Origin of the sequence: Oligoflexus sp. (genome assembly GCF_035638955.1) — a bacterium.
Taxonomy (GTDB): Bacteria; Bdellovibrionota_B; Oligoflexia; order Oligoflexales; family Oligoflexaceae; genus Oligoflexus.
In genome coordinates this window covers 1-57,671 of sequence record NZ_DASQYZ010000060.1, presented here as the reverse complement: position 1 = coordinate 57,671, position 57,671 = coordinate 1, and the positions used below count along the sequence as shown (strand labels likewise).

General features: G+C 52.6%; 43 protein-coding genes and 1 pseudogene (1 of these 44 running past the window's edge). 15 read left to right on the top strand and 29 right to left on the bottom strand.

Features of this window, described 5'->3' with window-relative positions; all coding sequences use genetic code 11:
• The 5 genes from VE954_RS06250 to VE954_RS06230 form a co-directional block, all read right to left on the bottom strand.
• On the bottom strand, positions 1 to 610 hold the 5' portion of the coding sequence (locus VE954_RS06250; RefSeq protein ID WP_324950767.1) for a hypothetical protein. 8 nt of this gene lie to the left of the window's left edge; only the first 610 of its 618 coding nucleotides appear in the window; it begins with the start codon at positions 608 to 610; its stop codon lies beyond the left edge, outside the window.
• Between the two features lie 150 nt (positions 611 to 760).
• Complete coding sequence (locus tag VE954_RS06245) at positions 761 to 1,678, bottom strand: DUF4360 domain-containing protein (protein WP_324950765.1); 918 nt, start codon at positions 1,676 to 1,678, stop codon at positions 761 to 763.
• A 160-nt stretch (positions 1,679 to 1,838) separates the two neighbouring features.
• Positions 1,839 to 3,440 (bottom strand): hypothetical protein, encoded by a 1,602-nt coding sequence (locus VE954_RS06240; protein WP_324950763.1) that lies wholly within the window; start codon positions 3,438 to 3,440, stop codon positions 1,839 to 1,841.
• Positions 3,424 to 4,557 (bottom strand): DUF1501 domain-containing protein, encoded by a 1,134-nt coding sequence (locus VE954_RS06235; protein ID WP_324950761.1) that lies wholly within the window; start codon positions 4,555 to 4,557, stop codon positions 3,424 to 3,426. The genes VE954_RS06240 and VE954_RS06235 overlap by 17 nt, the downstream gene beginning before the upstream one ends.
• A gap of 181 nt (positions 4,558 to 4,738) precedes the next feature.
• Positions 4,739 to 5,245 carry a hypothetical protein gene (locus tag VE954_RS06230; RefSeq protein ID WP_324950759.1) on the bottom strand — a complete coding sequence of 169 codons (507 nt, stop codon included), beginning with the start codon at positions 5,243 to 5,245 and terminating at the stop codon, positions 4,739 to 4,741.
• 299 nt (positions 5,246 to 5,544) lie between these two features.
• Here VE954_RS06230 and VE954_RS06225 point away from each other — a divergent pair, with 299 nt between their 5' ends.
• Together VE954_RS06225 and VE954_RS06220 are read left to right on the top strand one after the other, a co-directional pair.
• The gene (locus tag VE954_RS06225; protein ID WP_324950757.1) at positions 5,545 to 6,684 is read left to right on the top strand and encodes an FIST N-terminal domain-containing protein; all 1,140 of its coding nucleotides are present in this window, start codon (positions 5,545 to 5,547) and stop codon (positions 6,682 to 6,684) included.
• Entirely contained in the window at positions 6,681 to 8,315 is a 1,635-nt protein-coding gene (locus tag VE954_RS06220; protein WP_324950755.1) for an ATP-binding protein, read from the top strand. Before VE954_RS06225 ends, VE954_RS06220 begins: the two co-directional genes overlap by 4 nt.
• 41 nt (positions 8,316 to 8,356) lie before the next feature.
• On the opposite strand, the gene VE954_RS06215 is transcribed toward VE954_RS06220, so the two are convergent.
• From VE954_RS06215 to VE954_RS06185, 6 genes and pseudogenes are all read right to left on the bottom strand, one after another.
• Positions 8,357 to 9,025, bottom strand: coding sequence for a hypothetical protein (locus VE954_RS06215; protein WP_324950753.1), 669 nt, complete (start codon positions 9,023 to 9,025; stop codon positions 8,357 to 8,359).
• Between the two features lie 22 nt (positions 9,026 to 9,047).
• Positions 9,048 to 9,785: a hypothetical protein gene (locus VE954_RS06210; protein WP_324950751.1), complete on the bottom strand. Its 738-nt coding sequence runs from the start codon at positions 9,783 to 9,785 to the stop codon at positions 9,048 to 9,050.
• 103 nt (positions 9,786 to 9,888) lie between these two features.
• Complete coding sequence (locus VE954_RS06205; protein WP_324950748.1) at positions 9,889 to 10,671, bottom strand: hypothetical protein; 783 nt, start codon at positions 10,669 to 10,671, stop codon at positions 9,889 to 9,891.
• Positions 10,672 to 10,780: 109 nt separating this feature from the next.
• Positions 10,781 to 12,285, bottom strand: a pseudogene (locus VE954_RS43725) (HAD-IC family P-type ATPase).
• A 231-nt stretch (positions 12,286 to 12,516) separates the two neighbouring features.
• Positions 12,517 to 13,242, bottom strand: a complete 726-nt coding sequence (locus VE954_RS06190) for a PepSY domain-containing protein (protein WP_324950742.1) — start codon at positions 13,240 to 13,242, stop codon at positions 12,517 to 12,519.
• Between the two features lie 147 nt (positions 13,243 to 13,389).
• The gene (locus VE954_RS06185) at positions 13,390 to 13,620 is read right to left on the bottom strand and encodes a hypothetical protein (RefSeq protein ID WP_324950740.1); all 231 of its coding nucleotides are present in this window, start codon (positions 13,618 to 13,620) and stop codon (positions 13,390 to 13,392) included.
• 221 nt (positions 13,621 to 13,841) lie between these two features.
• On the opposite strand from VE954_RS06185, the gene VE954_RS06180 reads away from it, so the two are divergent.
• The 6 genes from VE954_RS06180 (at position 13,842) to VE954_RS06155 (ending at position 22,968) form a co-directional block, all read left to right on the top strand.
• On the top strand, positions 13,842 to 16,970 hold the full coding sequence (locus tag VE954_RS06180) for an efflux RND transporter permease subunit (RefSeq protein ID WP_324950737.1): 3,129 nt from the start codon (positions 13,842 to 13,844) through the stop codon (positions 16,968 to 16,970).
• Positions 16,967 to 17,422, top strand: a complete 456-nt coding sequence (locus VE954_RS06175) for a hypothetical protein (RefSeq protein WP_324950735.1) — start codon at positions 16,967 to 16,969, stop codon at positions 17,420 to 17,422. The genes VE954_RS06180 and VE954_RS06175 overlap by 4 nt, the downstream gene beginning before the upstream one ends.
• A 22-nt stretch (positions 17,423 to 17,444) precedes the next feature.
• Positions 17,445 to 18,692 (top strand): TolC family protein, encoded by a 1,248-nt coding sequence (locus tag VE954_RS06170; RefSeq protein WP_324950733.1) that lies wholly within the window; start codon positions 17,445 to 17,447, stop codon positions 18,690 to 18,692.
• Between the two features lie 165 nt (positions 18,693 to 18,857).
• Positions 18,858 to 20,288: a glycoside hydrolase family 6 protein gene (locus VE954_RS06165; protein ID WP_324950815.1), complete on the top strand. Its 1,431-nt coding sequence runs from the start codon at positions 18,858 to 18,860 to the stop codon at positions 20,286 to 20,288.
• Between the two features lie 355 nt (positions 20,289 to 20,643).
• Positions 20,644 to 21,552, top strand: a complete 909-nt coding sequence (locus tag VE954_RS06160) for a fibrinogen-like YCDxxxxGGGW domain-containing protein (protein ID WP_324950731.1) — start codon at positions 20,644 to 20,646, stop codon at positions 21,550 to 21,552.
• 678 nt (positions 21,553 to 22,230) lie between these two features.
• Positions 22,231 to 22,968, top strand: coding sequence for an energy transducer TonB (locus tag VE954_RS06155; RefSeq protein ID WP_324950729.1), 738 nt, complete (start codon positions 22,231 to 22,233; stop codon positions 22,966 to 22,968).
• A gap of 14 nt (positions 22,969 to 22,982) precedes the next feature.
• On the opposite strand, the gene VE954_RS06150 is transcribed toward VE954_RS06155, so the two are convergent.
• On the bottom strand, positions 22,983 to 24,566 hold the full coding sequence (locus VE954_RS06150; protein WP_324950726.1) for a bifunctional GNAT family N-acetyltransferase/carbon-nitrogen hydrolase family protein: 1,584 nt from the start codon (positions 24,564 to 24,566) through the stop codon (positions 22,983 to 22,985).
• A 159-nt stretch (positions 24,567 to 24,725) separates the two neighbouring features.
• Between VE954_RS06150 and VE954_RS06145 the strand changes: the two genes are divergently transcribed.
• On the top strand, positions 24,726 to 25,613 hold the full coding sequence (locus tag VE954_RS06145; protein ID WP_324950724.1) for an ion transporter: 888 nt from the start codon (positions 24,726 to 24,728) through the stop codon (positions 25,611 to 25,613).
• On the opposite strand, the gene VE954_RS06140 is transcribed toward VE954_RS06145, so the two are convergent.
• The 9 genes from VE954_RS06140 to VE954_RS06100 form a co-directional block, all read right to left on the bottom strand.
• A complete protein-coding gene (locus VE954_RS06140; RefSeq protein WP_324950722.1) occupies positions 25,610 to 26,884 on the bottom strand; it encodes a lysine N(6)-hydroxylase/L-ornithine N(5)-oxygenase family protein in 1,275 nt (424 codons plus the stop codon). The two genes, VE954_RS06145 and VE954_RS06140, sit on opposite strands and share 4 nt — an antisense overlap.
• Positions 26,865 to 28,658 (bottom strand): IucA/IucC family protein, encoded by a 1,794-nt coding sequence (locus VE954_RS06135; RefSeq protein WP_324950721.1) that lies wholly within the window; start codon positions 28,656 to 28,658, stop codon positions 26,865 to 26,867. Before VE954_RS06135 ends, VE954_RS06140 begins: the two co-directional genes overlap by 20 nt.
• Entirely contained in the window at positions 28,658 to 29,665 is a 1,008-nt protein-coding gene (locus VE954_RS06130; RefSeq protein ID WP_324950720.1) for a GNAT family N-acetyltransferase, read from the bottom strand. The genes VE954_RS06135 and VE954_RS06130 overlap by 1 nt, the downstream gene beginning before the upstream one ends.
• A gap of 12 nt (positions 29,666 to 29,677) precedes the next feature.
• Positions 29,678 to 31,450 carry an IucA/IucC family protein gene (locus VE954_RS06125; protein ID WP_324950719.1) on the bottom strand — a complete coding sequence of 591 codons (1,773 nt, stop codon included), beginning with the start codon at positions 31,448 to 31,450 and terminating at the stop codon, positions 29,678 to 29,680.
• Entirely contained in the window at positions 31,447 to 32,646 is a 1,200-nt protein-coding gene (locus VE954_RS06120; RefSeq protein WP_324950718.1) for an MFS transporter, read from the bottom strand. The genes VE954_RS06125 and VE954_RS06120 overlap by 4 nt, the downstream gene beginning before the upstream one ends.
• A 14-nt stretch (positions 32,647 to 32,660) precedes the next feature.
• Entirely contained in the window at positions 32,661 to 33,971 is a 1,311-nt protein-coding gene (locus tag VE954_RS06115) for a PepSY-associated TM helix domain-containing protein (protein WP_324950717.1), read from the bottom strand.
• A 95-nt stretch (positions 33,972 to 34,066) separates the two neighbouring features.
• Positions 34,067 to 34,579, bottom strand: coding sequence for a hypothetical protein (locus tag VE954_RS06110; RefSeq protein WP_324950715.1), 513 nt, complete (start codon positions 34,577 to 34,579; stop codon positions 34,067 to 34,069).
• 85 nt (positions 34,580 to 34,664) lie between these two features.
• Positions 34,665 to 36,815, bottom strand: coding sequence for a TonB-dependent receptor (locus VE954_RS06105; protein WP_324950714.1), 2,151 nt, complete (start codon positions 36,813 to 36,815; stop codon positions 34,665 to 34,667).
• A gap of 95 nt (positions 36,816 to 36,910) precedes the next feature.
• A complete protein-coding gene (locus VE954_RS06100; protein ID WP_324950713.1) occupies positions 36,911 to 37,462 on the bottom strand; it encodes an HmuY family protein in 552 nt (183 codons plus the stop codon).
• Positions 37,463 to 37,719: 257 nt separating this feature from the next.
• Here VE954_RS06100 and VE954_RS06095 point away from each other — a divergent pair, with 257 nt between their 5' ends.
• Both VE954_RS06095 and VE954_RS06090 read left to right on the top strand, forming a co-directional pair.
• Entirely contained in the window at positions 37,720 to 38,274 is a 555-nt protein-coding gene (locus VE954_RS06095) for a hypothetical protein (protein ID WP_324950712.1), read from the top strand.
• Between the two features lie 504 nt (positions 38,275 to 38,778).
• Positions 38,779 to 40,473 carry a hypothetical protein gene (locus VE954_RS06090; RefSeq protein WP_324950711.1) on the top strand — a complete coding sequence of 565 codons (1,695 nt, stop codon included), beginning with the start codon at positions 38,779 to 38,781 and terminating at the stop codon, positions 40,471 to 40,473.
• A 55-nt stretch (positions 40,474 to 40,528) separates the two neighbouring features.
• On the opposite strand, the gene VE954_RS06085 is transcribed toward VE954_RS06090, so the two are convergent.
• The 3 genes from VE954_RS06085 to VE954_RS06075 all read right to left on the bottom strand — a co-directional run bounded on the left by VE954_RS06085 (position 40,529) and on the right by VE954_RS06075 (position 45,601).
• The gene (locus VE954_RS06085; protein WP_324950709.1) at positions 40,529 to 41,014 is read right to left on the bottom strand and encodes a hypothetical protein; all 486 of its coding nucleotides are present in this window, start codon (positions 41,012 to 41,014) and stop codon (positions 40,529 to 40,531) included.
• A 178-nt stretch (positions 41,015 to 41,192) separates the two neighbouring features.
• Positions 41,193 to 41,972: a hypothetical protein gene (locus VE954_RS06080; protein WP_324950708.1), complete on the bottom strand. Its 780-nt coding sequence runs from the start codon at positions 41,970 to 41,972 to the stop codon at positions 41,193 to 41,195.
• A 257-nt stretch (positions 41,973 to 42,229) separates the two neighbouring features.
• Positions 42,230 to 45,601 (bottom strand): hypothetical protein, encoded by a 3,372-nt coding sequence (locus VE954_RS06075; protein WP_324950707.1) that lies wholly within the window; start codon positions 45,599 to 45,601, stop codon positions 42,230 to 42,232.
• A 303-nt stretch (positions 45,602 to 45,904) separates the two neighbouring features.
• On the opposite strand from VE954_RS06075, the gene VE954_RS06070 reads away from it, so the two are divergent.
• Positions 45,905 to 47,059 (top strand): aldose epimerase family protein, encoded by a 1,155-nt coding sequence (locus tag VE954_RS06070; protein WP_324950705.1) that lies wholly within the window; start codon positions 45,905 to 45,907, stop codon positions 47,057 to 47,059.
• A gap of 32 nt (positions 47,060 to 47,091) precedes the next feature.
• Here the strand turns inward: VE954_RS06070 and VE954_RS06065 are convergent, their stop codons facing one another.
• A complete protein-coding gene (locus VE954_RS06065; protein WP_324950703.1) occupies positions 47,092 to 48,879 on the bottom strand; it encodes a glycoside hydrolase family 2 protein in 1,788 nt (595 codons plus the stop codon).
• A 285-nt stretch (positions 48,880 to 49,164) separates the two neighbouring features.
• On the opposite strand from VE954_RS06065, the gene VE954_RS06060 reads away from it, so the two are divergent.
• Both VE954_RS06060 and VE954_RS06055 read left to right on the top strand, forming a co-directional pair.
• Positions 49,165 to 49,893: an outer membrane protein gene (locus VE954_RS06060; protein WP_414698974.1), complete on the top strand. Its 729-nt coding sequence runs from the start codon at positions 49,165 to 49,167 to the stop codon at positions 49,891 to 49,893.
• A gap of 178 nt (positions 49,894 to 50,071) precedes the next feature.
• A complete protein-coding gene (locus tag VE954_RS06055) occupies positions 50,072 to 50,872 on the top strand; it encodes a hypothetical protein (RefSeq protein ID WP_324950699.1) in 801 nt (266 codons plus the stop codon).
• 68 nt (positions 50,873 to 50,940) lie between these two features.
• Here the strand turns inward: VE954_RS06055 and VE954_RS06050 are convergent, their stop codons facing one another.
• The 4 genes from VE954_RS06050 to VE954_RS06035 form a co-directional block, all read right to left on the bottom strand.
• Positions 50,941 to 52,740: a hypothetical protein gene (locus tag VE954_RS06050; RefSeq protein WP_324950697.1), complete on the bottom strand. Its 1,800-nt coding sequence runs from the start codon at positions 52,738 to 52,740 to the stop codon at positions 50,941 to 50,943.
• Between the two features lie 26 nt (positions 52,741 to 52,766).
• The gene (locus VE954_RS06045) at positions 52,767 to 53,951 is read right to left on the bottom strand and encodes a hypothetical protein (protein ID WP_324950695.1); all 1,185 of its coding nucleotides are present in this window, start codon (positions 53,949 to 53,951) and stop codon (positions 52,767 to 52,769) included.
• Positions 53,952 to 54,244: 293 nt separating this feature from the next.
• Positions 54,245 to 56,473 (bottom strand): hypothetical protein, encoded by a 2,229-nt coding sequence (locus tag VE954_RS06040; RefSeq protein ID WP_324950693.1) that lies wholly within the window; start codon positions 56,471 to 56,473, stop codon positions 54,245 to 54,247.
• 254 nt (positions 56,474 to 56,727) lie between these two features.
• Positions 56,728 to 56,892, bottom strand: a complete 165-nt coding sequence (locus VE954_RS06035; RefSeq protein ID WP_324950691.1) for a hypothetical protein — start codon at positions 56,890 to 56,892, stop codon at positions 56,728 to 56,730.
• A 168-nt stretch (positions 56,893 to 57,060) separates the two neighbouring features.
• On the opposite strand from VE954_RS06035, the gene VE954_RS06030 reads away from it, so the two are divergent.
• The gene (locus VE954_RS06030) at positions 57,061 to 57,585 is read left to right on the top strand and encodes a hypothetical protein (protein ID WP_324950689.1); all 525 of its coding nucleotides are present in this window, start codon (positions 57,061 to 57,063) and stop codon (positions 57,583 to 57,585) included.
• Positions 57,586 to 57,671 lie beyond the last annotated feature (86 nt).

Sequence of the window (57,671 nt, the reverse complement as noted above, 5' to 3'; positions counted from 1 at the left end):
AGGGTTTTACTTTCACCTTGCAGATGGTGTAACCCTGAGTGCTCGAAACGCCTTGGTCCAAATCGATTTGGGTCAGGCCTTGGTCGCCCGACGGCTGCGTGGCGGTTGCATAGACGCTGGTCTCCAGGGGAATGCCCGATGCACCGCAGGAGCCGTAGTTCTGCAGCTGGTAACCAAAGATCGAACCGACGAAGTTACTGATATCACCCGCAGCAGGACTGCCGTTGCCACGCGAGAAGAAAGCGGTTTGACGAACCGAAGGAGCGTTGGCGACGCGGTGTGAAACCGTCAGACGCGCGACACCGTTTTCTGAGAGGTTGTAAACGCCATCGACGGCAAAATCAAAAACATCGATTTGAAAGTTGGGCGCCACTGAGATTTTAAAATCCAGGGTGCAACGGCGCTTTTGATATTTGGACTCGCCATCGGCGATGGCATTCATGGATCCATCAAAGAAGGCTTTGATGTAATACTCGCCGTTCTCCTCGACCACGCGAATCTCGGATTCTTTCGCACAATCTTCGTTCACAACGGGTTCGGTGATCGTGAAGGGAGTTGCATAAGCTGAAGCACTCAGAACCAGGAACAAAGGAGCCAGAAACTTGTTCATACGGAAGTATCCTCACTGAGGGTGTTGCACTTGTGCTGATAATTTCAGCGTCTACTTAACAGAACGGCGAACTGAATTTTTGTTGCAGCTGTCCGAAAATATTTTTCAGATATTTAAGGCACTTGGGTGAAAGAATGTAGCCACCCTCGGCTATTGGTAGCGTCCGTTCCAGGCTCCGCCTTGGTTTGGGTTTTTGGCATCACGCCATGTGCCCTGGAACTCGCCGGTTGAGTCATTGATCAAAGAGAAAGTAAAGGTTCCACCGCTGTTGCCAGCCGACCATTTACCCTGAACGCTGCGGCCTCGATTGGAATACCGGACTTCGGTAAACTGGCCATTTAAACCAGAGGCCACGAACGTCCCTTGCGATCCCGAGAAGTGAACAGTTGCAGGTATGGATTGACCGCTATAAGCCACATAGGTGGTTTTGAAATCACGGTCTTCGAAAGGAATGGAGCAGGAGAAAAGTTCCCATTTCCACGACAGATCATGATTCTGACGCGAGGCATCGATGTCCATTTGGGAAAACGAGCTGCTGTTCTGTTGGATGCTCAGGTCGATATTGGTATGCAGATTGACTAGCGTGTCTTCGGTTGAGCAGCCTAAGACCAATTCCTCGTCCAGTTTTGCGATGCAATTGATGTCACCCTGCCCTGTGAACGGCGTTTGGTTAGCTGCTTCAGCGCTCCAGCCATTGGGTTGAACTTCATAGCTCACACGAATAAATCCCTGGCTCTGGCCCTGGGGTTGAAGATTATAGGAACCTTCCGCAGCCGCTGACACCGGACGGAAACGGTAGCCGGCTGGAATTTTTACCTGCGCATCCAGCACACAATTCTTATTCACAGTCCCGGCATAGGTGGTCGAAAGGAAGAAATCATTGAAGAAGACTCGCAGTGATTCACCCTTGGTATTGGTCTTCGGGTTGAGCGCGGACGTTTCCACCACATCAAAGCTTGGACTCGTGCCGCAACCGCCATTGGACGAGAACGCATTCACCTGAACCTCTGCAGCCTGAGCCGCGCCCGTCACGAATATCAAAAGCCCCAAAGTCTGGTTCCACTTCATCGCGTCTTCTTCTCCCAAATGATTACTTACTCTCATTCGTTGTCTTATCGTCAGCGGGGGCTTGTATAATCCCTATGCACTGACGTCAAGCGTTAGAATGAATGTAGGAGAAGGAATCAGAAGACAGCGACAAAATACCGTTTTCGATAGGCTAAAAGATCTACATCATTTTCCGCAATAAGGTCTGACGATCCTCCAGGCTCAACGTTCGACCCTGGGGCGGCATTTGTCCGGTGCCGGTTCTTTGCAAACGGTCTTTAATTTTTTCCCGATCGTTGATCCACAAATTTGAGACCTCGGCGTAAGCGGGCTGTCGCGTCCCCACGCTGTGACAGCTGCTGCCACTGCAGCTGCGTTGCGCAATGGGTTGCATCACAGCCCATGCTTCGGCATCAAGGTCCGGCGATGGTGGCTCGAAACCCTGCGCAAGAGCCGTTTTAAGTTCCGTCGATAGAATCAGTGTCTGAATCAATGTTCGCGGTCCGCTTACGGCCCACTGACGAACTTTGCTTTGAATTGGTTCCGGAGTCTGGCTCCAACTCTGACCGGAAAAGTCCTCCCAGGCTCGACGCGCCATGCAATCATCAAAGCCCGGCCCCCGCTCCACAAAACTCTGCATGAGAAACTCAGGCCCTTGACCACGCTGTCCGAACGCATGGGCCTCGGCCGAAATTTTTGGCTGATACAGACCGCGATCGTTCCAGGGCATGACCGCACCACCCAGGTTATCCAAGGCGTAGTGACAACTGGAGCAATCCGCTTTCGCACCGTGGGCCAGGTCAGTGGGTTTCAGACTAGGATTGACAAACGTCGTGATGCCATCGGTATTGAGTGTGGGGTTCATGTCCTGACAGAGAAAGGAGTGAGTAAGGCCGGCGATACGCGAGCGAAAGTTATTGAATTGCACGAGAAACCCTGGGGCGGTTGCAATACCAGAACGTTCAGCTCCCGCGGGAAAAGGCAGATTCACCAGCTCGTCCATCGGGATATCGCGCAAGGTTTCCAAAGTATCACCGCTGGTGCTTGGCGCATTGAAAATCGACTGGGTCTGAACATAAAGCCAGTAGAGACGTCTCGTCCCATAAAATTGGGGAGCGGCCAAAAGATCGACCCAGCTGCCGTTCTTTTCATACACCTGCCAGGCTCGCTGAGAAAACTCCTTCTGAACTTCCTGCTGCAGACGATTGGCTTCTTCCGCTGCGATGCAGCTGATCAGACCGGGGCCGCAGCCACACCTGGGGTTCAGGAATCCCTTAGGACCGGGTTTGGTGCATACGATCGGTTTATTGCCCGTGGGAATCACGCCATCAGTCGCCACAAGATTGCGACAGACAGAAACACGCTCACCCTCAGGAAGCCACCACGCTTCGACACTGACGGCCTCGGCTTGAGCGCAGTTGCCTTTTTTCGGTGAAAAATAAACACCATCAGAATTTTTGGCAAGGCGTGCGTTGGGATTCAGGACATTCAGCTGATCACGAAATCCCATCATGTCATCAAAATAACGTTCCATACGAACGCGATGGTCATCGCTGGCCAACCAATCGGTGACGAGATCCGGTAGCTCAGATGGATCCTCACGCAGTTCTTTTATTTCATGGCGATCGGGCCCGTGATCACGAATCAGAAAAGAATAGCCTCGAGCCTCTCGCCATGTCTGTACGTCAGACAATCCGTTTGGGGCATTCAACACGCGTGGGTCGGCCTGCAGGCAGCTCGAAGCCAGGAGCATGGCGCAACCGAATTTAAATAAAGAGTCCATGGAGAGCCTCCTTGCCAAGAGTGGATTGAGCATCGCCAAGGCCCATGCGGAGCAGCAAAGCACCGGCGACCCCTTCATGCGTTAACGAGTTGAGATCCGTGCGCGTCACAGGACGGCTATTCTCCCAGCCCATGGCCTCGGCACGTCCATTGGTTTGCCCCACGATCGTGTTATCGCGGACACCTTTACCCATCATGATGGCCGAAGCTGACTTCCAATGATCGGTCCCCTCCGCAGCATTAAACCTGGGAGTCCGCACAAATTCTGAGCCAATCATGATCGTGGTGGTATCCGCCAGACTCAGGTCCGGACGCGAGGGATCAGGCGTTTGCCGAAGATCCTGCACCAGGGCCTGGAGGGCCGTTGCAAATGAAAGCTGCAAAGGTTTTTGCACATTGAGCTGCTGATTATGGGAATCAAAGCCTTTGAGCAGCACTGTGACATATGGCGAAAGACCGGTTCGCAGCAGCTGGTATGCTCCAAGAACAAGCGCTGAATTATCACGCGGCTGCTTCACGCCATAAGTCTGCTCGCGCCCAGGGTCGGACGCCAGCTTCTGATCCAGACGTTTGTCATAGATGGAGTCCAATGAGGTCTGTAAATGGATCCACGAATCCCACAAAGGGTGGCGAGTCGCAGCAGCCTGTTCGCGTTCCAGCTTGTTAAAGTCCTTAAGCATCCCCCGCAGGACATCCGTTTGGGCTGACGACCACCCGGCTTCCAGGCCTGGTTCTGTGACCATGCCCCTCATGCCTTCCACGTCGTTGGAACCCAGCGGTGGCGTGAGAGTCACGGTATCGCCCAGCGGAATCCGTCCACCCAGCACAAGATGGGCCGGAAATGTTGCTGTGCTGGCTCCCATCAAAGCAGCCAGGGCCGGATACTCGCGACTGCGGCTTAGGCTCATGCGAGCAGACATTGCATACTGCTCGGCCAACGGATGGGCCGTGACATCCACATAAATTCCATTGATAAAAGCCGTCGGCAGGGCTGCGAAAGCAGCAAGGGCCGGTAGCAGACCTGACCCCACATGAAGTTTATCCTTCCCAGGAACAGTGCGAATCTCTTCCCGTGAATAAATAGGCTCATAGGCTCCTGAATTTTTTTTATCCCCCACAGAGCGGAATCCCATCCACCTCGCAGGAGAATGTGCAGGAAGCGGTGTGGATCGCGGCTCTGAGCCATAGCTCGTTCTTCAAATTCCGCATGGGTTAAGAGCCTAAGGCCACCCAACTGACTGAGCAAGAGAGTGCTGAGCGCATGACGAACAAAATTTCGGCGCGATGCCTGATAATTTTTCATAGATTCCAAAACTCCAAAGAAGCCAGAAGAGTGTAAACAACAGCTGTCCATGCCTGCTGCGGGCTGGCCTTTTGCAGGAGCAGATGCCGAAACTTCTGGTCAAAGAATGAAATTTCCTGGTTGGTAGGCGGACGGCTTTGAATGGTGGTGAAAAAATCCATGAGCCTTGCCGCCCATTGCTCCGCATTGTTTTCCGGTGTCACGCGAGCCGGCTGGCTCTCGACAAAAATTCGGGCCAGACGCGGCCTCTGCTCCTGTTCGATGATACGAACCGCCGCTTCCCATGCGATCGCCTGAACATCCAAAAGGTTTTGGACCTTGATTTGGCGATCGCGATCATAAACCGTATCGTGGTCCATACCACCCAACGGCAGAAGATAACGCTGCAAAACAGGCGTTCGACCCTTGAATGGTTTTGAAAGATCCACTCCAAACTGCGATTGGATATGTTTGACAAATTGTTCCGGCGCCAGAAGACGCGAGAACGTCGCCCCTGTGGTCATGATGTTGCCTCCAGTGATTGCCGGATTCATAGACGGGCGGAGCCACGGAATGGTTCAGAAAATTTTTAAACCATTCTTTTGGCACAGTTCAGATTCTTACCACCCGGCATGAAGGACTGCGATTTTGTGCAAGGAGGCTGGCTTCCAGGCGAACATGGCCGTTGCGACAAGCGACGATTTCCAGGTCAATGTCGTTATTTAGCTCATTCGGGGGGGGGAGACTTCAACTTTTGGATTCCGCGGGACGAAGCAAATCTCATGTCGACATCATGGGCCTTTTATGTCCAGGGAGTTCGCTAATGCAAGTCTTCAATGGTGTATCGCTTTTACCAGATGGTGCGGCTGCGGTCGCTGAAGTCGTCCGCCAATGGCCTAAAACTCAACCCAGCTTTATCCTTGTCTTTCATTCCACTCAGCAGAATTCCGAAGCCGTCGCCCAGGCGATTGCCAAACATTTTCCAGGTGTGCCCTCGGCTGGATGTACGACCTCGGGCGAGCACATGAATGGAGCCCATTTCAATGGCAGCCTCGTGATGTCAGGCATCTGGTCGCCTGAAATCCGTTGGCAGGCCACTGTCCTGGAACAGCTGTCGACACTGGATGAAACCCGAGCCCGCGGTACAGTGGATCAACTGCTCCAGCGTTTTGCCCTGGACCGCGATCATATCAATCCTGATAAACAGTTTTGCCTGACCTTCATTGATGGCCTATCGATGAAAGAGGAATTGGTATCGGCGCTGGTGGCGGATGCCTTGGAAGGCATTCCACTCATTGGCGGATCAGCAGGTGATGACCTCAAGTTCAAGGAAACCAGGATCATCGTCAATGGTAAGAGCTATCCACAGGCCGCGGCCCTGATCATGGCCGACAGCCAGGACGGTTTCCGGATCATCAAGCACCAGCATTTCGTAAAGACACCCAAACAACTCGTCGTTACCAAAGTCGACACCCTGCAACGCCGCGTCTATGAGCTGGACGGCATGCCGGCGTTGGAAGCTTATGCCGCGGCTTTGGGTTTGCCGATGACCCAGGTTACCGCCGACGTCGCTTTCGTGAATCCCCTGCTGTTTCGGGTCAACAATGAGCTTTATGTCCGGTCGGTGCAGAAAATCGAGAGTGATGGTTCCATCATATTTTTCTGTGGTGTCGAAGAAGGGATGGTCCTGGAAATCGGTGACCACCTGGATATGAACCAGGCTTTGACGCAGGACATCCGGTCCTTTCAAAAGGCTCAGGAACAATCGGAGCTGTTCCTCGCCTGCAACTGCATCCTGCGCGCCTTGGAAGCTGCCAAAGATCATAATTTCAGTAAACTCGGACAACGCATGCAGGATATCAGCAAAAACGTCATTGGCTTTGACACCTATGGCGAGCAGTTGAATGGCTTGCACATCAACCAGACACTGGTCGGAATCGCCTTGGGGAGGAAAGCCGCATGAGCCAGCCTAAAGATTTGGCAGCCTTGCAGAAAAAAGCTGAAGCTGCTGAGAAAACGGTATCAATTCTCAAGCATAAGGTCATCGAGCTCTACAATGCTGGAGCCCAATCCGTCATTCACAGACAGATGGAAAAGGCCCGTCAGCGCGAAGATGAAAACCGCCGTAAGCGCGAGATCATGGAAATCCGCAACCAGGAGCTGAAGAAGTATTCCGAGAACCTGGAGCAACAGGTTGAAGCCCGGACGGAGACGATCAAAACCATCCTGAATCATGTGACTTTTGGCTTTCTCGTGATCGATCGCAATCTGATGATCAATGATGAGTATACCAAATCCTGCCAGACTCTTTTTGGTCAGGACAAGCTTGGCGGCCTGACTATCATTCAGGCGCTGAACATGAATAAGCGCATGGCCGAGCATTTTGCCCTGTGCATGGACCAGGTCTTCGAAGATATCATGCCCAGCTCCGTAACCCTGAGCCAGCTCCCTGGCCGTTTTGAAATCAACGGTCGCATTCTCCGCTGTGAAGCCAGCATCATTCGAAAAAATGGGCAGGTGGATCGTCTCCTTTATACAGTCAGCGACATCAGTGAGCTTGAGGCTGCCCAGAGGGAAGCGCAAACGAACCATATTCTTGTTGGCATTTTGCGCCGTAAGGAAGGCTTCCAGGAATACATGACCGAGGTGAAAGAACAGCTGCACCAGGCCAGTGCCATGGCTCAGCAGAAAAATCAGGAATCCGTGCGCCGCGTTCTGCACACCCTGAAGGGTAATGCGGCTTCCTGGGGTCTGCTCGACATCGCCGCCAAAATTCATGGCATCGAAGACGAGGCGGCCATCAGTCGCAAGCATATCACCGAGGTGGAAGACGCCTTCCGGACTTTCATTGACGCCCATGCTCAGGTCATTGGTTTTGAATACGCAGGTCTGCATGAAGTGAACTTTGAAGTGAGTTCGACCCAACTGAATCGGCTCAAAAACATTATTTCAGATCTTCCCGGCAGCCAGGCTCCGCTCGTTCAAAATTGGACGGCGGTTGTCCTGCAGAAGCCCGCTTCTCTTCTGCTCGGACCCATCGATGAATTCGTGGCAAAGCTCGCCGAGCGCCTCGGCAAAGAGGTGCGCTTTGCGGCCAAGGGACTCGATACCCTGGTCGACGTCGACACCATGCGCGGTGTATTGCAGAGTGTTATGCACCTCATCCGGAATTCCGTTGACCACGGCATTGAAGAGCACAATCTACGTGGCTCCAAAAGCTCGAAAGGCTTGATCGAATTTTCCATCGATTGCAAGGATAACTATTATTTTGTGACTGTGAAGGATGATGGCCGCGGCATCGACATCGATAAGCTGAAGAAAAAAGCTGTGGCCATGGGTCTGAAGACAAAGCAGGAGATTGAAAACCTAAGTCGGCAGGAACAACTGAATCTGGTGTTTCTGGACGGGGTGTCGAGTGCCGATACCACGACCGAGATTTCGGGTCGAGGTGTAGGCATGTCTTCGATCCTGGCTGCTGTCCGCCGCGTCAATGGACGCTTTCACGTTGAATCACGCTTTGGGGAAGGCAGTCTGATGCGTTTGGAAATTCCGGTCCCGGAATCTTTGCGCATACTCATTAAAGATGTGGCCTGAAGACGAAAAAAAGGGGGCCTGAGCCCCCTTTGTGTTTAAACTTATCTATCGCCGCCTTGAGTTTGTGTTCCATCCAGGCCAGGTCTGACCTGCGATGTCACTTCCTTTTCAGCTGCCGCTTTCGTCAGATAAACTATTTGAAAGTAACCCATCCCTGCCATGGCCTGCTTCACATAAGCACCCGAGAGATCCGCGCTGGTGAGTGGAATCATTCCAGACTTCCACCCGCCATCGTAAATAACATAGGTCAGAACCAGTTTACTCAGCTCGCCGTCAGCCACCAGAGACGTTCCCGATTCTTCCAAAGGCAATGGCAGCTGAATGGTCAATGGCTGGCCCACGACTGGCGGTGTGCCGGAGGCAGGACCTACGTAAACGGGGGCGGTCGCATGAACGGCATTCGTGATCCCGAGTTCAGTCATGACCACCGTGTTGCGATCCGTCGCTTGACCCAAAGCAATTGCCGTGGAAATCGACAAGGCGCCAGGAGGGAACGTGACCGCCGAGTCAGCAATCTCTGAACTGGTGCTGGCCACCATGATTTGATCGGTTGTGGCCGTGGAAGAAACAGTGCCTGTGACCACACCATCGACTTCGGTCACGGGAATGTTACTGCTCGGTCTTGTGGACTCCAGATCTTCAATCTTACTGTCGCAGCCCATCATCAGAGTCGAAGTCACGGCCAGAGATATAAAAAATTGCATTTTCATTGTTTTGATTTCCTTGGTTTAATCAGAAAAGCCAGCCGATGCGGAAGAATGTCACATAGGGAATCGCCTCTTTGCCGAAGGCTTCGGCGGCTTTTTCCACATCTTCCTTGTTCTTCTTGTAGTCTTCAGAATTCAGGACAGCCTGCTGGCTTGCCGCTGATACGTTGTCGAACGAGGTCTGAAGGTCGGTGGAAACTCCCGACGGCATCTGATAACCAATGTCAAAGCCCAGAGTCAGTCCGGAGTCCCATCGAGCGAACCAGCCGAGCTGAGGGGTCAGGTATTTCGATTCCACTTCCAAACGGAGCGTGGTGGGAACCTTGAGGGTCACACCACCTGTCGTGACATCCACATCGGTTTTAAGCTTGCCGACGATACCCTGGCTGCCATAAGCAGCGCCCATGAAGAAACTGCCGAAGAATGGATACCAACGAACTGTGGCGTCCCAGTTGCGAATCTCCAGCTCGGTTTCTTCCACGGCCACACCGAAGCGGCCACCGGTGACCGACAGAGAGACGATGTCGCCATAGACGAAATCAACGCCGCCTGTAAGCGGATGCGGCAGACCCAAAGCAACGCTTGGACCGATACGCAGGTCCCCGAGGAGTCCCTTGCCTTTTGCAGCCGGTGCCGCCGCCGTTTCCGCTGAAGTTTTTTCCGGTTCCTGGGCCGGCTCGGTTGCCGTGTCCTGGGCAAGGATCATTTGCGGGAACAGGCTGACACTTAGAACGGCGGAAAGCGCTGAAACCTTCCAGCTCATGGGGTCTCCTTACAATGGATAGTGATTTTTAATAGTATAACGGAGAAGAAAAAAAAGAGGAACGGAAGGCAAAAAGTTGGCCCTTAGGCCAGCTCAGGCGCGATCAGTTATTGCCGCGTCCCCAGCCTCGATTGACGTTGACATCGAAGTTTCTATGGCAGCTGGCACAGTTGCCAAAATCCAAAAGAACCGCCCGGTTATCCCCCGCATGTTCGTCACGACCCTCATTGAAGTGGCAGGGCAAACAAAAATCAGCGCGCGGTGTGCTATGGGTAAAATTAAAGGCCGTTGCCCCTTCATCCGGAGTTCGATGACAGGATATGCAATCCTTGCCTACATAGTGCCGACTACCCATCGCTTTGGGATCGTTCGCCAGGAATCCAACAGGCGGGCCTTGATTGGGATACGCCCGGAGCCCTGCCGTTGCCGGTCGCGCATGGCATTCTTCACAGACAGCTGGTTTCGGCAGGTGACTGAAGGCTACGCGCTTGAATGTTGGGAAGGCATGGCAACCGACACAATCCTTATTGGCAATATGCGGGGCCGCTGGACGATTTTTTTCATGACAGCTGTTGCACGATGCCGGCGTGGGTTCATGCAAAGCGGCATTGAGGGTGCTTTTAAAGGCTGGGAAGCTGTGGCATCCCACACAGTCGGCCTGCTGGTCATGCGGCGCTGCAGGACGGTCTTTGGTATGGCAGGAGTTACAGGATTTAAGCCCGCTATGCATGGCGGCCAGCTGGTCTGTGGTCTTGTCACTCTCGGGCTCAATGTTGCTGCTGGCCAGCGATTCACTTTTACGATCATTCTGATTCTGCTTGTTACAGCCGGTATGGATTAGGACCAGGATCAGAAGCCAATAACCCGGCCGTGGCATGAATCGCATTCAAAACTCCCAACTCGATGTATGTCTTTGTCGGACGTTGGGAAGAGTTGGTTGAGTCAGCGCGTTAAGTTGTCAAAAAATTAAGACTTATTGCCAACTTGGGAACCCATCAGGCGATTTTTTCCATTTTCAAACGGAGTGCGTTGACAATGACCGAAACCGAGCTCAAGCTCATGGCCGCCGCAGCGATCATGGGATTGAGCAGTACATGGAAAAAAGGATAGAGGACGCCTGCCGCGATCGGCACACCCGCAGCGTTGTATGCGAACGCGAAAAACAGGTTCTGTTGAATGTTTTTGATTGTGGACTGACTGAGCTTCCTGGCCTTGACGATACCCAGCAGATCACCCTTGACCAAAGTTACGGCGGCACTTTCCATCGCCACATCGGTGCCTGTCCCCATCGCAATTCCAATGTAGGCTTTGGCCAAAGCAGGAGCATCGTTGAAGCCATCACCAGCCATAGCCACAATATGGCCTTTACTTTGAAGCTGCGCCACGTATTGTACTTTTTGTTCCGGCAAAACTTCAGCCACGACATCGTCAACGGCCAGTTTACGGCCCACAGCTTGAGCGGTGGTGCGACTGTCACCACTCAGCATGATCACGCGCACGCCTTGTTTCTGGATGTTCTGGATGGCCTGGAGGGCGGTATCTTTGATGGGATCGGCAACACTGATGAGGCCCGAGACCTGACGATCCATGGCGACAAACATCACTGTTTGTCCTTCTGACCGAAGCCGCTCGGCTTGAGGCCAGAGCGCATCCAAGGATAATCCAAGCGTATCCATGAGGCTCCGACTGCCCAAGGCCACCTTATGACCATCGACAGTACCCTGGACACCTTTGCCGCAGTGATCATTGATTCATCAACGGAACTTTTGCCTTCCAGCACGACACCATCGACTGGGATTTTTTCACCGGGTCGCACCCGCAAGCGATCGCCCACCTGGACCTGCTCCAAGGGAACATCTTTTTCCACGCCCTCAGCATCCAAGACGTGGGCAAGTTTGGGGGCCAGTCCCAGCAGTTTTTGAATGGCAGAGCTGGTCTGGCTTCTGGCTTTCAGTTCGAGCACCTGGCCCAGGAGAATTAACGTAACAATGACCGCGGCCGCTTCAAAATAAACAGCAACCTGTCCGCCATGGCTTCGAAAGGAAGCCGGAAATAGATCAGGAGCAAGCGCGGCGACAAGGCTATAGATGTAAGCCACGCTCACACCCAAGGCAATCAGCGTAAACATGTTAAGTCGCTTTTTAACCAGCGAGTCCCATCCGCGTTGATAAAAAGGCCAGGCCGCCCAAAGACAAACGGGAGTGGCTAAAGCCAACTCTAGAAAAACCCGCCCTTGGGCACTCCATAAGGCCGAGATGGGAGCGCCGGGAAGCATATCGCCCATGGCAATGAAGAGCAGGGGTATGGTTAACACCGCGGCCACCCCAAAACGCCTCGACATGCCCTTGAGCTCAGCATTATCCTGAACATCGGGCAGAAACGCTTCCAGGGACATACCACAGATAGGGCAATGGCCGGGCGCGTTGCGGCGAATTTCCGGATGCATCGGGCACACCCAAATGGTCTGACCCGGTGTTGACGCGGCAGCAACGGGGACCATCACCTGAGGCGTGAAGGTCTGATGCTGATGCCTCTCGTCGTGGAAATTATGATCATGCACTTTATGCTTCATAAAAACTCCAGGAACTGAAACTCCGGCTTTGGTGGGTTGACTATAGGAATTTGCCCCCTTCATTTGAACTCGTTTTTTCCAAACTCTTTGAAAAAAGGGGATGGATTTACGGTGAGTGGGACATAGGTAAAAATCTCAGGGCTGGACCTTTGAAATTCTTCAGTTGGAAGATGGGGACCCATCATATTTCTTGCGAGGGGTACGCCCGAAGAAGAAAAGGAAATAGCCGCTCGCGAGCAATACCAAGGCCAGGACACTGAGAACTTTCAACAAGGGATTGTTAAAATCTTCACGCTCCGAAAAATCCATAATGTGCAGCATCCAGAGGAAATCATAGACTCGCCAAAATACGTTGCGGCGCACCATGACCTTGCCGGACCAGGGATCCGTGTAGAGGCGGGTCCGCCGGAAATCATCGAACGTAACCTGATAAACAGGAACGGGCCCTTTATAATCGGCCGGTGCTCTTTGGAGAAGTTCAACCCGGTTCGGTTGATCCTGAGTTTGTATTTGCATCCTGGCCAGCTCGGCGACGCGGTCCGCATGGAGCTGCGGGCTCGTGTGACCGGTGAGCGCATCGAACACAGCGACTTCGCCCGCCCTTGATTCCAGCCGATACATAAGGCCGGCAGGCAGCTGTTCCAGCCTAAGGCTTTTGGTGGCAAACGAAGCAGGAAGAGGGAGCGATTGGGGCGATACGACACGATCCAAAGGCAAAGGATCATAGGTGAGGTCGGCTTTGCGGTCTTCATCCTTCACGACCTTGATCGGCACCCAGGCAAAGTAAACTCCGCTCCCCACCCACAACAAGAGTTGAATGCCGATCAGGATACCCGCCCATCGATGAAAGCCTCGAACCTTGACTCTGGCAGCCTTGGAAAACATGATCCCGCCTTATTTTCATGGATCGTTCACAAAGCTCCTTCATAACAAACTTGCCTGACCAAATGAAGTCCAAGACGGGGGCGGCACTCCCACCAAATTGGCACATAGAAAATTCACGAGATTTCCGCTATCTTCTTCATGCTAACGTCATCCTTTGGTTGAAACATGCGCTTCTCTGTATTTTTCTACATACTCATGCTGCTCCTGAATCTTCCGTTTCAGACCACGAGCTTTTTTAAAACATGGAGCCATGTTCAAAGCTTTCATCAAACGGATCACGTGCACCATGATCACGAGCATGCAGAGGCCCACGCGACCGCTGATGCTGAACATCCCCACGATCATGATGACCCGCAGCATCCGCCATCGCATAGTCATGACCGGGACCTTTGGGGCCTTTTTTCCGATTTAGGAATCGATCCAAAACCCTTGCTATCGGCACCTTTCACCTTTGAAAGTCAGCCTCGTCCGGAATTCAATGTGCATGAGCTCGTTTGCACAGTCCTATGCCAGGGCTTATTGCGACCTCCCATTACCTGAAAATCTGTCATCCTACACAACATGGAAATTCTGTTGCTTTCCGACTTCCGGAGAAGTTGATGCTGAATGCTATTATTCGATATTCCCTGAATCATCGCCTGACTATCCTGGGAATGCTCCTGGCTATTTGCGTCTATGGAGTGATGGTCGCCCGGCGCCTGCCCGTGGACGTCCTGCCCAATCTCAATCGACCCACTGTTTCGGTTCTGGCAGAAGCTCATGGGCTGGCCCCGGAAGAGGTGGAATCGCTTGTCACGGTGCCGATTGAAGCCGTGCTTAACGGGTCACCTGGCGTCTTGCGGGTTCGGTCTTCGAGCGGCATTGGGATTGCGATTGCCTACGTGGAATTTGATTGGGGGACTGATATTTTTCAGAACCGTCAGTTGATTGCGGAACGCCTGCAACTTCTGCAGGGACGGCTGCCTCCTGGGATAGTCCCGGTGATGGGACCTATGACCTCTATCATGGGAGAAATCCAGTTCGTAGGCTTGACCGCGGCCGATGCGTCCACGTCGCCCATGGATCTGCGTTCCTACGCTGACTGGACTTTGCGACCACAGCTTATGACAGTGCCTGGGATCAGCCAGGTCATCGTCATGGGTGGACAGGTGAAGCAGTATCAAATTCTGGTTTCAGGCCCTGCTCTGCAGAAGCGTGGCATTTCTCTCGAGGAATTCAAAAACGCCATGCGGGAAATCAGCGAGAATACGACGGGAGGATTTCTCGATATTGGCGACAAGGAGTATTTAATCCGGCCCTTGGGCCGCGTCGGCTCCTTGGATGATATTAAAAAATCCGTGATCGGCATGCACCTCGGTCAGCCCGTCTTCATTCGGGATGTGGCTGAAGTCAGGATCGGGCCCAAACCGAAGCGCGGGGAAGGCAGCATCAACGGCAAGCATTCCGTAATCCTGACCATTCAAAAGCAGCCGAATGCCAGTACTGTGGATCTCACCCAGGCTATCGATCAAAAGCTGAATGAAATGGCCTCCACCATCCCTCAAGGGATGAAATTGGAGCGCAATCTGTTTCGCCAGGCTCATTTTATCCAGACCGCGATCGATAATGTGAAAGAAGCCCTCCGTGATGGCATCATCATGGTGGCGATTATTCTCTTCCTGTTCCTCTTGAATGTGCGAACCACGGCCATCACCCTGGTCGCCATCCCCGTGTCATTGATCATGTCAGCCATCGTTTTTCACCTGATGGGAATGAGCGTAAATACGATGACGCTCGGCGGTCTGGCCGTCGCCATCGGGGAACTAGTCGACGATGCCATTGTCGATGTTGAAAACGTGTTTCGACGCTTACGGGAGAATCGCCTGTCCACCGTTCCCCAGAATCCCTTGCGCGTGATCTATACGGCTTCATCTGAAGTCCGCAACTCCATCGTGATCTCAACCGTCATTGTATGTCTTGTGTTTCTTCCCCTCTTTGCGTTGGGTGGCATCGAAGGCCGTCTATTTGTCCCCTTGGGAGCGGCCTATATTATTTCCATTCTGGCTTCCCTGCTTATTTCACTGACGATTACGCCTGTGCTCTGCTCGTACTTCCTGCCCCATTCCAAGGCTGTGGCCCATGCAGGAGACGGTTTCTTTGTCCGCGGACTCAAACGGGGCGCGACGTTCATCGTGAACTTTGCCATGCCCAAACCCTGGGCGGTGCTCGTGCTCGTGTCAGGTCTTCTGGTCTTTGCCATCAGTCTTCTGCCCAAAATGGGACGAAATTTTCTGCCTGATTTCAATGAAGGGACGGCTACGATCGGTGTAGCCGCAGCTCCTGGCATTTCGTTGACCGCTTCGGACCAGCTTGGCATTAAAATTGAGGAAGCGATCCTTTCTGTTCCTGAGGTCCGCTCCACGGTCCGACGGACAGGACGCGCGGAAATGGACGAGCATGCGGAAGGCGTCCATTGGAGCGAAATCGATGTGGATTTCAAGGAGGAAGGCCGACCACGCCCTGCAGTTCTGAAAGATATTCGGGATAAGATTGAAGCCGTGGGCGACGTTTACGTCAACATTGGACAACCGATCAGTCATCGACTGGACCATCTCCTGTCGGGAGTCCGTGCGCAAATTGCCATCAAAATCTTTGGGCCGGAGCTGAGTGAACTCAGGCGTCTGGGTGGTGAGATCTATGACCTTCTGGAAAAAACACCAAGCGTGGTTGACCTTCAGGTGGAGCCGCTGGTCCTCATACCTCAACTGAAAATAGCCATCGATCGCGAAGAAGCAGGCCGTTTCGGAATCAAATCAGGAGCGCTCGCCGAAAATCTGGAAATCGCTTTGAACGGGGAAACCACGGGTCAGTTTTTGGAAGGTCAACGCATCCACGATATCTTTATACGATTGGATGATGCCTCACGCTCAACCCCTGAGACCATCGGTTCGACCTTGATCAAGGTTCTGCCCAGTGGACAAGGCGTAAGGTTGAAGGACGTGGCCGAGGTTTATCAGGGGAGCGGACCTAATATGATCAACCGCGAGAACATGCAGAGACGTCTGGTGGTTTCTGCAGGCACGCAAGGGCGCGATCTGGGTTCCACGGTTGATGACATACAGACTCGACTGGCCGAAGGTTTGAAATTACCGGCTGGATATTTCATTCAACTCGGCGGACAATTCGAGAGCCAGCAGCAGGCGTCGAAGCGGATTGCTATTCTGGGAATGCTCTCTGTTCTTGGGATTTTCCTGGTCCTTTATCTGCATTTCCGTTCCTGGGTGCTCAGCCTTCAGGTCATGCTCAATATTCCGCTGGCTTTGATTGGCAGCATCCTGGCCATCGCCATGACGGAACGCAATCTTTCGGTCGCCACGCTTATTGCTTTTATAACCCTGTGCGGCATTGCCTCACGCAATGGAATTCTCATGATCAGTCACTATCTTCATCTGATGCATGAGGAAGGTGAAACCTTTGGCAAGGCCATGATACTGCGTGGCACTCTGGAGCGCCTCGTTCCCGTTTTAATGACCGCTTCAACAGCTGCCCTGGCTCTGATCCCCTTGCTTATGGCCGCAGGAGAGCCGGGCAAGGAAATCCTGCATCCCGTCGCTGTGGTGATCGTCGGTGGCCTGGTGTCATCGACCTTATTGGATCTGATCGTAACTCCGACAGCCTTTTACCTCTTCGGCAAAAAGGCTTCCGAGCAATATCTTCGCTCTCGGGCGAATCAAGGAGAACTCGTATGAAGATGAATGCTTTTCTGGTAGCTGCCTCCCTTCTCATGACCAGCTTTCCTGCATCAGCCCATGATGAAGGCCACGGTCCTAAACTTTCGGATACGGGCAAATTCGGTGGGCTGGTGTCCGCCGTGGTCGAGAAAAAAGAAGCGAAGCTCGGCCCTAAAGCCAAACTTGCTTACAAAGCTGAGTTGGTCCGATCCCCTGAAGGCAAAGTTCAGCTCTATCTCTACGACAGCGAATTCAAACCCGTCGATGCGAGCACCTGGGATCAAAAAGGCAAAGTAAGCATGGCAGCGAAGAAAAAAGGCAAGTGGCAGACCAAGGAATTTGACGTCACTTATGATGGCAAGGCCTTCACGGGTCAGATGCCTGAGGCTATCGGCAAGCCTTTCAATCTGGACTTTGTGCTCAAGGATAAGGACAAGGAACTGTTGTCCGCATTCGATAATCTGGACTAATCCGCACGCAAGGAATTTCACCATGAAGGCATGGGCATCGATCATCATTCTCGTTTGGGGACCCATGGGTTCGGCCGGGGCCGCAACCCGGAATCTGGCTTACGAGGATTTGCCAAATCTTATTCGCCAATACAATCAGGGAGTCCACGCCGCCGACAGCAGCACGGAAGCCGCCCGCTTGCGGCTTCATTCCTGGGATCGCTCCCTCCTTCCTCGCTTTGCGTTTGAATCCGGTCTGCGTGGGCAGAAAGAGGCTGACGGCACAGGTGAGACAGCCCCTTTTTGGAAAGTGGATGCCGTTTCCAATGTCTACCGGAGCGGTCGTGATGTCTGGCGAAACAAGGCCATCGACACGCAGGTCGCACTTCGCAAGCTCGATGCCCACGCCTTCTTCCGCCAGGAACTCATGAAAGCGCGAGCTGATTACATCCGGCTCGCGGCTATTCGTCAGATGATGCAATTGAGCGAGACAACCCGTGCCGAGAATCGCCAAAAAAAGCGTGCTCTCACTCAAAAGATTCAAGCAGGGCTTTTGGCGGAAAGCCTGGTTACGGATTGGATTCTCTTTGATCAGGAGTTGGAACGGGACCTTTTGTTTTTCGAAAAAGAGATGCATGAAACGGAGGATCGACTCGCACTGGCTCTAGGTTTACCTCCAGAAACGGCCGTTTCTGTAAAAAGTCTCGCCACCATTGATACGGGGAAAACCACCGATTCCGCCCACGTGAAAGACGTTCCAGAACTGAAAAAATTGGAAGTCCAGGCTATCGCGACTCGTGAAGAGTCGTCGCTGAAAAACGAATGGTGGCGTCCCGAGGTCGATGTTTTTGCCAGCTACTCGGGTTTTCAAGTCAAGGAACGGCCCAACCCGGGTCCGTTGCCGGAACGAGAAACAGCCCTTGGATTACGCGTTACCCTTGATCTCCAGGAAAGCTCGGAAAGGCGCAAGGAATCCGCCGCACGACTGCAGGAAGCGGCCGCCTTGGACTTACAGAGGGCTTATCAAATCCGGGAAGCAGAATCCCGGGTCCATGAATATTTTCACGACATTCGCGCCCTGACGCCTATCCTGGAGACCCTGACGAGGCATGGGGAATCAGCTTCGGCCCTGCAAAATAAAATCGATGCGGACTTCAATCGCGGTGTTCGTGAAAGCTCGGATGTGCTCGAATCGATCCGTCGGGTTCATGATATCAAGCGACGGCGCATCGAAGCCTTGCTCGAGTATCAGCTCGCCAAAGCGGGCCTGCAGACCTTCCTCGATCATTAGGAACACCGATCGCACCCTCCCCCACCGACAATCCTGGTTTATGCCCACGGCCAAAACATTGCTAAAACGGACTATCAAAGCTTTCCTTCAGGAAAGTTTTGAACCCGTTCCTTCTCCTGCTGCTCTTTTTCTGTGGCACACACTGTGGAGTTCCCCGTGAAATCAATGATTTTATTGCCTCCCCTCCTTCTGTCCTCGGCATTTCTAATTAACTGTGGTGCGCGCGATCGTGTCAACGATCGAGCCGAAGCGTCCAATCTTTCGACAGTGCGAGTGGGTGAGTTAGCCAACCTGCCCAATGGTGAAAAACCGGTTTATGCGAAATTGGAGCTTAAAATCTCCGGGGTGGAATCCACCAGCTTTGATAAAACCCTCAGTTTCAGCAAAGGCAGTGGAGCCGCGTCAGGATTCGAAGACACCGCCACCAAACTGAGTTATGGCACCTATCGCTTTCTCCTGAGCTATCAGGACGCCGCAGGAAAAGTTGTTTATGAATCCTGTTCAGGTGGTAAAGACCCAGCAGGTCGTGACATTACCGATGAAAAATCCCGTACCCATGTGATTAACACCGCGAGCTATGAACCCATCATTCAGATTTGTTCCACAACCACCCCAGCCATCACACCTACAGAACCTCCTAAAAAGCCAGACGCCGACGTGGTGATCAAACCTACGATGCCGACTGGCGGTTCATCCGTTTTCGATAAAAACAGTCGTTTCTATGTGGACCCCTCTTCCCAGGCGGCGAGTGACGCCAACTCCTTGAGAAACGCTAATGATCCCAATGCTCCTTTGATTGACTATATTGCGAAGCAGGGTGCTGCCGTCTGGCTCGGTGCCTGGTCGGGGAACGTGGCCGACGCTGTTCGGAACGTCGTCGACATATCTCAACAGCAGGACGCCTGGCCCGTCCTGGTCGCCTATATGATTCCTTATCGGGACTGCGGTTTGCATTCCGCAGGTGGTCTTGATGCCGCCAAATATCTGCCTTGGATCACCGAGGTGGCCAACGCGGTCGGCAACCGCAAAGCGATCGTGATTCTCGAACCCGACGCCGTTCCTGGGCTGGTTCAAAAGAAAGATAATGGTCAACTCTGTTTGACCCCCGAGCTCCGCAGTGAACGAGTCAGTCTGATCAAATCCGCCATAGGCATCCTAAAGAGCAAGCCCAATCTTAAAGTTTTCATCGACGCAGGGCATTCCGCCTGGTTGAGTTCGGATGAAGCGGCCGGCCTTCTGAAACAGGTGGGTATCGCTGAAGCGGATGGTTTCGCCCTCAATACTTCAAACTATCAGTCCACGCCTGCAAACGTCGCTTATGGACAGAAAGTAAGAAGTCAGGTGGGAAACAAGGGCTTTATTGTGGATACAAGCCGCAATGGGATTGATCCCGCCGGCAACACTGAATGGTGTAATCCTCGTAATCGCGCGCTTGGGGCCCGCCCTACGTTTGATACGGGCATCGAGGGCGTGGTGGCGTTTATCTGGGGGAAACGGCCTGGTGAGTCGGATGGCGCCTGCAACGGCGGTCCGGCTGCCGGGAACTGGTGGCGCGACATCGCGATTGAATTGGCCCGCAACGCCAACGTAAGATAATAGCCCTTTTTCTTCCGAGTTGGCCCAGCTCCTATAAGGACTGGGCTTTTCCCTGCCCGCTGCCCGAACTCCGAAAAATTTTGTGTACGAAATGATTGCAATTCACGCCGATAACTCGCGGTCACTGCTGACCAATTTAAAAAGATCTCAGGATAATAACAAAACATCCGATCAGTATTTTGTGTATAACATGTGAGAAGAACCCTACATCCCAAAGTCAAGGCTGGTCAGGTCCCGCAAGGGGTCTGACCATCTCTTTTTAAGTAATTAAAATCACTCAATTATTTCCAAAAAACAAGTCAAGTTTTGCCACACCCCAGCCGATAAAATAAAAAACCAATCCGAGGTTCAAACGGTGAAAAAGCATCAAGTGGCATTGGCGTTGAACGCTATTCTAGCCTTAACATTCAGCGCCTGTCGTAATGGAAACAGCGTGCCTGAGTTGCAAGGGCGTGAAGCGGTTGCCGTCGCTCCCGAGAATGCTGAAGGTGAAAATCTTCCACCAGTCGAAGTCTATGACAGCGTCCTGGTTCCCAATGCGGAGCCGGAAGTTGTGGCGACGCCAACACCAACGCCAACGCCGATTCCGCCGGCAGCTTTTTTTCCGGATAGTTGTGCGGCCATAAAAAAGGCCAAGCCCGATGCCTTAAGTGGCCCTTATAAAATCTTTTTGGATGCTGCACTCGAAACCCGTAAGGCTATCGATGTATCCTGCGATATGCAAACGGATGGCGGCGGATGGACTTTGATGCTGAGCTACAATCATCGCGCCGGCACCACGCCTCCTGTTACTGTTCTCACACAGTCTTTGCCTTTATTAGGCAGTGACATTCTAGGCGACGACGAGTCCGCCAAGCCTCTTTTCTGGGGCCATGCTGGGAATGCTTTATTCGCTAAATTTGCCGGCGCCAGGGAACTTCGCTTTTTCTGTCGCTCGTCGCAAAACACGCGCGTCGTTCATTTTAAAACCGCTGAAGCTGCCTGCGTAGGCGCTGCAAAAACAGGTCAAGGGAATTGCCTGGGCATTCGATCCAGCTTTACGGCCCTGACGGGACATACCGGAACTATCCCAGGCGCGATCGATCGCGCGGACACCAACCAGCTGAATTCAGTTCTGACATTCAATACGTTCGGCCGCATTGTGGATGCTGTCCCGGATGTCATGTGGAGCATAGCGGCCGATGCCGGACTGAATGTTTGGGAATGCGACTACGGTAGCGACAACGCCGCCTTTAGCACCATACATCGGGTATGGTTTCGGTGATGCCATGCATCCCTTGGCGAGGCTGATGCCGCCAGGGGATGATGAGAAAGCTAGGTAAGTTTCTGAAGCAAAAAAACCGCTGTTGCTACGGCCAAACACTCCGATTCTTTCGTTTTGACGCGATGTTGGAAGAGGACTGCTTTTTGCAGAAGCCTGGATCGCCCAGTTGCGCTGGAGGAGGCACGCGGACGTGAACAATTGCTGTAAAGAATGGGCCGCCAGGGTAATCCCACGACAGGCATGTCCTTCGAATCGCAACGGTTTCGAGGAAACCCATACCTGTCCAACATGTCATGAGAGTTATGAAGTCTGGTTCACCAGTATAGGCCGACCGCATACTCAACACGCCCAAACAGTACCACTTACAATTAAACCGTCTCAAGATATCGTGGATCCAGCAGCCTACATGCAGCACGACGAAAACACTTCAAATCCGCCCAGACGGCCCTTCAGTTCCAACCTTGACACAGGTTCTTCTGTGCCAATGTAATCCTTGAAAATCCCACACTATGTCTGAATAGCGCAAATGCGGTCGTACCAAGGCTCGAGCTTTGGAGAACGAAATTCCCTGGACCACCACCATAATCACTCGTAAGCCAGACCTGATTTCCCTAAGGTAAGCCGACCTGAGCGTGAATGACGCGAAGGACCGCAACTTGAGTTCAAGGGAGTTTTGGAATGCGATGGTTTCACCTGATGACAGTCTTATGCGTCTTTGCCATGTCGACAGCCTGTGCGACACCACCTCGCAATCTGTTTAGGTTAGGCGAGACAGACCTTTCCATCAAAACTTCCGCGTACCCGGAATTCACCGCCGACGACTGGTCATCCATCACTGCCACCAGTTGCATCACCCATCTCTATCGATGCAACTTTGATGAAAGTGGTCAGGTTACGCAGTTTGAGCCTATGGATCTTTCGGCGCCAAACTTCAAAGCGCTTTCCGACGAAGCCATACGCAGCTGGAAATTCATGAGTGGAAAAAGCGGCCAGTGCTTTGTTGATTTTATCTATTCAGCAGATGGAGGCACGCGGATCGTCATCGTTCCCGAGTCAATGGCCAAAGAAATTGCTGCCAGACGTGCTCGTCTCCGAACGGTGGACGATCCTGCAAAACCCAAGGTCAAATCCATTGCAACCGTTCTACCGCGTTATCCTTTTGAGGCACTTAAGAAAGGGCAATCCGGTGTGGTGACTGTACGCTTCGATGTCAGCCCGGAAGGTCGTCCTGAGAATACTCGCATTGAACGCTCGGAACCTGAGAATGTTTTCGACAGAGCGACGCTGCAAGCTCACAAGCGATGGCGTTATCCGACCCTCGAACAGGAACCCAATAAGGTGAGAAAAGGCCTCACGGCCTCAGTCTATTTCAAACCGACCGGCACATTCGGTTATGAATGCGAACTGGGCTACTGACCCGAGCTGAACAATCAATCGCAACGGATGACCTCAATCGGAACCTTGGATTGGGTCTCGAACAGATCCACCCGCAGGTCAAACAGCGGCCTGACGGTTCCAATATCCCGCTGCAGCAGAAGATTCGAAATATCCAGTTCAGCAATAGCCACCGTTTCAGTATTGGCGTCCGCTTCCGCCTCGACCGAGTTGGTCGGAAACGCAAAATCGCTCGGCGTTATGATGGCTGACTGGGCGTAGTTAATCATCAAACTATCGGCCTGCGCGAGATTGCCGACGTTGCCGGCGATGACCACATAGACACAATTTTCAACGGCGCGCGCGTGAGCACAGAATCGTATGCGGCTGTAGGCTTTGCGTTCGTCCGTGGCAAAGGGAACAAAGAGAACTTCCGCACCGTATTTAACCAACAGGCGGCTGACTTCAGGAAACTCAATATCATACGACACCAGGATCGCAATACGAGCCATGGGCGTATCAAACACTCGAATGGCTTCGCCAGGATTGAAGGCATAGGTGCTGCGTTCGGAACGGGAAATATGCAGTTTATCCTGTTCATACGCTCGTCCCGTTGGGGTGAAGAGGAAAGCGGTGTTAAAAACTTTGCCGTTGCGGAGTACCGGATGCGTACCCGCAATGATATAGAGGCCCCGACTCTGCGCGAGTTCTTGAAACAGATCCTTATAACGCTGAATCAGCGTGGCCAGTTCTTTGAGATTGTTTTGGATCGACGCCTGGCTGTCAAGCAAGCCCAGAAGTTGCAAGGTGAAGAGCTCGGGAAACAGCAGGAAGTGGCAGTGGTACGAGGCCGCTGTGTTAACGAAATAAACGACGTTGCGTTTGAATTCGTCCCAGCTGGAAATGTTCTTGAGTTCACATTGCGCGGTGCAAACGCGGATACGCCTGACAGGACGTTTGATAGGGGTGGATGCAATCCGACGCTTGGTATCTGAAAACTCCGGATTGATTTTTTCCAGCCAGGTTGTGTAGTTCATGCTGGAACGATCGACCAGTTGATCGAACAGAATCGCTTTCACCACGTATCCTGCTTTATAATGGGCGATCAGCGCCGGATCCAGAATACGTCGCTCTTTGACCTCGGCGACATACTGCTCAGGAGTGAACTGGCCCACATACTTGTGATAGTTCGGCAACCGACCATGGGCGACCATCCGCCGCAGGTTATAGCGCTTCATGATACGCATGCGCTGGCTGTAAAGCATGCCGGCAATGCCCGATCCGCGATAGTCGGGATGCACCGCTATGTCAGCGCCATAGAGCGTATCCCCGCTGGGGTCGTGCGTACTGAAGGTGCTGTCACCCGTAATTTCCGAATAGGTATAGTAAGGCTGGCTGTCATCCAACTGCACAATGATGGCGCAAGCGTACCCGACCACCATGCCGTTGCTTTCGGCCAACACCTGGCCCTCGGGAAATTTTTTAAACTCCAGCTCAAAAAGTCGGCGGTCATGGGCCGAATCCGTTGGGAAGTCGCTCTGATAAACCGACTTTTGACACTGGACGAGGCCGGCGATGTCATCTTCCCGCCAGCGTCGAATGATGATTTTACTTTTTTTGATCGAAGGTTTGATCGTCACACGAATTCTCTTGAAAAAAAGGAACGGGTCCAACCATAGCCCTGTCGCATGTTTGCACAGGCCAATCAAATCCGCCAGAAACTTTTCATGACAGGATGCGTGTTGGACAAAAATCTGGTAAGAGTTTAAGAGGGATACTCTACAAGTCCAGGGATTCGTATGAAATCAGACGAACCGCCAGCTTTGCCAGACACGTCTGACGTTCCCGCCTCACGTGCGTCATGGCGCAAGCAGATCTATATCGTCATTTTTGGCTCTGATACGCCTGCTGGAAAATTATTTGACATTGTCCTGCTTTGGTTAATTATCCTGAGCATCCTCTGTGTGAGCCTGGAGAGCGTCTCGGGGTTTCAACAGCAGTACGGACAGTGGTTGCGGCTGGCCGAATGGATTTTCACGATCCTTTTTACCACCGAATATATTTTGCGGCTGATTTCCACGCCCAAGCCTGGCCGCTATGCAAAAAGTTTTCTCGGCCTCATTGACCTTTGTTCCATCATCCCCACCTATCTCAGCTTTTATTTCGCCGGATCCCAGGCTCTTCTTGTGATTCGTGCCATACGGCTCTTGCGGGTCTTTCGGATCCTGAAGCTCGTCCAATATACGGGCGAGGCTTCCGTTCTCCTTGCAGCTCTGAAGGCCAGTCGTCACAAGATTCTGGTATTTCTAGGAGGCGTGCTCTCGCTCATTCTGATCGTTGGCGCCCTCATGTATCTCGTCGAGGGTCCGGAGAACGGCTTTACCAATATTCCCGTGAGCGTCTATTGGGCCGTGGTGACCCTGACGACCGTCGGTTACGGGGATATTACGCCGTTGACGCCTCTGGGCAAGTTCATGGCCGCATGTGTCATGCTCATGGGGTATGGAATCCTTGCTGTGCCCACTGGGATTATGTCGGTTGAAATCGGCCGTGCGAGTCGCCAGCCACAGTCTCCCAGGGCCTGCCCACGCTGCGCGGAACGCCATCATATGCATAACAGTCAATACTGCTTTCGCTGCGGGGAACGGCTCACCATCGATCCACCTCATGAGGCTCATCATGTTTAAGAAAAAAACTGGAGAAATCCCTGAGCTTCATTGTTCAGTGGAAACCTATCACAACCCAGGACATCGTTCAGAATGCAGGCCGAACGCCAGGCCATCAAACTGGTCTGCGGCTCGGCAATGCCATGCCCGTGTCGACTGAAGTTAACGGCGTAAAGGCGATTTGAGGCCGGGCCGTCCCAGTCCATTTGAAAGTTTTCTCCAACCAAAGGCCGCCCCAGATGATCCATACCCAGGGAAGGAAGCAGAGGTTCCATAAAGCCAGGCAAGCGGCTCTGAAAGCCAGTGCAGAGGATGACAATGTCGCAGGCCAGGGGAGACGTCTCACCCCGCACAGTATGGCAAAGACGGGCCTGAAAAATATCGCCGTGCTGCTGCAAGTCATGCAGTTCACGGTTGGTTTGAATGATGACCTCAGGGCCTCGACGCTCGACATGCCCATGCCGATAGAGTTCACGGTGCAGCTCCAAGAGGTAAGCCGGCGTGATACCGTCGCTGCTCAGCTTCTGCGAACGAACGATGTGATCCTTCTCTTCGATCGGGAGCTTATGAAAGTTCTTCACATAGTGCGGCATGAAATATTCATTGGTGAACGCCGACTCATCCAAGGGTTCCAGGTTGGGTCGACGTGAAATCCAGTGAATGCGGTCAGGCTGCTTCCAGCGTCCCCGCAGCATGTTCAGAAAGATCTCAGCCCCGGTTTGCCCGCCCCCAACGATAAGCACGCGCTTGCCGGTCACATCGAGTTCAGCAAGATGAGCAGACTTGGGATGAAAACAGCGCGGGCCTAAATATTTTTCTGCCACTTTGGGAATATGGACCTGCAATCCTGTTCCCAGGCAAACATGCTTCGCCTGGACCGTCCTGTCATCCAGCCGAATCTGAAAGCTCTGGTCCTTGAAATCAATTTCACGGATGGGGCTTTGAAAATTCAGCGAAGACAGCCCACGGCTCACCCAGCGGCAATAGTCTTCAAACTCCTGCCGGAGAATGACCGAACGTCCTGTATTCAGAAAGGCATAAAATCTCCGGTTCTCGACCAGGTAATTGAGAAAGCTATAGGGACTCGTGGGAGCCACGGCGCTGACCAGATCCTTGACCCAGGTCGTCTGCATGGTCGCGTCGGGCAGCATGAGTTCGGGATGCCACTGGAATTCAGGTTTAGCGTCAAAAAAGGCCTTTTTTAATCCACCCAGACTTTCCGCAAGGGAGGCCAGACTTAAATTAAAGGGGCCGATTCCCAGACCCACCAAATCATAAGGTTGGGCTGACATGATTTCCTCCCAGTTTTCGTCGTGACAAGGGATTGATAAGTTCGGTACCCAGGGCAGGCACGGGACGTTCGGCGTGATCCGCATAACCGATTTTAAAACGAACCTTATTGATCAGAACACGGATCATGGTGGGTTCCAGCAAGGACCGCTGCCGTATACGCTCGGCCAGTTCCGGCTGACTTTTTCCATAAGCCTCCAAAGCTTCGGTGAGGATCTGGTAAAAAGATTCTTCCGAGTAGCGCATCGTTTCGTATAACGTGGCTGACAGAAAACGCAGCACGGTAATGAAATGCCCCGTTTGCAGATCGTGGATCAAATAGTGCGCTGGAAGTCGCGTGAGTTTGGCCCTTATGGTCGGGGCCAAAGTCTCAAGTTCAGGCCAATCTTCATCAATGATCCGCAGATCACCCTGCAGATCTTTTAAATACATGCCCACAGGTCGGCCTTGATCCAGACGCAGGACGGTATTCTGCCCATGCGCGACCATGCCAATTCCATACTTGCACTGCAAATGATAAAGAGGGATCACCACCACCTGAAAATATGCTCTCAGCCAGGCTTCCAGGTTTAACCCACTGCGTTCCAACCAGTGCACCAGGAGGGCCTCGCCCTGCGCATCCTTTTGAAAGAGCGCTGCTGTGATCACAGCCTGCTCGCCCCTCTGCAGGCGGGCCTGCGAACTCTCCCGCCAGACAACGCCGAGATACTCATGATAGCGATAAGGGGCTTCCTTCACCTGGATATAATGTTCGTGTTGCCGATGCATGCTGGCCACGTCCTGGAGGACGCGGGCGCCTGATCTTTGCAGCAGCGGATCACGTTCACAAATCTGCGCCAGCCAAAGCGAAAGCTGAGGTGCAACGGCAACATAACGCGCTGGCAGTCCGCGCACACACGATGTGTTGAGAATGGAGATTGACAATTTGATCTGGAGACATTCGGGACGGTCCACGTTGCTCATCGTTCGGAGCGAAGTTTGTGGCCGATAGCGGTCTCCGAAGAGGCCAAGAGGCACGATGCTCCTGAACGCTATGGCTCCTGCAAACTGCTGCTCGATCACCTGCTCCCATTGCCAGGGATGAACCGGCATATACTCATAACGCTCGGGACTGACATCCAAAGCGAGAATCGTCTGCTGGAAACGGACGCGTTCATCCGCCTGCATGCTGTCATCGAGCAACTGCTCCGAGGTCCATGCGGGATGCTTCGATTGTTCGACCGTCTCACGGCTGACGGCAATCCAAAACAGCTGAAAGGAAGGCATGGATTCCGGAGCAAAGCGATCCAGATCAGGACTCCCCCACCCCATGCGGCCTTTGTTCAACAGAGCTTTGGGATGTCCATCCAGCAGGCCCTGCAGGGTATCACCGTCCATTTCGATCATCGACGCTGAACTGTGGTTCCGCTGCAGGGACAGAAGTTTCATATCGGCAAACAGGGTCCGATGCATTTCCTCCATGAAATTTCCAAGAATGATATCATCCATGGCCGTTTCCGCTTGAGCATCCAGAAAAAATTGGCCTGCGGACGTGACCTCGTCCCATGCCATGGAGCCCAACGGCTGTCGTCGCAAAGACACGGCTTCGATGCGCAGAAAGTCCCAAATCGTAACCCAAGCTGTAAAGCGGTACCGCACACCCGAACTTAAGGCTAGAGAATAGCCGTCCTCTTCAAGGGCAGGTTTCAGGAGTTGTTCAAATGACATTTCCGCGATCGCTTTGGCCACGAGACGCTGATTGACCAGGATCCAGTCATGAGCTTGCCGAGCGTTCATCAAAGACTCCCCCCTCGAAAAAAATCTTCACGGCGATTTTGCAGGAGAGCAGCCCGTTTATGCGGGAAATCGAATTCCCGAAGATTGACCCAGCCGGGCAGGCTTTCCACATAACGCAGGAGCTTTGCGTTATCCGATCGGGGTTCCCCCATGACGCGACGAGTGCGTGCATCATCCAGAAAAATAAAGTGCACCATCGATTGAATCAATTCCGGAGTGGCTCGTCCGCCTAACACCGAAACATCACCGATGAGGAAATGAAAGCCACGGTCGAAGGGGTCATGGTCATAGTAAGGTCCGAGCCGATCTTCTGGAGTCCAGTAGACTTCGAAATAGCCCACAGGATGACCATCCAGCAAAGCCATGATCGGGCGCTGATGGGGATCCTGTTCCATTTTGCTCAAATAATCATCCAGCTGCTCCTTCGGGTGAGCCATTTCCCAAAACATGGCGACCCGGGGTTGATGATGCCATTCGTGGAAGATATCCAGATGCTGCTGGCGATCCAGCAGTTCAAAGCTGAGCGTTTGGCCCATGGTGGGGACATACCGGCGATAAAGGACACCGTGTTCAACAAAATCCCGCTGCGGATGAGCGCGTTCGTGGGTCATGATCCAGCGTTCCGGTGCAAAGGTTTCCTGCTGCCTGCGATGCCAAAGAACAGGAAGCTGAAAAAAAACCTCGCGGTCCAGCATCAACCGCCCTTCGCGATTCTGAAAGAAGCGATGGCTGAAGGCGTCATGGAAAGGCGCTTGCAGGTCGGTGCAGTCGAGGGACTGAAGACACGGTTCATGCCCAAAAACAAACTCCATGACATGCAAATGAATACGCTCCCTTTCCGGGCCCTGATGATCGCGGACCAATCGTAAACGCCCATTTTCAACGGCAAATTCCATAGTGAAGCGTGGTCCGGGTCCCGCAAAAATCTGCGAACCCTCAGACCTCACGGAAACAGCCAAAGGGGACTCCGGTGCCTGGTAAGTGATAGGAGCACGAACCTCATTCATATTGCGATCCTTTCAGGCCTGCATCTCATGCAGGGGGTTGCGTATAGGGGTATAGATGGACATTGGGTTGTGACTGGTATTCTCATTGATACTCTGCACCGAACAGCGGAAATTTCCTTTGTGCATCAGAGTCCTTTCCTGCAAAAGGTCCTGCAGGAGTTCATTGTCAAAAGGCTGGCGGTCTATAAGCTCCTGGACCAGAACGCGAAGCTCGCGTAGGAGCTCCGTTTCCTCAATGACTTCGGAATCAGCAATCGCTGCGATCACATTGAAGGTCGAATTGATCACCAGATAGTAGGTGAAAAGATAGACGGCCATATCATGGGACACGATATTGCCGTTTTCCAGATCCAGGGACTGAACCTGATCACGGAGCCGCTCAAAGGCCCACTCGGCGTAACCCGTACCCTGGCAATCGCGGAAGAAGAGCTGATCGGGAAGGTGATTCTTGAGTGTCAGGAGCAAATTCTGCTGATGAGCTCCCAGCAGGATACCAAAGTTCGACTGAGCCACCATAAGCGGCTCCAAGGCGACTCTGCAGAAGGTCTTAAACCATAAGCGGGAGGCGGTAGCCATCGTCAAACCGCGATCCACAGCCAGGCCTTCAATATTCCGAACAATGAGATTGCCTCGACCCAGGGGATCCTCCTGGGTGAGGGTCGCCAACACCAAAGGCTGAGGGTCATCATCCCGGTGAACGGGATTCTCTCGACACACAACGATCGACTCATGCAGCAATTCGCTGCTTTCGCCCACCAGCATGGCGTAAGCCGGCTCACAGATCACATGCAGGGACCGCTGTTCCTGAAGAAGACGCTGGCCGTGCTGACTCTGAAGCACATCATAAACCTGGACCCCGCGCTCCACTTCATGGACCAGCAGGTGGCGAATGGAGTTGGTCAGCTTCAATGTCAGGGAAAACTTGAGCATATAAGGTGCGTGCTGCCGATAAAGCGAGCGCACGGACGAAGTCGGATACCAATCGTCACCGGGGGACGTTAGAAACTGCACCTGGCCTGCAGCGATCGCTTTCTGCAAGGCGGGATGCTGTTTAAGTTTCTCCGCTTGCCAAGGGTGCATCGGCAGAATGCGGAATCCCGCTGGCACATGGAGGCGCAGCGAAGGGTCGCTCGCTACCAATTCCTGGATCCAATCCCTGGAGAAATGTTCGGAGCGTCGCTCATGAAAGTATCGAGGATCCGCGACAACCCAACTGAGGGGGAAGTGCCCCGCCATTTCTGGTGAATAAACGGACTTGTCGTCCGCCGTGAATTCATCGCGACTTTTCGGGGTGGGATGCAGGGAATGACCTACGATCAACAGCTGCTCAGCCTCACGGAAGGTCAGGTCAGCATCAAAAGAATCCACGATATCCTGATGCCGTAGCCGCAGGGACTCCTCAATCATATCGCGGCTGTCCTGCAGTCGTTGCAAGAAAATCTGCCGTTGCTCCGCTTCGTTGATACCTACGATGCCTTCTTCGCCCAGAATAATCGTCGCCATGTGCATAAGATCGAGACTCGCTCTTTGCTGCCTGGAATCTTCTCCATAGCCGGGTAAGCTGTACCGATGTCGGCCCACAACAGAATAGCGCTGCAGAGGGATCCAGATTTTACTGAACTCCGGATGCTTCGATAGAGTAAGACAAATACCCTGCCGGCAACCTGACTGAACCTGGAGCCGTTCCGGTAAATCCATGGCTTGCCAGTCCTGGAACTCACGCAGAAGTGAATTCAAAAAACAGCTTGTGGACAACCATTCCGAAGCGGAAATCTTGGTATTCATCGATGTTCTCTTTCGCAAATTTGAAGATTGGATTCCGAATGGGCTTTTAAGGGCACAATCATCAGACACAGGAGGACGGCTACGAGCAACGCAGACCACAAAGGCGAAATCTGGACAGCCAGAAGGCCAGCTGTCAGAAGACCGCCAACGGTATAACCCAACGTATGAGCTACAGCCAACAGCCCAGCTGCTGCACCCTGGGACATGGCTTCATTGAGACTCAGAGCGGTCGTATAACTCGGCGTGAGCAAAGCCAGGCCGGCAGCCACCAGGGGCAAGGCCCACCAAAGATCTCTGGCGTTGGAAAAGGTGGCCAACACGAGAGTACTGATAACCAGACAGATCGCTCCCATAGGGAACGTTCCCTGCCATGGACTCTTGATTTTGGCCTGGACCAGGACTTGAATGGCAATCGTCAACACACTGGATGCCAACAGGAAGCGTAAGGTCAGCTGGGCAGCTGCATGAGAGTTCAGACTCAAAATTTTTTGCAGATGCAAGGTCAAACTCGACTGCAAGATTCCTACAAGGCATGTCACCCCGAAGGCGATGCCGATCAATAGGCGGCTGTGGGCCGACGAAGGCCAAGACCGGGCTCGCCGTTCCGATGCTGTCTGCGGGCTTCTCGTGCCTGCTGGCGCACGTGTCAGAGCCAGCGCCACGCCCAGTAAAAGTCCCGCGCAAAGCCAGAGAGGAGTGACCGCGGAAAAGAGCAGTCCAAACCAAACCAAAAATGGGCCCAGGAGCCGCCCCACATGCAGTGACATGCTGTGCCGGGTGATCGCTTTCATACGCGTGCCTGTGGTACTGCCTTCGGCCATGATCATCTGGGTAACTGGGACAATCGCAGACGCTGTGAGACCATAAAGAATCCGGCTGCTCCACAGGAGCAACGTCGTCATCCAGGCTTGCATTTCCAACTGGACCAACAGGAGCAACGCAAACTGGGAGGCGATAAGACCGCCGAGCCCCATAGCCAATACTGATTTCGTGCCCCAGGTTAAACTGCGACTGGCCCAGTAAGGACTGCCCCAGAGAAACAGGAGGGACCCCACCGAAAAACTACTGATAAGGGTCGTTAACGGCAGGCGCATGGATTCTGCAAAATAGGGATAGAGAACAAAAGCCATCATCTGGCAGGCGCTAAAAGCAGCGGTGGTGACCAAGGCTATGGGTCGCAAGACTGATGTTTTCACAGATGCCCCCTCTCTTATGAGTCCGACGCGACCGTACGTTTGTGTTTTCGAAACAGCCACACAGGAATGATCAGCGCCGCTCCAAGACAGAGGTTGGCCCAGGCATCCCGTGGTCCTTCCACCAGGAGGGCATAAACAAGGCCCATCCAGCTGAGCCCCATCACAACCAGGGGCCAGGCATAAGGATGCTGGCTGGGTGAGCCTTTGGATGGATGGAAAGCCAATGAACGCTTCTGTTCCTGCTGTTTCCAAAATTTTTGCAGGAAGATGCGCAGCCCTGAGACAGGCAGAACCATCGAGGCCAGACCAAAGATCACCCAGAGTATCTTCATGGGCAGGCCACCGTAATCTCCAAAATGCAGCGGCTCGGCCAGCAAAAGAAGCTGCAGATACCAGGGTTGGATCAGAACACGTTCGAGCTGACCGTCGTAAGCGTTGACAACCACCAGATCGCTCAGTTTTTCGGTGAGAGGAGTCGTCCCATCCATCACAAAGATATAGTGATGGGCTGTGGAAAATTCACTGGTAGGAAAAGCGACAAAGGAAAATTGCCCATTCGGTTTGGCTTTTTCCGCTGCCTGAAGAGCTTGATCCACCGGGACAAAGGACCTGTTCTCCTGAGGACCAGAAAATTCGGCCGTCAGATCCTGGAGAGCGTAACCCTGATAAAATTTGATAATGGGTCCACCCCACCCCAGCATGAATCCGCTCAGGCCCACGACAAGGGACCAACCGAACGTGAGAGCACCGAAATTTTTATGCAGATCCGCCCACCAATGCCGTGGATTCAGGTGGGTACGTAAAGACCCAAAACTCTGCCGCTTCATCAAGGGTCCATAGAGAACGAGGCCAGTGATCAGTATAACAGCATAGATCAAGCCCAGAATCCCAACATAGAGCTTGCCCGGGGTGCCCAGGAACAATTCGCGATGCAGAATCAAAAGAGTCTGAATGAGGCCCGTATCCTGTTGGCTATCCTTATAGAGTTCTCCGTTGCGCCGATCAAAATGCAGCCGCCTGGCCCCACGGAATTTCGGACTTCCATCCGGTCCCAAACGCAGACTCGCCTTATGCGGGTTATGGTGATCGAGGCCGATGGCCAAAACACGATCCTGAGGATACTGAGCCAGACTCTTATCCACAAGGGACTGGAGACTCACCGGTTGACCTGTCAAGGGCACAGGTGTTTGGGTCGGTGCCAGTTCATCACGAAACACAAGGACAATGCCAGTCAGCGCCAGGAGCAGAATATGAACACTCAGGATAAGTCCCAGCCAGCGATGAAGGCGGTGCAGTTTATTAAAGTTTTTACTTTTGAGAAGCATGTGATGAGACCTGCGCTTAGGACTTTCGATGAAGAGGCTGGAAGGATCGGGTCGGAGAGGGAGATGAGATCAACTCATCTCCCAGGTTGAATCCTTTAGATCTTGCCAGCCAGGACAAAGTCGATACCGACTGTCGTGGTGCCTTCCCCACAGACTGCTGCCGCGTTAGGCTCCTCGATCAACACCGTGACGTGATGCGGATGACCCCAGTAGAGGTAGGAGTTGGCTGCCAGATAACCGTCCAGCATGGCTTTGCCTTGGCTACAGCTCGACGCTTCGTCAGCTGCGAATGCCAGAGATTCGACCAGCTTCAAAGTCTTGGCCGCGTTGTCAGCCAGGATAAGTGCCGAGTACCGGCAGGTCACACCATCTTCCACAAACGTGGCTTTCAAAAGTCCGTTATCGAGCGAATAGTCAGTCGTCATGGACTCAAACGTTGCCGCGATATCCTGCAGTGTAGCGGGGCTTTCCACCGTCTTGCTCGTATCCGCGGCGCAGACATAACCGCTCGACTTTGCCAACCAGCGCGCGCCGGGAAGGGCCAGATCTTCTGCGGCCGAGGCTTGGAACGGGGTCAAAGCGATCAAGGCCAGTAAACTGTGTTTCATAATGATTCTCCTGTATTGAGTTTCCACATAATGATAATGATAATCATTATTATTATTTCTTTTACAAGTGCCGTTTTCATTTCCGTTAAAAAACTTGATCATAGCCAACACTCACGCGACGACCGCTAGCCGGTGCACCGGAGCTCGCTCCATAGGTTGCTTCCGCCCACTGATGGAATACGGTTTTGTAGTCATGATTGAAGATATTGTTGAGGCCCAATCTCAAGGTGCCTTGTTCCGTCACCTTCGCAGTCAGAAACAGGTCTTCCGTTGAATATCCCCGAAATCGCTCCACGTTCGATCGCTCGGAGCCCCTTTGGGAAAAAACCTGCGTGGTCTGAGCTCGCAGACTCTGCCGATCACTCAACGACCATGTGCCATGCACCGTGAGTTTGGGTGGATTGACTTCCGCTGTGGAAAGGCGCAACCAGGTTTTGTCGTCCGCGCCTCCACGATAACGGCCCCAGGCCATCACGTAGCTTCCACCCAGAGCCAGCTGTGGCTGCAGCCGCATATCGGCTGCCGTTTCAAAGCCATAGACCTGCTGAATCTGATTCAAGAGGTCGACCGAAAAATCCCGATTGAATCGATAGATCTTGTCAGACTGATTCAAAAAGACATTCACGCTCTGATTGGCAAGACGCGTGCGATGACTGTAGCCCGCGTTGACGGACTGTGTATAAATCGTAGCGACATCGAGATCATCCGTGGTCGTGGTTTTGACTTTTAATTTCAAGGCAGAGGCCACCACGGGCAGAAGGCTCCCCTGCCCGACTGCGTCACGCATCAGACGCGCCGTGTCGGCGAGTTCATAACCCTGCGCGTAGTTGATATAAAGTTGCTGGTTCAGGTCGGGGTTATACGAATACCCCACATTCAAGGCGGACGCATGAAACGATTTGATGCCCCCTTCGTAAGACGCTTTTTCGTAGGTAGCCGGCAGGGACGCTGCGGTTCCTGCCGGCAGCTCACCGGCCTGCTCCTTCTGATTCACGCCCAACCGAATCAGAGTGTAGTTCTGAGCCAGGGCGGTTTCGAGCGGTGGTGTGAAATCCGAAATTGTCTGCCGGATCCATTCGTAGCGAAAGCCAGCATGGAGCTGCGACTCGGCATCAATCGTCCACTTCGTCTGCAGAAAGGGTGAAAGCTTGTCCGTTTTTACATCGGGCCCATAATCATAGGAACCATCCTCGGGTTCATAGACCAGCCCCTTGCTCATAAAATATTGCGTATAGTCATAGCCACGGGCTTTCTGCCGTCCCTTTTCAGTTTCATAATTAGCGCCATAGATCCAACGCCATGCTTCACCGGTGCGACGGTCCCACTGCAGGCGTGCGCCGAGAGCTTCGGATTCCGATGTGGATTGATTGATCATGGTAAAGGGGCTGGTCAGGACAAAAGGGAAGAAACGATATTCTCGGGTTCGACCATAAATGCTGGCCGTAAAATCTTTCTGGTCATAGCGCAAGGCCAGCTGCCGCCTTTCGCTCAAAGGCTGGTCATCGAGCTTGAGCCCATGTTCCGCTCGATAGGGATCAGTTGCGACGGTATAATCCAGATCCTGCTGATCCTGATAGGCACTGAACGATAATTCAAGGCGCTGATGATCGGAAAAATCATAAGCATACTTGAGTAAAGCGTCGATCGCCTGGACCTGGTCCCGGCTGGTTTGGGCCGGTTCAGGTGGAATAAGGTCGCCCTGGGCATCAAAAGTCGAGGCTCGCTTTTCCAGAGAAGCATTCACCAGATAGTGAGAAGCACCGAGCGTCCCGGATACTGTATGTTCCACCTGCCAGGCGCCACCTGCTGCGAATGAGGCCTGATCGGAACCACTCACGTTGACCCGCGAATGATTTTGCAACGGAACCTCAGCGTAATCCCGAGTGATGATATTGATCACCCCACCTATGGCATCCGCACCATACATGGCGGTGGCCCCGGAGATAATTTCGATCCTTTGAATGCTGGAGAGCTGAATCGTATTCAACTGTCGAGATACCTGTCGATTTTCACTTTGTGGAATGCCATCAATCAGGATCAGGACCTTGCGTCCCTGAAGCTGCTGTCCGAAATTGGACACGCTGTTGGTTTCAGGACCCATACCGGGTGCCAGACGAGCCAGCACAAAGCCAAGGCCCTGCCCCGCGTCCGCCACCTGCTCAATATCCTGCCGCGAGATGATGGTCACAGAAGCCGGCAAGGTGCGCACATCTTCAGGGACTCGAGATGCGGTCACGACGACTGTTTCAGCAGCAGAAGCTGTCCACGAAAAAAGTGAAAGGAAGCTGACAAGCCTCCAGCATGTCCTGGGCATATCGTTACCTATACCTTTTATTTGAGTCGTTGAAATTTAAGCGTGTAGAGGCCTTTGTCGTAACTCAAGAGTTTGACTTTGATACACTCGTTATCTCGAGCGATCACAAAGCTGGTATCGAGAGGGACTGGAATAGCTTCCTTTATGTTCCACCAGGTAGTCGTGATGCCTTCATGAATCGATCCTATAGGAGGAACCATGACGTCTTTCACGAAGCGGCTGGCATCACAGCTGGTGAGGGCATCAAAAGTCAAATCCTTCACCTCATAAGCCCCACCCTCAAATGTTCCACTGCTGCCCGTATTCGTTTGCCACATATAGCGGTTCGTGCCGATGACCCAGGGCTGGTCCTTGGTCATGGGAATCAGCGCGCCTTCCTTCAGACCGTGATAGACCCAGACTGACTTTTGCGTGGCGTCCAGAGTCAGATTCTGAACTTCAAATATGCGTTCCTGGGGTGTGGCGATCACAGCCGTAGGGTTATCAACTGTGGAATTTTTTGGGGAATCTTTGCTATCAGCACAGGCCATTGGCACCAGAAAACTGGTGATAAGCAGGGATCGTTTCACATCGTGCTCCTTGTGGGAAAGGGCGTTGGCCCTGGAAGTCCACAAGATTCCATAAATGAAACTCATTATCAATATCAATATTATGCGTTTTAATGACGTAGTTACTGGCCAGCGTAGGCACATATTCAGACGCAAATTGAGAAAAGTGTTCTCCAATTGGATCTTTTAAGAACAGTTTTGCAACATTACCTCTGCTTTTCTCTTCCCCTAACGATATCGACTAAACAATACTGCGGGCTCACCAGAAGGAATCTCTTATGAAAGTTATCGCACTTTTCTTTGGCTTCTTTTCGTTCATGACGGCGGCTCACGCGGAAAACATAACCATTAGGTTTACGGGTGCGCACGCGAAGTGGATGTTTCATTGGATGTCGCAGGTGCCAATCGTGGAAAATAAAGACGCTCGGACCCGTGCGGGTTACAACCTCCGTTGCGAAGAGCGTTATAGAAAATATACGTGTTCGCAGGTGATGGACACACAGGGCACCATCACTTCGTATGATGACGTGGAGTCGCCCATCGAAGGATCGGAACAACGCGAAGTCCTGATTCGCTACGTGGGTTCTTACGCCGCACGCCTGCATGCGGCGATGGCCGATGAACGCGAGTACCCGGACATGAAAGACGGTGTTAACGTATTGGTAAAATACGGTCAGGGCATGACCTGCATGCGCCCTGACGCTACCAGCCAAACCTTCACCTGCGAGCAGATCTTCGGCACCGAGGGATCCATGCGCTCCTCCATGGAGTTCCCTACGACCAGTCCGATCATCGGCTCGGGAACGCATCCTCTGTCTCCCGATTCCAACTAACATTCTGAATATCGCGTTATCGGGTCACCTGGACTTCAGGTGGCCTGAATTCATGGGTGTGGCGCTCCAACGGGCATAGTTGATGCAAAGACTTACTTGTGAAGCTAAGTTAGTCCAGGAAAACCGCAGAAATTTCTCTCCTGATTGAAAACTCGCAAATCTTACCATCATGAATAATCCAGTTGAATCAAGATACTAGATGCCATCTCGTGAATACTCGGGCTCGACTGTGAAGTGTTCAATTCCCGCGCGTGCTGGAACTTCATTAAAATCAGAGGTCTATCCAAACCCCCTCCATTTATCTAATTTTAATGACTCATATCATGGACACGTGTTGCGATCAGCATCTTGAGCGATGCATCCATGAATCTCCCAGTTTAGGTCGTCTCGCCGTGAGGGCCCACCGCTTGCAATTTCATCTCAACAGGACACGTGCAGCAGGCTTGGGATTGAACACGGTCCACATAGGCTAAGCAACGAGGCGAACAACGAAGGAGAGGGTTCATGACACCGCAAAGCAAATGGCTCTATGCCTCAGCCCTGATCATGGTAGTAGGTTGTACTCCTAAGAAAAATCCTAAATTCACGCCGTCGTCCGACACAGCTCAGGAAGTCGTCGTTGCGGCCGAACCAACAGCCGAAACAAAACCTGCGGACAATACAGGCGACGCCACGCCCAAGGTCACGCCACTGGAAGCCAAGACTCCAACGGAAGCCCAGCGTGATGCTAAAACATTCCTGGCGTTGAGTGAAGAAGAACCCATGCATGGCCTTAAGCATGGTGAAGAGCAAATGAAGGTCGTCTGCGGTAAAATCGCCAACATGCCCAACCTGGCGACGAACGCCATCCTGCAAAAATTCTGCGTGCAGAATATGAGGCCGAAAAGCTTGATTGAGCTTCAAACGATTCTGGGTTTGCAGATCGTTGATCCTACGCTCACCACAAGGGGCGATAACGGAACAGGTGGCAACCCAGCGTTTGCGGTTCAAGGCCACTCCAGTTCGTTGGTCGGACGATTTGTTTCGGCGATCAACCCACGCGTCCTGCTCATGAGTGCGTCGGCTGTTGGCAACGTTGATCCCAACTTCGCGATCTTTGGCTTCGTGCGCGGTGAACAGTTCGCGGAAATCATTCTGAACTCACCGACTGGACCCGAATTTTTCCTGGCTGGTTTCAAACAGGCTTGTAACAGCAAACCAGAAGGCTGTAAACCGGGCGAGCTTTTGACCCCAGCCATCGAAACGGGCTGGACCGAATTTTCCCTTTATCATGAAGACGAAATCAAAAATAGTATTGTGGATTGCCGTCAGTGTCATCAGTCCAATGGTCCTGGCACACCTAAACTGCTCCGTATGCAGGAACTGCAGAATCCATGGACGCACTTTTTCCGGGATAATACTGCTGGCATTAACTTGATCAACGACTACTATGCAGCCCATGGCACCGATGAAGTCTATGGCGGCATCCCCGGCCCCATGATTCGCGCCTCGGATCCTGCCAACCTGGAAGATACGGTCCGTGAAAACGGCTCCAACACGCAGCCGAACGAATTTCAAACGAGTACCATTCAGTCTGAAGTGGAAAACTCGTCACCCAACCAGCCCGAAGACAATACCATTCCGGGTCAAAGTGCAACATGGGATGCTCTCTTTGCTCGCGTGCTGACAGGTGAGATGATTCCCGTACCTTATCACGACGTCAAGGTCACAGAGCCGACTCTGCTGCAGAAATTCACCAAGCAGTACCAGGATTTCAAAGCCGGTCTGGTTTCGATGGATAAATTTGAAGATCATCGCAACGTGCTGCGAACCGATCAAAAGCAACTGGGCGACATGGGCTTTGCCGTGGCTCCCGAGATGACTCCTCAGCAAACGCTGACGCTTGCCTGTAGCCAGTGTCACAACTCACGTCTCGATCCCGCTGTATCACGGTCCAAGTTCAATGTGAATCTGGCCTCGATGGCGAACGCCGCCGCAGAAATCGACATTGCCATCTCTCGTATCAAACTGGGTTACAGCCCCGAACGATTGAAAGCGGAAGGTGTGAAGATCGTATCACCCATGGGTCAACCGGTGAGCATGGAAAAAGGCGAGCATCTGCTGACCATGCCCCCACGCCGGTTTAAGCAACTGACCGATACTCAAATTGATGCTCTTGTGAAGTTCCTGGAAGAGCAAAAGAAGCCTGTCCCCAAATAAGTCCTGTGGCCCTCAAGGAAACTTGAGGGCCTTTTTTTCTCAATTCTGCATGAACTCAATCCAACACCATGGGCAACATACAGGCACAATTTGCAGCGATAACAGTATTATGGATATCAGGACTAAGGGGCATGGAAGGCAAGGATGGAGTTTGGTTGGAATTGGCGCAGCCGCTGCCTTGGAAGTTGTACATAGGATAGCCGTGATCAAAACGGTTGTTATTCACGTCATAGCTGATGGTAAAAGCACAGTGGTTTTGACCTTTCAGCGCTATGTTTGCCAGCTCATGACGATGAGCCACGCGGCCACCTTTGCTAATACACATATCGATGCAGCTTCGAACTGAGCAATTGTAATGTGTGCCGCCACACTGCTCGATCTGAAGAGTCAATCCTTCACTTTTAACCTTGTTCCGCATTTGAGTGACTTGTTTTTGCAGAGCTTCGATTTTCGCCTGCTGAATGGCCATAATTCTTTGTTCCGACTCCCCTGCGCGGGCTGAAGCGGCCCAGGTTAAAAGACAGAGGACCAATATTTTCACAATTCTTATTCCTGACATGACGCGTTGACTCCCTGAAGGCTTAAATGATTCCAAACCAGGAACCCTCAACGAACGAATATTGCAGCGTCGCTGGGATTTTCAGGGGCGCGTCGTAACCAGGCTTGCGAAGACCCATACTCGGAAGTCCGTGGGCGGGATTCGAGGAATCCCGGTAATATCAGTGGATTCCAGCCGAGAAAACCCATTTCCCTTTGTTGCAGGTATAGGTATTGCCCTTGTAGGTGGTCACGGTCCCGTGTGCGTAAATTGTCGTTCCATTCGCACCCGTACAACTGCCGGTAGCCACGCGGGGAGTTGGCTCTTCGTGCGCCGGTGCGGCTGTTCCAGTGGTTGCTGGAGTAGCTGCAGACGGGACCCAGAGCCGGTTCACCAGTGTGAAGTGATAGGACGACAGCATGCGTTTGACTTCGCTTTTGTCATAGGACGATAAGCGGCCGCCGTTCATGTAAGCGCCATTTTGTTCGCTATTCATGATGGAAACAGTTCCATTAAAGATGTGACCAAAGCCAAAAATATGTCCGACTTCATGGTTGGACGTCCAATGGCCTGCCCACTTGTCGGGAACATTCACGACATAGACCTTGCCTTGCAGCGGAGAAACCTGTCCATAATAGTCCACGTCATCGTCCACTCGAACGAGTTTAAGGATCCGATCGGCGGTGCAGGTTTTCGATACTTTCACACGAGAATCACGTCCGCCCACCTCAAGCCAGGTGTTGACAGCTTGAACGACGAGGTTCGCAACGCCTTGTTTGACACCAGTGTCACATACGCCGATGGTCGATCCTGGCTTCAGATTATAAGGGCTATCCTCCACCCGCCAACCCCCGCCTTCCAGAAAGACCGACATCTCACTGTCAGCGCTATGCTCCATTGCGCCGCAGGACATGGTGAAAACGGAAACAGAGACGATAGCAGAGGCCATGAACTTATTCATGTTAGCTCCAAGGAAAATAAATTTTTTACAAGCATCCTAGGACATGTGGACGGCCGCAGAGGCGAGGACAACTGTCGCTGAGAACAGTCAGAAAATTTGCATCATGGCGGATACGTCCAACTCTTAGGGGCATGACTGTAAGATTGAGAAGAGTCCCAATGCAAGCGTAAAAACTTTATGAGAGCCTGCGATGACCATTTGATCACTTGAAAAGTGAGAGAGTTGAACGTGGCCGTGCACCGCACGGCGGCCCATTCTTACGGTATCAGACGCAGCAGAGGTCCTTCATAGATCTGCACCAGCAACCCGCCTTCCGATGCCGGCGTCATCCCCGTGATAAACCCTCCGGTGAGCGAAAGCCGTTCATGGACCTCGCGAAGATCGAGTCTGAGTTCCCATGCCTGGTTTGCTGTGAACCGATACACGTGATCGTCGTTGTCGGCAGCCCATAGATGGCCTTCCTTATCTTTTTTGAAGGCTTGTCCGAAGCGCAGACCGGGAGGAAGTGGCATTGCCTTCGAGGGGACATTCTCTCGCGAAATCTGCACCAGTGCGACCGCACCAACACCTGGTTCGATAGCTTCGATCAGTGTGTCCTGCAAACTGATCTCATGAACTACATAGACCTGCCCAGGAGGCAACGAAAGTTCGGAGGGATCCACGGTCACGAATCGCTTGCTGGTGGAATCAAAGCCCCAGATACTTCCCCCATTGATGATGGAAAGGCGGCCGCGATCGATAAAAATCCTGGAGCTGAGGAAGCTCGCATCAGGATCGTTGGATTCCATGGTGAAAGTTTCAAATTTTCCATCAGAGAATCGATACAGAGTGCCATCAACGGCCGAAGTCATGCGGAACCAAACAGCGCCTTGATTATCTTCAGCCAGATTCGAAAAGTAGAGCTGGTTGCCAGGAACGGAATATATAAGTTGGGCACCTTGCTGCGTCCATTCATAAATGGAGCCGGGCGCTCCCAAAAACAAACGGCCTGATGGCGTTGGCATAAGCGTGTTGGGAATGGGAGCCGAAAACTTGGCCTGTACGCGCCAAAGGCCCTGTTCATAACGATAGAGAAAACCCAGTTTCAGCAGCCACAGCTTGCCCGATGCATCCATCTTGATATCATGCTCGTGCCCGATATCGACACCTGTCAAGCCCTCGTCCCAGGGCACAAAAAGGCTATCCCGGAGTCGATAGAGGGTCTGCTTTTGGGTCTTAAGATCGCGCATGATCCACCACAGATGATCCTGGACATCGCGGAATGAAACCTGGGATCCCTTATATTCCATCCCTTCGGAAGGCAGATGCCAGACGATCGGATCCGCACGCCCCATTTCCACAAATGTTTGCTGCGTATCCCGCACAATCCAGGCCTGATTGCCGAGGCCCCCGATAGACTCAGCGGAAGGGTCAAACGCAGGGCGGCTGCCCACGCTTATAAAACCCCAGCGAAAGGTGGTTTCGTCCCACACGTAGGGTCCATAATAAAGACTCTGGTCCGTGCCAAAAGTCAGCATATTGAAGCCAAGAATGCTGTCAGGCAGACCTGCGTTAGCGCCCGTTGGATGCCAATCCCCGGTTCGATCGAAGTAACCCAGGCCATTGTTTTTGTAATAAGGATTTAGAGTCTGGACCCAAATGCGGCCCAAACCATCCATTTGCATCGACTCAACCACATCAATTTCAGGCGTTGGTTTGCGTTGCCATAGGCCGCCTTCATAAAGGTAGAGGAGGCCTTTACACGTAGACCAAATACGTTCGCCATCCACCAGGAGGATATCATTGAGTTCGGCGCATAAGGGTTCGTCGCCATTCTTAGGACGTTCGATGAAAGACCAGCCCGATGGGCGCCAGCGCAGGACATGAGATACTGTGACACAGGCAAAACCCTGCTTCGCTCCTACGAAGCGATCACAGGCCTTGGCGTTGTTCAGATCAGGAACTGGCAGCGCGTCCCACTGATCATTTTCATTCAGTTTATAGATCGTCAGTTTCTCATCCCCATTGTCGCCGCCAGCATAGAGAGTACCTTCTCCATCCTGAAATAAATCCTGGGACCCGAACTTATCGGAAGGTGACGGAAATTCGAATGTTCGCTGCCACTCCGTCGATGCGCGAAGATAAATGTGCGCAGTTTCCCCTGGAGCCTTCGCCAGGAGCCAGGTACGTCCTGTGCGATCGAGCCTAATTCTAACGGGCTCTTCACCCTCAGGTAAACCCGACCTGCCGTTCGACATCGGCTCTGCATACCAAGCCAGTTCATGGATCCAGGCATCGGCCTGCGCTGCAGCAGTTTGTCCAGCACCATCCTCGGCCCTGACCATTAGCTGAAGGCGCGCGCGTCTTTGCAATGGCTGAGTCCAAAGGTCGGTCAGGTCCAATGTTAAATCCGAAGGACAGCTGCGAAATTCTGCCAGATCTTCACCGGCACACGCCCCGTTCATACACCGAACCTTGCCACCGGTCGCGTGAATTTCAGCACTGATCGCAATGTTCACCTTACACTGCAGATTCTTTTGCAGCTGCTCCTCCGTTAACAGAGGGTGCTTCAATTGGATTCGCGCCTGAATATGCGCATAGGGTCGCTTCAAAAGCGGCAAGGGACCTTTCAAATCGGGATGGAGCCAGGCAACCTGGATCTCAGGACCGGATGGACTGATAAGCAGCTGCTCACAATAAGGTGGCGAGCGATTGCCCGCCTTGTCTTCCGCGACCAGACAGTATTCCCAGAGCCCAGGTTGATCTGCGACAATCAACTGCGCAGGTTGATACTGATCGGGCCGATTGCAATGCGAATCAGGCAGTTCTTCAATTTCGTTCGTCAGCTTTTTCCGGCACAGTCCGAGCGTGTCTTCGGCGTTACGGCTGGACCAAGGTAAAATCGTGCCTTGAGCGAGTGTGCGAACCCGAGGTCGAGGCGCGAGAGGGAATCCTGTAAGAACCGGCACCTGGCGTCGAATGCTGACAGTACAGCTGCTGGAAAGAGCAGGTTCCTGCGCACTTAGTTCCTGCCACTGCAGAAACATCTCGTACTGACCTTCCTCCAGAGCTGAGACATCCAAGTGCTGAGGAAATTCAAATTGGGATTCATGAAAAGGCTTTTGCCACACCATGAAGGCTGTCCCACCGGAACTGGGGCGTGCGACCAAGGCCATGCGCACACTGGCAAAATCCCCGCTGCGATTGGACGTAAATGGAAAAAACAACTGATCGCGAGCGTAGGTTGTGCCTTCAAGGCATCGAGCCTGAATCGAAAGGCCAGGCGTCGCGACCAATTTTAACTTTTCATAAGGAACGCTTCGGACCCTCTCATAGGCACGGCGCACCGCCCCCGCGGGAAGACGCGCTCTGACTTCGAGGACACCGGCTTCAGGTGGCAGTCGTACGCAACCGGCCTGGTTTAAACTGAGGGTTTGGCTGGCTCGGACCTCGTCCCGCGGCAACCAATGGGCCTGGACGTTTCCTCCTTCAATGGAAAGCTTAAGACCCTCTGGGTCCTGAATCTGCACCACAGTATGGCCCTCGGCTTGCATCCCACACTGAGAAGCCAGTCCGCTGAATTGGGTTTCAAACTTCTGGCACGAGACAGCGGCGAGGCATAACAGCAAAATCCAGAACTGATGGCTCATACATTCACCCCTGCAGGTCTTGATATGCCTAATCGAATCGCACGTTTCTACTAAGCCGGCCGTCAATTGTCAATTCCAGGGAGCGCAGCAAGACTCAGGATGGGCCGCCCCTGAAAAGGCTGAATCATTACAAAATGATGGGTTGGCGCACGCAAGGGACAGACCCCTGCGAGGATGCTCATTGTTGACGCGCTTCCTTGGAATGGTCAATACCCTGGATTGGATGCGCAGTTTAAGAAAGGTATTTTCTACAAAGGCCATGCTCGGGATCTACCGAGCCGAACACCCTTGTGGAGTTATACCGTGAACCCCAAAACTTTTTCCTATTGGACATCCTCGACGCTCCTTATATCGCTGGCTTCTCTGAGTTTTGTGGCTGCGAAATCGTCATCACCGACCCAAACCCCACCGAACCCGCAAATCACTAAGAATCCGTACGGGCAGCTTGCCGATGGAACCCGGATCGACAGCTATACGCTCAAAAACAAGAACGGTATGGCCGCCAGGATTATAACGTATGGCGCGATTCTTACTGAGCTCTGGGTCCCGGACCGCCAAGGTCAGTTTGCGGATGTGGTTCTGGGATTTGAAAATCTGGAGGGATATTTGGGTGAGAGTCCCTATTTTGGAGCCACGATCGGTCGTGTCGCCAACCGGATTGCGAATGGAAAATTTACCCTGGACGGCAAAGAGTATACCCTCGCCACCAATAATGGACCCAATAGTCTGCATGGAGGCAACCAGGGTTTTGATAAGGTGGTCTGGGAAGCCGAACCACTTGAAGTCGCGAACGGTAGCGCGGTCAAATTCAATTATCTGAGCCCTGATGGCGAGGAAGGTTATCCCGGCAACCTCAATACCACTGTGGTGTACACTCTTACCGACGACAACGAATTAAAGATAGAGTACACGGCGGAGACCGACCAGGCAACACCTGTTAATCTTACCAATCACAGCTACTGGAACCTGGATGGCTCGGCCAACATTCTCGACCACGAATTACGCCTGGCAGCGGACCATTACACCCCAGTGGACGAGACCCTGATCCCAACCGGTGAGATCGCCCCGGTGGCAGGCACTCCCATGGATTTCACCAGGCCCCAGACGATAGGCTCCCGCATCGATCAACTGCAGGGTGACCCTGGAGGCTATGATCATAATTATGTCCTGACCGATAAGAAACCATCGATGAAGCTGGCCGCACGTGTCCGTGGACCGCAAAGTGGTCGTGTGATGGAGGTAAGGACGACAGAACCGGGCGTTCAGTTTTATTCGGGGAATTTTCTGGATGGCACGATCACCGGAAAATACGGCCAAGTTTACCAAAAGCATGCAGCTTTTTGCTTGGAAACACAGCATTTTCCAGATGCTGTGAATCATCCCAATTTTCCATCCATAATCCTTCGCCCAGGAGCAACCTATCAATCGATGTCCGTCTACAAATTTTTGACAGACTAAAGAATGGGTGCTCGGGAGAGCACCCTATGGATTCAAAGTGCCTGGCGACGGGCCACCCGAGTCGGCTCAAAATAGAGGTCACGATGCAAGTCGAAGAGCAGGTTCGTATCCGCTTTCAACTCGCGACGATCGTAGGTCATCCAGCCGTTGACCTCGACCTCAACATCGGTGATCTGAGTATAGATGGCCGCTGACAACCCCTCCTGAATCAAAACCCGCAGGTCCTGTATCAGGTCTGCATAAGCCGTCTGCAGCGCATCCTTAGTGAGATACGTTTCATAGCCCCAGCTATCCTGGTCCTTCCATAGATGCCCTTTTATAGGCAGGCCCAGGCCTCCAAATTCACCCAGCACCGCGGCGCGTTGCGTCTCAAGTTCGGGTCGCGCAGGGCCTGGATAGCGATGGATATCGTTAATGTCACCCACTTTGAAATCATCCCAACCACTGGCGCTATTCACCAGACGTGTGGGATCAAGGATTTTCAACTCGTTGGTCAGGCGGGGCGTATCGTATTGCCCCCATCCCTCATTAAAGAGCACCCACATCACAATGCTGGGAAAGGGATGCAAAGCCTCCACCATCTCCCGAAGCTCATATTCAAATTGGGCGCCTGAACTTTTATCCTGATTACGACTGCTCGGCATATCCTGCCAGACGATCATACCCATGCGATCGCAGTTGTAATACCAGCGAGCCGGCTCCACCTTCACGTGCTTGCGCAGCATGTTAAATCCAGCCTGCTGAGCGAATTTGATATCATGCACCATGGCGTCTTCAGTGGGCGCCGTGTAAAGGCCGTCGGGCCACCAGCCCTGATCCAGGAGGCCGTATTGAAACAAAGCCTCATGGTTGAGCATAATGCGTGTTCGACCCTGAGCATCAACGCCAAGACTGATTTTACGCATCGCAAAATAACTGGTGACTTCATCCATGATCTGACCCTTTCTACTGACCGTGACCCGCAGGTCATAGAGAAAGGGATGGCGAGGCGACCACAGCTTCGGGGATGGAATAGTCAGGGTCGAGGCAGCCTTCTGATAGATGCCTTCGGATACCGCTATTTCCCGCCCCTGATCGTAGGCTGTCACCTTAATGTTCATCCCCTCCAATTGCTGGCCCTGGATCTGAACTTGAAGAGTTTCCCGGTCAATGTCTGGGACAACATGAAGCCGGTCAATCGACGAAACGGGCACGGGTTCGAGCCATACCGTCTGCCAAATTCCTGTGACGCTCGTATACCAAATGCCTCCAGGGTTGTTCGTCTGTTTTCCCACGGGTTGCAGGCCTTCGTCGGTGGGATCCCACACCCTCAGTGTGATGGTCTGCTCGGATTTCGCGACCAGGGCATCCGTAATATCGAACGAAAAAGGCGTAAAGCCACCCTGATGCCGCCCCACAGGTTTGCCGTTCACCCAGACCTGGGTGGACCAGTCCACAGCCCCAAAATGCAGTTTAATCCTTTGGCCGCTCCACGCCGCCGGGATTTGAAACTTCCTTTCGTACCAAAGGTTATGCTGGCTGCCGACCGATCGCTGCACTCGGGACAGAGCCGACTCGACCGCAAACGGGACAAGAATTTTTCCTTCAAATTCATTCACCCGTTCCTGGGCCACAGGAGCGATGGCGTAATCCCAGAGACCATTCAGATTCAACCACGACTTACGGACCATCTGCGGTCGCGGATATTCCGGTAAGACTTGATTTTCATCAACTTCAACCGCCCACGGTGTCATCAAAGGGTTGGGATCGGCGGCATAGACATAGGTCCAAGGCATGAGAAAGCCTATGGCAAATATTGCCAGTATTCGTGAAACTGTCATCGGTGAAACCTCAGAGATGTAAAGATATGGGTTTAAAGAAAACTGAATTATGGATAGCTGATTCTGCAGCATTGATAAAGTTCGCAGGACTACTCATAGGCGTTCCATTCCAGCTGCCATAAAAATATTCACTGTTCAAGAATTGAAAATTATTTCCCAATCATTACGCTTTGAAAGACTTGAAAAGGTCTGTTTTCAAAGATGATTAAGTAAAACTAACCGCAGGCAACGTGGCCTCGTGATTGCATAACGAGTGATAGTTTTTCAATCTAAAGGGAAATCACTATGAAGTTCTGCGCCAGCATACTGCTCATGATCATGTCCACATCAGCTCAAGCAGAAGGATGGTCCTTGGCACCACGTGTTGGTCATCAGAATTTAAAATTCCATAGTAAAGGCACGGAGTATATCAGTTACTCCACCTCGGCCGAGAATACGGGCCCTATTCCGCTTGAATATGAGTATGAGAAAGACGACAGCGCCAGCACAGCATTTTTCAACTCAACGGTGCAGGGGCTGCGCTTCATGTATGCCATGGAGAGTTTCAATCTGGTTTCCGATTTGGATTTTTCCCGCTACTACAGCACTGGGGCAAAGATCGATTTACTGGGTCTCGGTTTGTCAGCCCAGGTTCCGGTAGCCCAGATGGAGTCATTTAAAGTTTATGGTTTAATCGGATTCAGCTTGCGTAGCCTCAAACTGAGGTTGTATGAAACGAGTTATTCATTCGGCTATGAAAGCATCGATTATAATGGGCAAGCGGGCGGGTATCCAACCATAAACGTTGGAAATTACGATGTGGGCTTGGGTGCCAGCTTTCCCCTAAGCGAGAGCATGAGCCTCATCGCAGAATACAAATATTCCGACACCATCGCCAAAGGAACGTTCGAGGCAAAAACCAAATCCAACGTCAGCAATGAAACTCACAGTGTGTCTTATGAATCTAGCTCGAAATCCAAGAACAATACACTGACGACGCAGGACCTCACATTAGGACTTATCTTTGCCCTGTAAGAGGCCAGAGCCCGGTAAACTACGGCGTGGTCATGACATCGTTTGACGTATGCGGCGCAGTCCAAGGATCTGGACATCGTTCCAGATTCCTGGACAGCCGGACGCGGCTTTGCGATTGGGTTTGAAAAATAACACCGACTATGGTTCTTCTTAGGGTTCATGAAACCACAGGTGAACCATGGTGAATGAAAACGCACTCCTCGATGATCTCATCCAGGCCATCGAAGCCTGGCTCGGCGGCAACAAAAATCGCAGCCTGTCGAGCCTTTCCAGGCGGAGTCGTATCGCGTACTCCACGATTCGACGTATTGTACAGAATAAGAGTGCCCCTCATCCCTTTACCGCCCTGGCGATCGTTGAGGTCATCCTTACCGTGCCTGAGCGCGTCGAGTTTCTTAGAAAACATTTTCCGACCCTAGGGGAACTGATCGACGAATGCTCCCAGCCCCAGCTCCCCGAACTTCCTATCGAGGAGTCCTTCCAGCGCTATATTACCCTGGAACCGCACAACCGAATCTTTAACATGGCCGCAACCCTTGCCGGGACGAACCGACCTACCATTCAAAGGATCGCGGGTGAAATCGGGCTCGAAGCCCTTGAGGAAATGATCAACGCCGGTCTCCTTGCCGAGGATGGGCAGGGTGGGATACGTTACCACCAGAGGGATTGGGTCTTCCCATCATCCGATCACGCGCTGGAGCAGGTGAAGCTTTCGGTGGAACATTTTAATAAGCCCCTGTTAGGCACATCTGGCGCGAGCATCATGCATGCGACTGGGGCGGTTCGCGCTGATGTCGTTCCGCAACTGAAAGCTCTGATTATGAAATTTATTGAGGAATTTTTGGCTCTGAAAAATGCCAAAGAGTCTGAAGGGACTATTCCCTTCTTCTGCGACCTGGTTTATTCCTTGTATGATCAGAAAGATTGGGATGCCGACCTGGATCATTTACGGGAAAATGCAAAGCGCCACAACCGTTGAGGTTGCGGCGCTTTGGTCGGTCAGGCACCACTTGTCGGTCAGGCGCCACTTGTCGGTCAGGCGAATCGTTACGGAGCAGCTTTGCTCATTTCGCAGTTCACATAAGTCAAGCGTGAGCCGTTGACCGTTTCGGTGCCATCTGCTGTCTCTTTCAACGAACAGCTATGGATCTGACCGATGATACCGCTGAAATCAAAACCGGTCTGGAGATTATCGATCGGCTTGGAATCTTTCTTAAAGCCGTAGATAAAATCAGGAACCTGACTGGTGGGCTGGGCTTGAGCCAACGTTCCCCATTCACCGCCGATCAACTTGCCTTGGGCATCAAATTCCAGGACATACTGAAGGTCAGACGGGCCCTGGGCATAACGCAAGTCATACTCAGGTGTGTAGTTCATGCTGGGACCCTGGGGCTCATACGACCACTTCAGTTTCACGTTCACTTCAGCGACTGTGACGGCACCGGGAGCGAGACGCTTGACAAGGCCGGGGTATTCCAGGATAGCCTGCGCTGTGGTTTTGCTGGGCTTCACGTTAACTTGAGCCGAATGAACCGGCTGGTTCCAAACCTGACCACTCTGGGTTCTGTCGATGACAAAACCAATCTTGTCTTCCTGCAAAGCCTTAAGAACAGTTGTGTGCAGGGCGGCGGGATTCACGTCACCACAACCATTGATTTCAACGGAGGCCAGTGTTTCTGGTTGCACAGCGTTCCGATCGCTCACAAAGGCTTTGATGGGCGCCAGGCGATCCGTGTGGTAATTCATTTGACCCCACTGTCCGCTGGTCTCATCAAAGTAATTCAGCTCAAACAGATAGGATGACTTTCCGCGGCCATCGTGCAAGCTTACGTTATAAACGCGGAAATAAGCGTTGCCTTTAAAGATGCCGTAGATCCAGCTTGTGTTGAGCCACTCGGGAGAAATTTCCTCGACCAAAGAGAAGTTGATCTTGGCGTCGCTAGCTTTCTTCTGCAAGCTCCCGTAGATATTGCGACCTGATGCGTCCACTGGTCCACGACTGTCTTCATTGCCAACGTCCAGGTTACAGCGACGACCGATGAAATACTGATCCTTGCGCGGCGAGTAGTTTGCCCAGGAATAAGTGAGCAGGCCACGAATATCACCTTCCGTGATCAAGACTTCCTTATTATCCAGCTTCACTTTAACAGCGTGCTTCGGCGCTTCTGAGAAAAGAGCGGCCGGTGCCCAACCATGGCACAAGCCTTCCCAGCCCCACTCGTCACCAGTTCCATCTTGATTCAGGTACTTGTAAGACGAGGACGATGTGCGATTCGTCCAGGTTTCCCATCCGTCTTTTGACAAGGGCAAAACGGATTGCAGCACGGGACTGTTTTCTCTTAAAGCGAGATTCATCTGGCCGACTGCAGCACGCTTTTGCACAAGGTCCTCGGTCGCCTTGATCTCGGTTTCTTTTTCAGTCAGTTTCGTACGCAAAGCCGCCAGGGTTTCACTGGTTAATTCCTTGGTGTGGCGCCAGCGATAGATTAAATCGTACTTTTCAGCTGGTGACAACAGAACGCTGGGTTTGTCTTTGCCGACTTCTGTCAAATGCGTGTCGAGGAAGTCCACAAGGCCAATTTCCGATGTCGGATTGGTCATGAGCTGAGCCCAGCGATAGGAAAGCCCTTTGTTTACACTTGGCCAGTACGTATCGGTCCACGGCGTACGTTCAGTCGTTGCTGAGAAACCATGTTTCAATGTTTCGTAGTCCAGAGCGCCAGCGTAGCCATTCTTATTCACTTGATTTTCACCATCAAAGGCTTGATTCAGACCGGAATTGTTCGATCCAGGAGCGCAACCTAGGGCGATGGCGAGGAGAGTGAAGATGCTTATGGTCTTTTTCATAAATATTATCCTTTAAATATTTGAGATTAGTTAAATGAAGCTGCCGTAAAAACGCCGTTGGCGTCGAAGCATCCCAAGCTGATGTTCGTGCCTTGGCTCTCCAAACCACCAATAAACGCCGCAGCGGCTTTGTCCAAGGGTGAGGCGTCTGGTTCGTTGGCGACGGCAGCCATCTGCGGGTAATTGAAATTATTGTCTTTGAAGTTCAAGGCGCCGTTGATGAAACCTCTGAAACCATCAGCATTGGGAACCACCAGGTTCTTGGAAATCAGATTACCGTATCGGTACGCAAAATCCTGGCGAGTCATTTCAAAGACCAGGCGGTTGCCAGCTTTCAAGATAGAATTCGCTGGGTCCTGGCAGGTGCTCTTGGACACAACGCCGTCAATGGCGAAACCGTACTTGGCCATGTAATCGTTTTCAATTTGGACAGGGACAGCGGACGCGCTGAAACGATCAAACACGTGCTTTTGAATTTGCACGCGGCCATCCGCGCAAGCCACAGCTTGAGCAAAGCCACCATTCGCACCCACATGGACAAACTGATAACAGTCGACATTGGCAATAGCGGTGACTTCGTCCTGGTTCAGCCACAGGCCGCGAACGTCAGCCAGGCTGTTCTGAAGAATTCTTGCCAGGCGCGCTTCCAGATCCGCGATCGTACCTTGAGCGGCCTGCAATTCGGCAGCTGCATCGGTTGCAGCGGCTTCTGCGTTCGCCACAGCGGTTTTAAGATCATCACGCTCGCCTTGCAGCTTGGTGATTTCGGCGCGGAGGCTATCGATCTCAGGGCTGCTGGCCAAGGTTGTCCGCAGTTCCGTGATCTTGGCTTCCTTTTCGGCAATTAAATTATCTTTGGTTTTAATTTGGGCATTCAGGTCCAGGGCGACTTTTTTCTTGTCTGCCAACTCGGTTTCGAGTTTGGACTTGGCTTTCTCAGCCGCAGTTTTTGCGTCTTTGACAGTTCCAAGCTCTTTTGTAGCCTTTTCCAAATCCTGCTGAGCTTTGGCAAGGTCGCCTGCCGCTGTTGCTCCGTTCTTTTCCGCAGCTTCAAGTTCAGCCGTCGTCTGGGCCTTGTCACTGATCAGCTCAGCATTCTGCCGAGCCAGTTCGTTGTTGCGACGTTTCAGATTTTTTTCGTCCTGGGTGTCACCGCAGCCCTGAAGGATAAAGGTCAAAAGGCTCAGAGATAAAATTTGCTTGGTCATCATGGAAAAGATCTCCTGAATGGATTGAAAGTATGGCGATAAAAATTGATCCAGATTGCTCTTACTGAAAACTGACAGTGCACGCCGCCAGGAAGACGAAGCTAGGTCAATATTGCAGCGAGGAGAAAATCAGCTGGATGAATCAGAAGGAGTAAACTGTCGTTTCGGCGTTCTTGTGACGTGTATATATGACATCTTTGTCAGCCATGATTGACTGATCTTGCGCCGATAAAAATAATTTATCCTGGGAATTAAACGGGTTGCGCGGATGCTTGAGAACTCAGGATAGGCAGGGGCTAACGCACGGTTATGCTGCGAATGCCGCCAGGCTGGGGATCAATATAGAGAACGGCCCGGGATTGACGGTCCTCATACTCATAGCCCATGGACCAAAGATCGGGGGCGGCTTCCTTGCCGTTGACGAACAGCTTCAGGAGTTGATGGGGCTGGACATCGCGAAGCACCAAAACCAAAGGCATCGCATCACGATCCTTCAATCGGGATGTCAGCTCAAAGCTGCAAGGGGAATTGTTCCACTGCAGTTCCAGATGGCCTCGCCGTGGATTGTGCGAAGGGCTGTCACAGCCTTGAAGATTGTGCACAAGAGGAGGATAGGCCCACTCCTGGATACGGGAGCTGATCACGTGAGGATCGGGATGGATGCCCAACAGGGATACGAAACTTTTGGGGCCTGGCGATCGACCGCCGTGGCTGACCTGCACAGAAACCAGCGAAGAGTGACTGACCTGAGCATCCCAGGTCGTCCGCGTTTGATCGTGATACTCGTAAGGCTCACGATGGATGGGCCAGTGTGAGAATTGCCATTCATAGCCGTGCCACGAGACATCATAAATCAGAGGATACGCACCGGATACATGCGGCGCGGATCCCGCCTGGGCAAAGGCACTGTAGATATAAGGCGCGTGGTCGTCGCCGTCTTTGACCCGAACCACCGCGGCCAGATGCTCCCAACGATCGAAGGGGGCCTGGCCTTTGGAATAGGATTTTCCATCCATGTCACGCCCCTGACTGGGCCGAAAGCGAAAACTTTCGGCTTTCATCGGGTTCCACAGTTCGAGCGAGGCACCAGGCTGGGCATGATGTTCTGGATTGGAACGTGAGCCTGCAATGATGGAGAGTTCAGCGATTTCAAAAGCGTTGGCACCGTAGCCCTCGTCGTCAGGGGAATAGACAATCTCGCGGAAGGTTGAGCCGTCTGGATAAATGGTCCAGTATTCGTCGCTGCGGGCCTGGGCCTCAAGACCGCGTTTCGGTTCCTTTCCCAAAGTCTGGGCAATCGTTTGATAGGCCGGGTTCATCAGATACGAACGCCAGTGAATGATCTTTCGGGCAGGATGATCCGCGATAATCCTGACTTCATTATTCCAGCGAAGGTTGTCGGCCATGGCTTCGAAACAACCGGGTGATTTCTGCCGATTTTCAGGCCATAGTTCAACGAACGAATTCGTCACCAGAAGTTGATCATTGATGTGCCAGGCGGGGACGTTGTTCAGTTCCGACCAGAAAACCAGACGATACCGCCTGGAAGCCGGCCAACGACGACCGAATTGAACCTGCCACGCATCGCCTGCGAAGCCCGACCAATGATACGATTTTTGGGTGACCTCGAAGGTCTGGCTTTCCTGCGCAGGTTCACTGCTGGGAAGCCGATACGTTTGCATATCCCGAAAGCGCACCTGATCACCAGCCTTATGGGCGTCCAGCACCAGCCCTATAAAGTAATGTTGCGCCTTGTCCGCCCAGGACGGGACCGGCGCCAGATTCATCCAGCCTTCCGCCGGTCCTATGGTGGGCATCAAGTGCTTTCTCACAGCATAAGCAAGATGGAAAAAAGGCTGCTCCTTGCCATCCTGGAGTGAGGACACATGATGAAACATTTTGAGCTGACCACTGGACTCTTTGAAGGGAACGCGAAAATCATTGCGCAGAGAACCTGCTGGGCTGAACGTTCCATCAAGAATCGCTTCGTAGCGCCGCGCTTGTTCCCAGGGACTCAAACGACCCGTTCGATCCAGGACCTGCTCCTGCCGGCTGCCGTCGGCTAGGGTTTGCCGATCGCGGGCTTTGATTCGCCAATGGCCCTGATCATCGCGATCCAGCATCAGCGCAAGATAGGTATCAAGATCAGGCTGCGGGGCACCGATCGACGATTGAACAGGAAACAGAATCAATCCACGAGCAAGTGCTCGATTGTCGCCCAAATGCAAGCGGGCCTCATTGGTAAAATGCCCCTGAAGAGGAACCTTCATCAGGATCCCTTGCAGGCCGGTCGACTGGGCCTTAAGCTCCATCTCTCCTGAGCTATTAAGCCACCAATGAGGATGAGCGCAGCCAGGGACGAGACAAAAACTCCGCCAGGCATCCGTCGATTCCGGGGCCAGATTGGTTCGAGTCAGACCCGGGCTGGTCCCCTGCGTTTGATTTGTGATTTGAGGCACTAATCCACACGAAAACATCAGGCCTAAACAGGCGATGGCGAACCAGTGCTTTAAGCCGACCATCACAGGCTGCCTTCTCTCGACAGGTGCCGATACTGCACAGGGCTGTCGTCCCATGGCTACAAACGTATGAATTTTCCTACCTGGATGTAGACATAGGATGGGCGGCGGATCAATTCAAGAAGGCTCAATAAGGGTTGAAAAACTTCCCAATCAAAGAGGCGGAGTCACCGCTGTGACAGCAGATATGGCTCCACCTGCAGCCCGGGTATCGTTTCACAGGATGCGCTGGTGTTGCAATCTCCTGTCGATGGTCTTCTTCAAACTGTGAAGCTATTAGCCAGATGCCAGACCACTTGAACATTGCGGGTCGGCAGTTCACCAATCTCCAGAAGTTCGTGGACGCCCGTCGTCTGTTGATCCGCACCGAACACCAGCGATGACAAAAGATAAATGGATGCAGCGAAAAAGGTTTTACGATTCATTTACAATTCCCGTGAGTGTGAGTTGAGACGCCTAGGCGGACGCTGCATCTGCGACGAAACCTAATGCAAACATTTCGACTTGAGAATCTGATTCTACATCGTTCATCGTCTTATCATCATTCTTGCATGACGATGGAGCAGCAAACTTCTCCCATCGAGAGGATCACTATGGCAACTGCAGGAATCCAACACGCAAAAAGCTTTTATTCAGCGCCGGATGTTGGCCAGCGCGATCAAATTCTCAGTGAATATGCCCGTTTTCTGGATCAACGCAATGGCGGCACCGACCCTGACACAGGCTTCGTAAAACGCGAGGCGTGGTTGGATTCCGCTGCGGCAACTTCCGCTCAACATCGAGGCGTGGTTTGCCAGGAAAGCTTTGAACGCAATTATGTCCGCTTTCATCCGAGTGACCCCCTTTCCAAAGCTGCCGTTGCATTGCTCGCTTTCACCAAAGTGAACGCCGGCGAAGCCTATGGAGTGGAAGTCATCAGCAAGTCCCGCCATGCGCGGCCGGAAACGTCGGACATCACCGATCAGGTGGAGCGAATTCTGACGCATGAGGAGATTTACCACACAAAGATTCTGCTAGGTGCCGCGCGTCAGTTTGGTCTTCCCGAACCCAGTGGAGCCTGGCGGCCCCCCTATATCTCAGCCAAGTATGAGACAGTTTCTGCCGATAAATTAGTATAATGAAAGTGGCGGAAATGAGGCTTCATCCATGTCCCAGACATCCAAAGACAAAAAGCTTGTGGGTTCAGCAACTTCAGAATCATTAC

Excerpts from the sequence above, each read along its gene's own strand:
- VE954_RS06245 (WP_324950765.1), bottom strand. The coding sequence starts at position 1,678 with ATGAAGTGGAACCAGACTTTGGGGCTTTTGATATTCGTGACGGGCGCG.
- VE954_RS06240 (WP_324950763.1), bottom strand. The coding sequence starts at position 3,440 with ATGGACTCTTTATTTAAATTCGGTTGCGCCATGCTCCTGGCTTCGAGC.
- VE954_RS06230 (WP_324950759.1), bottom strand. The coding sequence starts at position 5,245 with ATGACCACAGGGGCGACGTTCTCGCGTCTTCTGGCGCCGGAACAATTT.
- VE954_RS06225 (WP_324950757.1), top strand. The coding sequence starts at position 5,545 with ATGCAAGTCTTCAATGGTGTATCGCTTTTACCAGATGGTGCGGCTGCG.
- VE954_RS06220 (WP_324950755.1), top strand. The coding sequence starts at position 6,681 with ATGAGCCAGCCTAAAGATTTGGCAGCCTTGCAGAAAAAAGCTGAAGCT.
- VE954_RS06215 (WP_324950753.1), bottom strand. The coding sequence starts at position 9,025 with ATGAAAATGCAATTTTTTATATCTCTGGCCGTGACTTCGACTCTGATG.
- VE954_RS06210 (WP_324950751.1), bottom strand. The coding sequence starts at position 9,785 with ATGAGCTGGAAGGTTTCAGCGCTTTCCGCCGTTCTAAGTGTCAGCCTG.
- VE954_RS06205 (WP_324950748.1), bottom strand. The coding sequence starts at position 10,671 with ATGCGATTCATGCCACGGCCGGGTTATTGGCTTCTGATCCTGGTCCTA.
- VE954_RS06190 (WP_324950742.1), bottom strand. The coding sequence starts at position 13,242 with ATGTTTTCCAAGGCTGCCAGAGTCAAGGTTCGAGGCTTTCATCGATGG.
- VE954_RS06185 (WP_324950740.1), bottom strand. The coding sequence starts at position 13,620 with ATGACTATGCGATGGCGGATGCTGCGGGTCATCATGATCGTGGGGATG.
- VE954_RS06180 (WP_324950737.1), top strand. The coding sequence starts at position 13,842 with ATGCTGAATGCTATTATTCGATATTCCCTGAATCATCGCCTGACTATC.
- VE954_RS06175 (WP_324950735.1), top strand. The coding sequence starts at position 16,967 with ATGAAGATGAATGCTTTTCTGGTAGCTGCCTCCCTTCTCATGACCAGC.
- VE954_RS06170 (WP_324950733.1), top strand. The coding sequence starts at position 17,445 with ATGAAGGCATGGGCATCGATCATCATTCTCGTTTGGGGACCCATGGGT.
- VE954_RS06165 (WP_324950815.1), top strand. The coding sequence starts at position 18,858 with ATGATTTTATTGCCTCCCCTCCTTCTGTCCTCGGCATTTCTAATTAAC.
- VE954_RS06155 (WP_324950729.1), top strand. The coding sequence starts at position 22,231 with ATGCGATGGTTTCACCTGATGACAGTCTTATGCGTCTTTGCCATGTCG.
- VE954_RS06145 (WP_324950724.1), top strand. The coding sequence starts at position 24,726 with ATGAAATCAGACGAACCGCCAGCTTTGCCAGACACGTCTGACGTTCCC.
- VE954_RS06140 (WP_324950722.1), bottom strand. The coding sequence starts at position 26,884 with ATGTCAGCCCAACCTTATGATTTGGTGGGTCTGGGAATCGGCCCCTTT.
- VE954_RS06135 (WP_324950721.1), bottom strand. The coding sequence starts at position 28,658 with ATGAACGCTCGGCAAGCTCATGACTGGATCCTGGTCAATCAGCGTCTC.
- VE954_RS06130 (WP_324950720.1), bottom strand. The coding sequence starts at position 29,665 with ATGAATGAGGTTCGTGCTCCTATCACTTACCAGGCACCGGAGTCCCCT.
- VE954_RS06125 (WP_324950719.1), bottom strand. The coding sequence starts at position 31,450 with ATGAATACCAAGATTTCCGCTTCGGAATGGTTGTCCACAAGCTGTTTT.
- VE954_RS06115 (WP_324950717.1), bottom strand. The coding sequence starts at position 33,971 with ATGCTTCTCAAAAGTAAAAACTTTAATAAACTGCACCGCCTTCATCGC.
- VE954_RS06110 (WP_324950715.1), bottom strand. The coding sequence starts at position 34,579 with ATGAAACACAGTTTACTGGCCTTGATCGCTTTGACCCCGTTCCAAGCC.
- VE954_RS06095 (WP_324950712.1), top strand. The coding sequence starts at position 37,720 with ATGAAAGTTATCGCACTTTTCTTTGGCTTCTTTTCGTTCATGACGGCG.
- VE954_RS06090 (WP_324950711.1), top strand. The coding sequence starts at position 38,779 with ATGACACCGCAAAGCAAATGGCTCTATGCCTCAGCCCTGATCATGGTA.
- VE954_RS06080 (WP_324950708.1), bottom strand. The coding sequence starts at position 41,972 with ATGAATAAGTTCATGGCCTCTGCTATCGTCTCTGTTTCCGTTTTCACC.
- VE954_RS06075 (WP_324950707.1), bottom strand. The coding sequence starts at position 45,601 with ATGAGCCATCAGTTCTGGATTTTGCTGTTATGCCTCGCCGCTGTCTCG.
- VE954_RS06065 (WP_324950703.1), bottom strand. The coding sequence starts at position 48,879 with ATGACAGTTTCACGAATACTGGCAATATTTGCCATAGGCTTTCTCATG.
- VE954_RS06060 (WP_414698974.1), top strand. The coding sequence starts at position 49,165 with ATGAAGTTCTGCGCCAGCATACTGCTCATGATCATGTCCACATCAGCT.
- VE954_RS06055 (WP_324950699.1), top strand. The coding sequence starts at position 50,072 with ATGGTGAATGAAAACGCACTCCTCGATGATCTCATCCAGGCCATCGAA.
- VE954_RS06050 (WP_324950697.1), bottom strand. The coding sequence starts at position 52,740 with ATGAAAAAGACCATAAGCATCTTCACTCTCCTCGCCATCGCCCTAGGT.
- VE954_RS06045 (WP_324950695.1), bottom strand. The coding sequence starts at position 53,951 with ATGATGACCAAGCAAATTTTATCTCTGAGCCTTTTGACCTTTATCCTT.
- VE954_RS06035 (WP_324950691.1), bottom strand. The coding sequence starts at position 56,892 with ATGAATCGTAAAACCTTTTTCGCTGCATCCATTTATCTTTTGTCATCG.
- VE954_RS06030 (WP_324950689.1), top strand. The coding sequence starts at position 57,061 with ATGGCAACTGCAGGAATCCAACACGCAAAAAGCTTTTATTCAGCGCCG.